Here is a 57,671-nt window from a genome sequence, read left to right as displayed (position 1 = left end):
CTCCCGTGTCTTCCTTCCCCTATGCCCTACTGCGGGCTAGCGGTAACAGTAAGCGACTAACGATGCGACCGTCTGGCAATTGATAGAAATGCAATTCTCCACCAAGTTGGAGCATGAGTTTTTGGCAGATAAATAAATGTAAACCGGGTAATTGCTCAAGCCGGGAGGGAGCAAGTATATCTTTTGGTGTATCTTGATGGAGTTCTGTCAGTAATTGTGATTCAATGTCGCCATTATCTGTAATCGATACTTCTAGGAATTGTTCATCTAAGCGACGACACCAAATGTCTATTCTGCCACCAGTTGTGGAACGCTGACAGGCACAAACCAATAACTCATGCAGAATCAATTCTATTTTTACTATGTCACCAGCGATCGCTAACGAAGAGTGAGGCAGAAGCGAATAATTTTTGGATGATTCTTCACCTTCCTGTTGTCCCAAACCATGCACACCCACCCACAGTCTTTGTTGTTTAAGTAAGTTATCGACCCGTTCGAGCGATCGCTTGAGCAAACTAGCGATGGGTACGGTTTCCCAACTCATCTGCAACTGCCATAGTTCCAGTTTTAATAAGGCTGTCATAGAAGCTGTGGTGTTATCTAATTGCCGTAGCAGCTGCTGGTAGCGCATGTGAGTTAGTTCGTTAGTAGGAATACCCAAATCATCCATTTGCACAAGTAACTGCGTCACGGTTCTTTGGATATCTTCTAAACGGCGATGTTTATACCAATTGAGTTGTCTAAGTTCTTCTGTCCGAGATTCTAACATTTGGGTAATTTGCAGCCATCGTCGTGACCAAGCTAGTTGACAAACTAGAGTTTCTGTGGTTAACAAACTATCTTCGGACCATCGACGTTGCCAATGATCAGCTATGACCACCACACCTGTAGGTTGATAATCAGCAGTTGTACGTAATGCCATCACTAAAATTTGACCAACGCCAGCACCAGTCAACCATTTTTTAGTTGCCGGAGGTAAGTCATTAGCTGTTATGGGTAATAATTCATCAGTGAGTAACGCCCATTGAATTAAAGCTTCACTTTGAAGTGGGATTAGCGTATCAGTGACAATCTCAAATTCAGAATTGGCAATAATTCCAGGTATGATTTTTGCCACATTTTCTCCCGGTTGCCAAGATAACAATATCGTCAGTGAACAATTGAGAATAGCAGCGATTTGTTCTAAGGCGGTGCGTTCTAGGTGCTGGATGGGTTGTTTTGGAGAATCTTGGGATTGCTCTAGAATACGAAGACATTGCTGAAAACTTTGCAAAATTTTCTGCTGTTGCTGAGTTTGGCGATGCAATTGCCATTGGCGGATAGTGATACCAATTTGTTGAGCCACAACCTGGACTAATTCTTTTTCTACTGATGTCCAACTACGATGGGTTTCTGTGGCTAAAGCTAACAGTACTTTCGGTTCTTGACCAAAAGCGCAGTTACAAACTATAAGCGATCGCACGCCATTTTCTAATAAATGAGGATGCCAATTAAAAAATCGTAAATCTATCTCCAAATTCTCAATTGCTACCGCTTCTGTAGAACGTAATAAAAGCTGCCAATCTACATCTTTGAGAGCTTCTAAAGAATACATCAAAGGACGAAGATGATGTAGTTGATTTTGATAAAAAATTTGATAATTATTTTGTTCAGGATCGTAATGCAGTAACAAAAACCGAGTTGCTAGCAAGCGCTGTAAAACTTTTGTGGCATAGAGGTCTAAAATTTGTTGAATATCATAATCACTGTAAATACCTCGAGCAATTTGACTAGTTAAGTAGGCATCATTTTGGATTTCTTTGATAGTGCTTTCCGTATCTTCTAGAGGCGCAACAAGAGAAATTAAACTAGCAGCAGTTTTAGTAAAGTTTTTTTCTGCCTCTGTCCAGATACGTGCTTCAGTGCTTTCTACTGTCAAAAAACCTAGTAAGTCCTTTTGCCAGATAATTGGAGCGGCTAACAAACTGCGTACTCCAAAACGTTGCAGCAACTTCACTGTGAAATTACTTTTTAAAGAACTGCGTCCTTCGCCAATCCAGACAATTTCATTGACTGACAAAGCAATATAAAAATCACTCAGTTCGTGTACGGTAATTTTTGCTGTTGTTTCCTGATGGTTTTTTTTGTTACTTAATCGTCGCCAAAAGTAATAGCCTTCCCTGTCAAACCAGTAAATATTTGTACGGGTAGGTAGAATAAATTCTTGGGTTGTTTCTAGGACTGCTTCTAATCTTTGTTCTAGATGATTGAGAGTTTGTAAATTATTTAGTAACCGTAGTAATGGCTCGTCGAGGCGCTTAGTTTGCTTGTGCTGCAAATCCATTTCTCTTTCATAAAGTGCAGCCCCTAATTCGCCTACAACCATCATTAACCTGGCTCTGGCTTCTCCACCCAATAAGTAACCCCAGCGTTCAGAACCGAGTAAAACTAAACCCAAACAGCGGTTTTTATAACAAATAGGAACAACTATTGTTCCCTGGATGTTGAATTGTTGTGCTAACTGTTGCCATGCCTCAATCCGAATTTCTGCCCGTAAATCAGCTACACCCAAGGGGCGCTGTTCAATTACTACTTGCTCTAACAAATCTCCAGGATTAAGAACTACTCTTTGTTGTAAATAACTGGTGTTACCGCTAGGGATAACGCCACCTTGCCCAAACAAAATATGATTGAGGCGATCATAAAGAGCAATCCAAATCAGGCTATATTCAAACTGCTCTTGCAGATAAGAAATTGTGGTTGCAATCAGAGCATCAACATGATCTTCTTCCCTGAGACTTTGCAGAACTCGTCCCAAGGAGATGATTTTTTGTTCGGCGGCTGTAAGTTTTTGTTGCTGCCTCATCTGATTACCGTTAAACGTTGCTTGCTAATATATAAGATGCCCAGATCCAACTTCTAAACAACAAACAAAAAACAACCATAGTTAAAATCAAGCAAATTTGGATATTTATCAAGCTTTAATTCGTCCGTTTTTCTTTGATCTGCTCGATGCAGATCCAGAGTGGTTGCACTATTCAACTATTCGTAGTCTCAGTTGGCTAGCAAACAATAACCATCGCCCTCCTGCTAGCTGGATTGCCAAACGGTTACAAAATTCTTTGTCTGTTACGGATAAACGTTTAGAACAAACGCTGTTTGGGCTACACTTCCCCAACCCCGTAGGCTTGGCGGCTGGATTTGATAAAGATGGGGTTGCTACTAGTATTTGGTCGAATTTCGGTTTTGGTTTTGCAGAAGTAGGAACTGTAACTTTTGTTGCCCAACCTGGTAATCCCCGTCCCCGCTTATTTCGCTTGCCTTTAGACAAAGCAGCTCTCAATCGTATGGGCTTTAATAATAGTGGTGCTGCTGCAATGGCGGCGCGGTTGGCAGCATGTAAACAACAGTTTCCTCCTGCCATACCTATTGGTATAAATTTAGGCAAATCTAAGGTAACACCATTAGAAGCTGCTGCTGAAGATTATCTTAATAGTTTTCGCTTACTTAAAGAATTGGGAGATTACTTTGTAGTAAATGTTTCCTCTCCCAATACACCTGGTTTGCGATCGCTCCAAGATGCAACCATGCTGAGTTCGATCTTGGCAGCATTAAAAACAGAAAATAAATCACAAAAACCTATTTTTGTCAAGATAGCGCCGGATTTAGAATGGGAAGCGATCGCTGACATTATTTCCCTGGCTCAAACCTATCAATTGGCGGGAATTATTGCCACCAATACCACCATTCGTCGTGATGGATTAAAAACACAGGTGATTGCCAAAACAGGCAAATCACCACAAGAAGAAGCGGGTGGAATTAGTGGTATGCCAGTGCGCGATCGCGCTACAGAGATAATTCGGTTTATTTGGCAGCAAACCCAAGGGAAAATACCAATAATCGGCGTTGGTGGTATTTTTACCCCGGAAGACGCCTGGGAGAAAATTACTGCTGGTGCTTGTCTTGTCCAAGTCTATACAGGCTGGATTTATTCTGGCCCATTGATGATACGCGGTATTCTCGAAGGGCTGCTTGCTAAGTTAGAACAAACAGGATTAAATTCCATCTCCCAAGCAGTGGGTTTGGAAGTCATTCGATTTTAGATTTTAGATTTTAGATTTTGGATTTTGGATTGACTCCACAAATTTTTCTGGGGGCTTGTACCATCAAAGAAGTATCGGTAAAAAGTACAAAGTGGGTCAATTATGTTATCAGTGGTAGTTGTTAACTGATTTCGTCCTTCATCCTACCCTGGGGGAAGCTGCTCAAAGGGCGTCTACATCCTTCAACTCTTTTCTTCTTCTATAGGAAAAAACTCCTTAGTTTTTGGTGAGTATCTCCAGGCTATGCCATCTGGATCTTTGCTACGACTCCACTCAGGAAATTCTGGATCGTCTCTTCTTTTGTATACAGTACTAGAATACACATTGAGACGTTTCGCTAGTTCTGACTGAATTAGTGAACCAAAAACTAGTTGTTGTTCTAGCGGCTTTTTGACTTCTTCCTGATGGGTATGTGACAGAGTTTCCGTTTTTGGTTCTTCTTGCTGTACTTGAGTTGGTGGCGCCAGCAAATTTTCCATCATTTTGTTAGATCTTTGATGAGGAAGTTCTTTCACTGGTTCGCTACTATCAAAAATACTGCCGAGAGTACTGGCAGTGATAAAGTAATACACCTTACCACCGTCTTCTGAGTTAACAATACTGCCGGCAAATTCTGCTAATTTTCCATCCAGGTAGCGTTTTGCCGCTTCTCCAGAAAAATTCCCCTTAATTGCCAAATCCATTGGCGTAATTTTGCCCTGATTTTCCCGAATCAACTGGTTGAACAGTGGGTTAACTTGCAAACACCATCTTTGCCATTGATAGCGCTGCCAAATATTGAAAGCCAAACCTACGAAAATTAACGCCAACCAAAGTCGCCAGGTTGCGACTAAGAAAATAATTAAAAACGATATCGGCAAAAGCAGAACTAGGTATCCTCTGCCATAGTCTTGTATTTTGTTTTCACTCATGCCCATTTTTGCCAAATGACTATTAGAGAAATAATATTATCTTGGCAAAAATCTGGACAAAAATTTGTAGTTTTTGTATTTTTGCCAAAAATTTTCCTGGCAAAACTGAATTTTCCACGAGGGAGGTGTGAGGGGTATGAGGAGTAGTAAACAACTACTAACCACTAACTACTAACCATCAACAACCAAACTTAAAATTCAATTCCTGGTTGAGCTTTTACACCTTGGTCACGGAAAGGATGTTTCACCAATGTCATTTCTGTGACTAAATCAGCACATTCAATCAAGGCTGGAGGTGCGCCTCTACCTGTGAGAATCACGTGATTATCAGCTGGTTTTTGCTCCAACCCCAGCACAATTTCCTCTACACGCAAATATCCGAGCTTAATGGCAATATTTATTTCATCTAATAACACTAGCTTAAAGTCTGGGTTGCGGATGTATTCCAATCCTTTTTGCCAAGCGGCTTGTGCTTTTTCCAGGTCGCGATCGCGGTCTTGGGTTTCCCAGGTAAAGCCTTCGCCCATGGCGTGAAATTCTAACTGATCTGCCCAAAGACTGAAAACTTTTTTTTCTGAAGGTTCCCAAGCACCTTTGATAAATTGGACGATCGCCACTTTATACCCATGACCGAGCGATCGTAATATCATTCCTAAAGCCGCAGTCGTTTTTCCTTTGCCATTGCCAGTATGAACTATGATTAATCCTTTTTCAGGTATTGCTTGCGCTATGCGTTGATCTTGTACTTGCTTGCGTCGCCGCATTTTTTGGCGATATTGTTCATCTGTCAGGGTTGAAGATGACGCTTCCTCCATTAAGCGATCGGCTTCTGTGTCTGGGTTAAGGTCAGCAGATTTGTCGGTATTCATCTATGATTTTTTGGGAAGTAATATATAGGTTAATGTTAAGTTCTGATGTAGATTAAGGTTTTGATTTATCTGTGTTCATCTGTGTTCATCTGTGTTCGATATTCATTGATTTTTTTGTGGTTGCAAGTTATCTGCTGAGTCTGATATTTTTTGGGAAGGCGAACACCGATGAACACCGATAAACACCGATGGTTATTGAGTGGTGTTGTCTGAGTTCTCAATGAGCTAGAATCTTGTTTCGTACTGAATTTCTGCTCGACTTTCATCAGTTAAATTAGTAGAACCTCTGATGACTAGTTGATCACTGAGTTCATAAAGCAAGTTGTAACGAAAAGATTCATTGCCATAAAAAACCCGTGATACTGAAAAAGAAATATCGTTAGAAATACCAATTGCTGCTTCTGCTGCTAAACTCAGTACTGAACTTTCCCCCTTACCTGTAGGTTCGATAGTCGGAAAGATTTGGAATTCTCTTAAACCAATTGCTTCAGCCAGTTGACTAATTCTGCCTTGAAAGTCAGAAAATATCTGAGAGTTAGTGAGAGTAGCAATGCCAATGCTGGTTGCATCAGGCTGACCAAAGACGTTGATAAAAGAACCTCCTAATAAAGCAACAATTTCTGCTTCTGTGCGACTAGGTTCACTAGTTAATTGCAAATTCTCAGATAATCTACTGGCAGGACCTTGCACACTAGCTTGAATCCGAATGGTGTTGAAAGTACCCAAGGCGTTGGCAGAAGAATCGTTAATCTCGGTCGATGTTGGTGTGGTCGGTAAACGACTCCTGTTAAATTGTGGAACTAATGTGACTAGTCGCACATCTAAAATCGGGTCTAATCCTAGCCTGGGGGTAAATGTGGCGATTTGTTCGTAACCACGTGCTAGGGTAAATCGAGTCACAAATAAGTTGACTTGACCTTGTTTCAGATTTATCACTCCTTGCGGACGAGGATTAGCTAAAGTACCGTTGAGGGTAATGTCTCCCTTTGTGACAAAGCTGAACAATGGTTCTTGGGTGACGCGCACATCATCTAGAATCACCCGGAAATCTGCAAATTCTATAGGTAAATGAATAGATGATGGGCTGGGAGAAGGTGAAGAATTGGCTGTGCTTTGTGTCTGCTTCGGAGGAGTGTTGGTAGTTGTAGTTGCAGGTGTTTGTAGAAATATCTGGCTATTTGTTACAGAATTATTTACAGGTGTTGCACCTGTATTTGGAGAAGCTTCACCATTTTGGTATAAAGATATCTCACCATCTTGGAGTTGTACATTTCCAACCAGTTGAGGAGATTGAGCTGTGCCTCTAATTACTACATTTCCACTTACTCCTCCTGCATATAATTGTGGTAGATTCAGCCTGAGGTTGTCTAACACGACAGTGAGAGGATTGGTCGCTGCTTGCTGTAGGGCCTTCTGAGTGGCAAAAATTGGTAGGATACCCGATGCTATTAATTGTCCCTGACTATATCTTCCTTGTAGACCTTCTACGTTGAAGCGATCGCCTGCAAAACGAATTGTTCCTGTGACATCTGTCAGTGGTTGGGAGAGGTTGGGAGATTTCAATGTGGCGTTTTTAACTGTGGCAATACCAGTAGTATTGGGCTGGCTGAATGTACCATCAATTTGCAGATTGACGTTTCCCTCACCTCCAACCCAACTGATTTGGTTAGTCAATGCGTTTAATACCGCCAAGCCTTCATTTTCTACGTAGGCATTGAGGCTAATTTGATCACTGTCTGGTTTGACTGTAGCAAAAGGTAACTCAAATGGAATGTTACCTGTAATTTCTACTGGTTCTGTACCTGTTCCCGTTACTGAAATGGTGCTACCAAAATTTAAGCGAGCATTGTTATAGTTCAAACTTACTTCTGCTGTTTGGATAGATTGGTTATTAATACTGCCATCTACCAACGCAATTTCCCCAATCGCAGTAGGATTATTTAAACTACCCGCCAGAGTCACAAGAGCATTTAAATTACCCGTAACTTCTACAGGTAGGTTTGGTAGAAAAGCCTCGACTAGTTCCACAGGTAATGCTTGGACTCGCGCCTGTCCAGATAGTTGTTCCTGACTCAACTGTCCATTAAAAGCTAGGAGTGATCCATCTAAATTCACCCGTAGGGGTACTAACCTCACAACACCATCTGCAAAACTTCCATTGGCAACAACTTCGTTAATTTTGTAATCACCCCACACCCAGTTAGCACCTGTGAGGTTAAAGCTGGTATTCAACCCTGTTTGTAAAGTGCCTGTAACTTCAATTTGTCCGCTAATTGACCCACTTAATTCTGCGAGGGTTGGTAATCGTGCTTGTTGCTGTTGCTGCTGCTGTTGCGTTACCAAGTTTGAAATTTCATTAAACAACTGCAATTGGGTTGCCAAAGATGCATTCGGTTGACCGACAGGTACGGTCGCAAGTGCTTCTGCACCAGCGAAGTCTGGAGGTTCAAAGCCAGTGGTAATGTCTGAAAAGTTATAGATATTGAGGGCAGATAATATATTCTCTACTCTGGCTTGATCGAAGCTAAGTTGAAAATTTAAGGGTTGATTACCTATTATTGGGAATTTACCACTGAGTTGATAACGACCTTGACCTTGTCGCAATTCGCCTTCTGAAAGACTGGCGATACCATCAGCAAAACCAATTCGTCCCCGAAATTCATCGCCGATAAATCTGCCAATCTGGGGTTGTGTAATAGCCACATCACCGACAACGGAGGAGTCACTTAAATTAACGACAAAGTTTCCAGATAAATCTCCCGCAATTGGGTCGATATTTCTTGCACCACCAGGAATTAAACTTTGCGCTACAGATAAGGGAAAGTTTCGTAGGTTGACTAGGAGATTGTCTCCTTGAGTTCTACCAGTGGCGACAGTGTTATCACGTCTAATTAAAAATGATATCGGGCGATTGTCGGGGGCAAGGTTCAAGGCTATTTGGTCTTGTTGACCGCGCAGTTGCAGTTGGCTTCCTTGTTCTGGTTGATAACTGACCTGACCAGTTAATACAGGATCAAATGCTAAATCATTAACCTTAAAGTTTTCTAATTGGATGTTACCAGAGGCGACGAGAGCCTGGGGCTTAAGCCCCAGGCTAGGAGTGCCCGTGACTGTGCCATTGAAATCAATTGTACCTGCGATCGCTAAATTACCAGGCAACTCGAAGGGCAGGTTTTGCAAGTTGTAATTCTGTGCCAATACATCTAAATTGAAGTTTTGCACTTGTGGCGTGGTTGTGTCTGCAAAGGAAATCGCCACCGTACCCGCAGCCCTTAAACCTGGTGTAGTTGCCTGTACAATTCGTAACTTCTCACCGTTCCATTGAAATTGGGCTGTTAGTGGTTGTTGCAGTTGGGCTAAACCTTGAGAAAGGCCTACTTGTCCAGCTGCTTGAATGGCGGATGGTTGAAACGATGCTACAGTTCCCGTTAGGTCAACGCGGCCATTGAGTTGACCACGTAAATTTTCGGAGAAAGTATTAAGTTGAATTTGGGAAGCATTCGCTACTGCTTGCCAGCGACCGTTATTGAGGCGAATATTATTTAGGTTTAATGTGCCTGATGCTACATTAACACTTGCCTGACCTGCGGCTTGAATATCTGCAAGTTGCAAGGAATTGGTTGTTCCCGATAAACGCAAGTTAGCATTAGTGACTTGTCCTTGTATATTTTCGGCAATTCGACTCAGTGGAATTCGGGAAGCATTCGCTACTGCCTGCCAACGACCGTTATTCAGCTGAATATCCCTGAGGTTTACGGTACTTTCTGCTACATTAACACTCGCCTGACCAGTAGCTTGAATATCTGCAATTTGGAAGGAATCAGTAGTGCCAGCTAAATTAAATTTACCGTTGACAGTTCCTTGTTGATACTGTGGTGGCACTTGGGGAAAACTACTCAATTCAATGCCATTTACATCAACCACACCTTGCCAGCGATTATCTACGAGTTTTCCTGTTGCTGTAATTGTACCCCCCGCGACTTTGGCAACAGCATCCTGTAATCGCACAGCTCCAGAGTTATCAATAGCTACTTCCAGTCGTGCAGGGTAGGTAGCAGTAGGTGCTTCCGCTTTTACTACTGTTTGCAAGTTATCAAAAGTACCTGAAATTTGGGTGTTTGCCGCTATATTGCCAATTTGAATTTGTGGTGATGCTTCGTAGGCTTTGGCGATCGCATCTCCTGGTAAATTCTGCCCCTGCAAGTTAAAAGCGACTCGGTTTTGAGTACCTAAAGCGACTCGACCACTACCAGTAATTTTGCCACCGACGTTAGGAGTAGCTTGGATGTTAGCAAAAACTAGTTCATTGGGAGTCAGCCGCAAACTACTGCTAATTTGATTAAAAATGAGGCGATCGATTTGAGCAGCTTGGACAGTACTAACAGTTCCTGTAGCGATGGGTTTTTGTAGCGCCCCCTGTAATTTAATATTGGCTTGCACTGTTCCGGCTACAGGTACAGGCGACTTCACATTCAAAGAGGCTAAAACATTCTGGAGTTGAACTGGCTTTACCTGTGCTGTGAGATTATAACCAGTTTGGGTATTGATCGTTCCTTGGGCTTGCACTGGGACGCTACCGTAGAGCGTAGTCACATTTTCCAGGGCAATTTGTTGATTTTGGAAGTTGAGTTGACCTGTGGTGTTAGAAAGTTTTGTGGGAATGTTAGCAACTTGTGCAGTAATTTGATTTAATCCCACGCTTCCAAAAAGAGCAATTTCTGGCTGATTCGGTTGTAATTGAACTGTTAAGTCACCACCCACACGACCAGCGAGTATGTCTACTGGCGTTTCCACTAACCGAGAAAGATCAGATGCTAACAATTGGGAGGCATTTATCTTGAGGTTAGTTTGTCCGATGCTGGGGCGTGTATTGCCAACAATTTGTAAATCACCACCGTTAGCAGGTTGACTATTGAATTTAAAGGTAATCAGTTGATTTCGTTCTAGAAAACGAGCCGAACCGTTGACCTGATTAAATCCCACAGCAGCTATGGTTTTTTTTGCTTGGGAAGTTGGTTGTAGAGTTAAATCTCCACTTTTAACCTCAATCCCCTCCAATTCAGTTTGAATAAAACCCGTCTGTTCTTCTGCACTAGGCTTAATTGCTGTTGTTACCCAGCGACCTTGTTGATCCTGTTCAATATAAATATTAGGCTGGACTAAGGTTACATTCAGCTTTAAAGTCCGGTTTGTAATTAGTTGCCAAGGGTCAAATTGTACTTGGACAGCCTTAGTCTTAAGATTATCTGGATCTGTGGGGGTTGCAGGCACGGATGATGGACCAAATCGCAGGCTGTTCCAAGAAAAATCCTCAACTTTGCCTACTTGCACAGGTCGTCCGAGTAATTGCTGAAGATTTGTTTGTACTAATGGTGCTAACTTATTGTTGATAAAAGTCCAAGCCCACCACGCACCTCCTGCAATTCCAACTAGCAAAATCACACCTATAGTTATACCAGTACGACTTAACAGCAGGAACCAGAAGCGTCTATTGTCATGAGACTGAGGTTGGTTATCTGGGTTAGGAGAGCCTGTCATTTTGGTTTAAAAAATACTGCTGGAGATGACGCTAATAAAACATAGCTAGTACAAAAAGGCAGAAAGCACAAGGAACAAAGGGCAAATGTATATATGTAGATTCTCAACTCCCTTTTTTATGGGTTTTGATTTGCTAGTTATGTTTGCTTTTTTGCAATAGGGATAGCTTTTTATCCTTATATAAAACATCTACCAAAAGCAAGGGAAGTCAAAAATAGGGTCAGGGAAAACCAGTACATGAAGGAGATACCCTCAGTTTCCGTGAGTGAATATCCTTTCACCTTCACCCTTTTCGCAGTTTAGTATTGATTATTTTTTAATTTTTGTTATATTTATTTACATAAATTTACAAAATAAAATGCAATTATGCATAAGTGTTGGAATCATGGATGCTAATGACATTCTCAAACGCTATGCTGCGGGCAACAGACATTTTTTGCAGATGAGCTTGCAACGGATTAACTTGAATGATACCTGTTTAGTTGGAATTAACTTTGGTCAGAGTAATCTGAGTCGGGCTAATCTCTCAGGAGCTTGTTTGCGCAGAGGGAATTTCAATGAAGCAAAATTGGTAGAAACAACCCTATGGAGGACTGATTTAAGGGAAGGCTTATTAATTTGGGCTGATTTGAGCAAAGCTTGTCTTATTCGAGCAATCCTCGCAAAAGCCGATTTGCACAACGCTATGTTAACTAGAGCAGACCTACGGCTAGCTGATTTACGCTATGCTGATTTGGGTAATGCCAATCTAGAGGGTGCGGATCTACGCTATGCTGACCTTACTGGTGCTAATTTGGCAGGTGCAAATTTGAGCAAGACAAATCTAACTGGTGCAAATTTGAGTAAAGTCGACTTGTATAACGCGAATATGTCTAAAGCTATTTTATCAAGAACAGATTTGCGTTATGCGGATCTAAGTTGCACCAACATAGATGATATTGATCTGTATGATGTGAATTTGAGTGGCGCTTGTTTGCCTGAATCATTATTTTCCTATGCTTTAAATTAAGGACTTAAAAATAGGAAAATTTCAAACTTTGGATAGAAGCAATGCTGGTCAGAAGCTGATGCTTGTATAAAAGAGTGGGGATTTGCAACGCCAAAGGATACAGAGTTTTGGTGTCAACTTTGCGGGTGGGAACTTATACAACTTTTGATTCAGTCTTGTGAGTATTACTGAAAATTAAGTTGAATCAAAACCCAGGTTAAGTAAGTGCCTATGGGACCCCAAATGGCATAAGGTAAAAAGAGCCAGGAAGCAGTCTGGGAAATTGGCTTGACTAAAAAAGCCAGAATATAAACGAGAACTGTTGCTAAGCCGCCTACAATCATTCCACCAATCAAGCTACGAAATTCTACTACAACGGGACTGTAAGCTGAAGTTAAAATGGCGATCGCTGCATACATCCCCATCAACAGCCAAGGACGAAACCTTTTTGAGCTTTTCTCCCATACCAAAATAGCAGAGATTGTGGTGCAAATCCAAATAAATATCCAAATAAACGGAATTAAAAACTCAAAAGTCAACCAATCAGGACGGCGCAAGCTCTGAAACCAGGGATCGCGCAAAGATGTAAACAAGCTACCGCCAAAAAATAATGCTGCTGAGACCGCAGTAATAATCCATCTTGCTTTCATAATATCAGCACCCATAGAAAATACGATTTTACTTGCAGTGTAGATTTTTGAAGAAAATTATTGCACCTACCTTTGGGTAAACAATTTGTAACTCTTTCACTCGCAACACTCGACCAAATATCACCTGAGTTGGTGAACCAATTGCATGAGGTTACTTGCTTCTATCTTTTCTTAGGATCAGGCTATAGAACTATATTGTCAGTTTTAGTGCTGCTCCTACGCAAATAAAAGCAAGATTAAAGATGATGAACCAAATTTTATATTCATTAGCGATCGCACTTATTTGTGGTACATCCATTGCTTGTACAGAACAAGTATCTAGTAATCAAGTAAATAACAACCAACCCACTACTGCGATTACTTCCCCATCTAGACCGAGTACCATCACAGACACTATCAGCGTGGAAGGTGAAAAACAGAAAATCACGCTCAATCTCTACAACAAACCAGGTTTAAATTTTACAACCTATATCCTAGCTAATCGTTTTGTTGACCAAGTCAAACTATAATTTATGAGTTTGATGATTAACCATCAAATGCTTCATTTCACTGATATATTGACTATTGACTAACATGCACGTTCTTTCAATTCCCACCTGGATCATTCACGTTTCTAGCGTTATCGAGTGGATTGCTGCTATTTGGCTAATTTGGCAATACGGTGAAGTGACTGGCAATCGTGCTTGGTGGACATTATCTTTGGCTATGTTACCAGCTTTAGTGAGTGCAATGTGTGCCTGCACCTGGCATTATTTTGAGAATGCAGAATCACTAGAATGGTTGGTCACACTACAAGCTACTATGACTTTAGTTGGTAATATTACGCTTTGGGCGGCTGCGGTGTGGATTTGGCGCAATGCTAAATCTACAGATATAGTCACTCAAGTAACTTCTACAGAAGGTATTAAATCGAAGCAATGATTTCAAAAGAAACCCTATTTATCCTGTCACTGTTTCCCTACTTGGGTTTCTTGTGGTTTATTAGCAGAGTCAAGCAAATGCCACGGTTGGCGTTATACGGATTTTACTGTACCCTGGTGTTTGTCGGTGTTACTATCCCAGCTGGGATTTATGCTCAACTGCACTACAACCAATCTTTGGCAAATGTTGATTGGTTGCATGGAAGTGCAGAATTTTTTTTGACCCTTGCTAATATCTTGATTGTGCTGGGTTTTCGGCAAGCAGTGATCAAAGAGACTAGGGAGTAGGAGGTGGGGAACTCGGGGCGTAGGGAGATGGGGAGGTGGGGGAGTGTGAGGAGTAAACAACTAACCACTAAACACTAACAACCACTAACTACTAACCATTAACTACTAACAACCAACAACCAACCACTAACCACTTTCAGGATAATTATGGAAGTTATTCCAGCGATAGATTTACTAGAAGGTCGTTGTGTGCGACTTTATCAGGGAGACTACGATCGCTCACAAGTTTTCAGCGAAAATCCGGTGGATGTTGCCAAACAATGGGTAGAGGAGGGTGCAACTAGACTGCATTTGGTTGATTTGGATGGGGCAAAAGCAGGTAAATTAGTAAACTTAAAGGCAATAGAAGCGATCGCTCAAGCAGTGTCCGTACCGATTGAAGTAGGTGGAGGTTTACGGACACGAGACAGCGTACAGCAGTTATTTAATTTAGGCGTACAATGGGCTATCTTGGGAACTGTGGCTGTAGAACAACCACAGCTAGTACAACAACTGTGTCAAGAATTTCCTCAACAAATTATTATCGGCATAGATGCTCGTAATGGCAAAGTAGCGACTCGTGGTTGGTTGGAAACATCAGAAGTACTTGCAACACAACTTGCTGTACAAATGCAAGAATTAGGAGCAGCAGCAGTAATTTACACAGATATCCATCGTGACGGTACTCTTGCAGGGCCAAACTTAGATGCTTTACGCGAATTAGCTGCTGCAATCAATATTCCTGTAATTGCTTCTGGTGGAGTTAGTTCGCTCACGGATCTTCTTAGTCTGCTAGCATTAGAACCTCAAGGCGTCACCGGTGTTATTATTGGGCGTGCCTTGTACACTGGTGATATCTCTGTCTCAGAAGCAGTTCGGGCTGTTGGTTCGGGGCGTATTCAAGATATACCCCCGGATTTAGGTTTTTCAGCTTTTGCGTAGGATATTATGTCGCAGAAAGAGTAAATACTTTTCTTGAGTTTAATATTTTTTAACTGACTCGATAGTCAGTTATTTTTTTATTTTCCGGATTCCGAATTTACTACGGTGTAGTTCAATCTGTACAGAGTTAAAAATTACTTAGTTACTATGTCTCGCCCAAAACCTCCGGTCACAAATAAACCTAAAACTGAATCTGGTAGCAATAAGCTTCAAGCCCAAAACGACAATTCCAAACCAAAGACAGCTTGAGTATATGTAATACATTAAATGCTCAAGTAAGTAAACTTAATGACTGATAGCTAGTTAGCTTTTTCATAACCAACTTTAATTTTTAATTTTAAGTTTTTAAATTTTCATAATGGGTTTCCTCTCTTTTAGAGGCGCTTTTTCTGCGTCTCTATTTTCTTATTTAGATAACTTGGTAATAATAAATTATTAAATTTGGATTTTATTTTAAATATTTCTGGAAGTGATAACAACTGTTGTGTAATTAGTATAAGAATCAAATTCAAGGTTAAAAATTATGTCTCGTAAGAAACCAAATCCACCTCAACCACCAGTTAAGGATAAACCCCTGAGAAGAGAGCGTGGTTTAACTCCTAAAACTAATAATAACAACAAATAGAGAAAAGAATGAAGGACTATTGATCAAGTAAATATTCACTTGGTAAGATGCGTTATACTGAAGATAAACGCACCATTCATCACGGTGCGTTATACTATTAGAGACGTGCCATGGCACGTCTGGTACAACACAAATATGTTTAACTTTTACAGGGAATTAGTATTACGGCAAAAATGTTTATGCTTACTATCTTTATTTAACTAGTGCCGTAACAAACCCTACTGACTAACTCCCAAAACTATTTATTCTTCACTTGGCTTTTAGCTTGTTCTAAAGCTATTTCTTTGATTGCTTGATAGGAATTTATATTTGCAGATCCTTCAATAGCTTTTACTGCCAAATCTTGAACTTGTTTCAAGGCAGATTCTAGTTGTTTAGAGAGATTTTGAATACGTGTTTCTTGATTATTAATAGTCTGTTCTAAAGATTGCAACCTTTGCTCATAAAAACGCTTTTGCCCTTCCACTTCTTTAGCAAATAAATCTGCTTTGACTTTAGCTTGGTAATGAGCGATACCTCTACCTTCTTCTATTGCTTTTTTGATTGCTGCTTCTTTTTCTTTAGGGAAAGCTTCGACTTTAGCTTTATACTCTTCAAATTGTTTTTCTTTTTCTGCGATCGCTTTCTCTCTTTCTGACCATTGCTTTTCTATTTCTTGGCGAAATTCTTCTAATTCTTTATATAAAGTTTTTTGCTGTTGCTCGTATTCATCCATCTCTAGTTTACGTTGTAGTTCTAGATTATATTTATATTCTTCTGCATCTCTTTGTCGAGTTTTCTTGAGGTTTTCATCCCGCTCTTTAATTGATATTTTGTAGTCTTCTTTTTCTTTTTCCCAAGCTTGTCTTAGTTCTTGATGTGCTTGCATTAAAGTTTCCGAACGCTGGCTGAATTCTTCTTGGTAAGCTTTAGCATTTTCTTCATAAGTTTGAATGAGATTATCTAGGATATCTTCAGAAATTTCTAAATTATGTAGTTCTTTTAATTGCTGCACTTCATTTTCAACTAATTGTCTAATTTCTGCTAATTTGGATGCTTGCGTTGTGAGTTGTTCTGACAATTCATTCGCAGCACTACCAAAGCCTAGCTGAATTTTCGCGAGACTTTCAATAGTAAAGTTCATTTTTTGTTGAATAGTTACTGGTTGATTCATCATTGCTTTATTTTCTATAGTTGAGTTTATCTGATTTTTTTGTACAGAATCACGTTCTTTTGCTAATTGTTCTAGTTGAGATTTTAGGGCTGCTTTCTCTTTGAAAATTTCATTATAAGCTTCCAATATCTCTGACTTAGTATTTCTTTCATTAGGTTTTTTGCTTGGCATAATAAACCTCGGTTTTTGTTGTTTTCAAGTTGATTTTGACTGTGAAACTATTTATCAGAATTACTAAAAGCTCTCAAAGCTAAATCTTGAGCTTGTTTTAATGTGGTCTGAAGTTGAGATGATATTCCTTCTATTTGCTCAATTTGTTTCTGAATAATTTCTTCTAATGATTGAATTTTGAGTTCATAACTTTGTTTAGTGGCTTCCCATTCTTTTTCAAATAAATCTGCTTCAACTTTTGCTTTTTGACTAGTTTCTTTGATAGCTTCTTCTCTAGCTTTTTTCACTGCTTCTTCCAGTTCGACAGGAAATGCTGCTATTTTTTGTTGGTATTCTGTGAATAATGATTGATTTGCAGAAAGTATTTTTTCTCTTTCTGACCAATTTTTTTCTTTTTCTTGATTACTTTCTTCTATTTGTCTTTCTTGTTGACGCTTTTTCGCCTGGAAAGCATCTGTGTCTATTTTTTTCTTATTTTCTAATTTATATTGATATTCCTCTGCTTCTAAAGCTCTTTCTTTTGCTAATAATTCATTGAATGCTTTGACTGATTCTGCATATATTTCCTGCTCTCGCTGCCAATCTTTTCGTGTTTTTTCTATTTCTTTTTCTAGGGCGTCTCGCTGACTATTTGTATCTTGTTCTAGAGTTTTCAGCTTTTCTTGATGTTCTTGAGTGAGTATGTCTAATGTATCTGCTACCACTCTAATTTGCTGAAGTTCTTTTAAGTTTTGAGTTTCAATTTCGATAGCGCGGTTTAGTTCATCTAACTTAGAATTTTCTTTGGCTAATTTGTCAGAAAGTGTAGTGACTATACCACCAAATTCTAATTGCAAGTCTGCTAAACCTTTGATAATACTATCAACTGTGTATGTCGAAGCTACTTCTAAAATTTGTTTATTTTTTGCCTTTTCTGCTTCTTCCTGTTTGGTAGCTATTTTTGATTCCAGCTTTTTCTTATCTGCCAAAATTTGTTGAAATGTTTGTAAGAGTTGTTGTTTACTATCCTTAGCAGCAACTATGCTCATACTTAAACTCCAGTTAATGTGCATTATTTTTTGGTAGCAAGCAAGACTGCGGCTAACCCTGTACTGTGTTGAGGGTAGCCTTGAAAACAGTATTTTCAGAGCTGTGGAAATACTGAAATGAAAATGACTTTGTTGTTGAGGTTGCTATTCCTAATGTTGACTGACTTCTAGTCAAAGACTGAAGTTAAGGAACGCAGGTTGGATTTTGCTTTAGTACTTATGTACTAAGTATATTCAAGCTCATCTGTTGTTGTCAAGGGAGAAGCGATCGCCACTACTGCATTAATTTATACGTATGCACCGACTTATTAATTTGCCGCTGTCATTTTTAAGTCACATTTATTTTTAACCCTAGAGATAGGGAAATTTAGTCACTACTCCCTCTTACCATAAGGTTCACCACATTAACTATCACAAACTGGGGTGAGGTTAGAGGGTAAGCAGAAAAAGTTCTGATGCTCACCCTTTTACCTTTTCCCTTTCTCTAGCAAAATATGAAACGTGAAAATTATGCCTTATCAAAGCAGACAGGAACAAATGAAGTCGCAGCACCGAAGCCCTCATTGGCATTTGGCGATGCTGTAGCCTTAATAGTTGGTATTGTAATCGGAGCGGGCATTTTTGAAAGCCCCGCTTTGGTTGCAGCTAATGCAGGTAGTAATGTTGCTGTACTGCTGTTGTGGTTAACAGGAGGTGCGGTATCTTTCATTGGGGCTTTATGTTACGCCGAGTTAGCAACAACTTATCCCCATGTGGGGGGTAATTACCACTATCTCAAGCGCGCCTTTGGGCAGAAAGTCGCCTTTTTATTTGCCTGGGCGCGGATGATAGTCATTCAGACAGGTTCAATTGCTTTGTTGGCATTTGTTTTCGGTGATTATATCTCCCAAATTTTGCCACTTGGAGCCTTTTCCTCTGCCCTTTATGCAGCAATAGCGATCGCTGTATTAACAGCATTAAACATTTTCGGTTTGCAGCAGGGTAAATGGACACAGAATTTACTGACGATAGCAAAAGTCCTTGGCTTGCTACTAGTGGTAATTATTGGACTTTCCTTTGCAACTCCCTCTAACCCCTCTACTCCTCCTACTACCCCTACTTCTGAAGGCACCTGGGGATTAGCAATGGTGTTTGTCTTACTATCCTATGGTGGATGGAACGAGGCAGCCTATATCTCAGCAGAAATCAAAAATAGACAGCGAAATATAGCCCGTTCTTTACTTTGGAGTATTAGCATTATCACCAGCATTTACCTGTTGATCAATCTAGCTTATTTGCGGGGATTGGGATTGGTGGAAATGGCCCAGTCGCAAGCAGTCGCAGCTGCTTTGATGCGTCAGGCTTTAGGTGAAGTGGGAGCATTCTTTATCAGTCTGCTGGTTGCAGTTTCTGCTTTAGGGGCAATCAACGCCACTATTTTAACAGGGGCACGTACCAACTACGCCTTAGCACAGGACTTTTCACTGTTTCAATTTATGGGAAATTGGCAGTATCAAAAAAGTACTCCCGGTATGGCTTTTCTGTTGCAGGGAGCGATTTCCCTAGCTTTGGTGGGGTTAGGCAGTATCACCCGCAACGGTTTTGAAACAATGGTAGACTACACAGCCCCTGTATTTTGGTTTTTCTTCCTACTTTCTGGCATATCGCTGTTTATATTGCGAATGCAGGAACCCCATATTAGTCGCCCGTTTCAAGTGCCACTTTATCCTTGGTTGCCTTTGCTATTTTGTCTTGTCTGTGGCTATTTACTCTACTCCAGTTTGGCTTATACGGGAGTGGGGGCAATAGTTGGTGTGGTAGCCGTTATTTGTGCAATCCCGTTGCTGTACTGGGATCGGTACCTGTTGAGGAATAAGTGAAAGAGGTAGGGAGTGTAGTTCAGTTGTCAGTTATCAGTTATCAAATTCTACTACTCACTCCGCTTAGTACTGTTAACTGTTCACTGATTCCTAACCACAAACCACTAACAACCAACAACCAACTCTATCAGTCAAAGGAGAAAAATCATGCAGTTACGACGAATGCTAATTTTACTTGTGGCTGGAATTAGTGCTGCGAGTTTGAGTGTGGTTGGATGTACGAATCACCAGGGTAATGTGCAAGCAGATGCACAAACACCAGCTACAACAACTCAGTTCCAAGAAACTCCAAAAGCTGATGTGCCTTATGTACCGACTTCACAAGAAGTTGTAAATGCCATGTTGCAACTGGCACAAGTCAGTAAAAATGATGTGGTTTACGACCTTGGCAGTGGTGACGGACGTATTCCCATCACCGCAGCCCAAAAATATGGTGTTCGTCGTGCCGTAGGTGTAGAAATCAATCCCGAACTTGTACAGGAAAGCAAAGCTAATGCTCAAAAAGCAGGAGTAAGCGATCGCGTTACATTCCGACAACAAGATTTATTTCAAACCCAGTTTGATGATGCAACGGTAGTAACACTATACTTGCTGCCTGATGTCAATTTGAGACTCCGACCCAAACTTTTACAAGAGCTCAAACCAGGCACTCGTATTGTTTCCCATGCCTTTGATATGGGTGAGTGGAAACCACAGAAGACGGTGCAGGTACAAGGCTCTACTCTTTACCTCTGGGTTGTTCCTGAGCAGGTTCCTAATAATTTGCTTCAATAAAAATAGGGAACTGGGATCGGGGAAAAAGCAAGAGGTATTTTCATGCTTTTGGAATTTTACCTTACATGGCTGATTTGATATTTTCCCAAAATCTAAAATCCAAAATCGGATGACTGTATGATGCTCCTCCCCAACTTGAAGTTGGGGAGGTGTTTAATGTTGAGATTGAAGATATGAGATGAAAAAAAAGGAATGGCAAATTCCATGAATTAAAGCCGAAATTTCCAAAAATCAGCAATTATTCGGGATATTTCGTTTAGGTCTTTCTACAAGAAAATTACTATCAACCATTAATTACCAGCAATCTTCTATGAAATTATCCTATATTTTTGTTGCTTAGATGGTTTATAATAAATGGCATATTGTCATATTAATTACCAAAAATCATAGTTTTATGTCAAACAAGCGTAAAAGTGCGGTTGTCTGATAAATATATTGATACAGCATAATTACAGAGTTGCGTGAGCATCAATGCATACTAGTGAATCAACTAAGTATTCTCCAACGACAGACATCGGTCAAAGAAGTCGTATTTTAGTTGTCGAAGATGAAGAACTAATCCGAGAAATGATTGTTCTGGCTTTGGAGGAGCAGGGTTATGGAGTGGTAACAGCGGCAGATGGACGCTCAGCCGTAGAACAGTTAAAAAGTTTTGACGCCAACTTAGGGGAACCTACTTTTGATTTAGTCATCCTAGATTTGATGCTACCTCACATTAATGGTTTAGATGTCTGCCGCTTAATGCGCTATCAAGGTAACCCAGTACCTATTCTCATGCTCAGTGCTAAAGGTAGCGAAACTGACCGTGTTTTAGGTTTAGAAGTGGGAGCTGATGACTATTTAACCAAACCTTTTAGTATGAGGGAATTAGTAGCCCGGTGTCGTGCTTTGCTGCGTCGCCAGCGCTTGAGCAGTTTACCACAACTACCAGCACTACAGTATAAAGAAATCACCTTATATCCACAAGAGTGTCGCGTCCTAGTTCGTGGTCAAGAGGTCAGTCTCTCACCAAAGGAATTCCGTTTGTTAGAACTGTTTATGAGTTACGCCCGCAGGGTATGGTCACGAGAACAGTTACTAGATCAAGTTTGGGGACCAGATTTTGTCGGAGACAGTAAAACAGTTGATGTTCACATCCGTTGGTTACGGGAAAAATTAGAGCAAGATCCTAGCCGTCCTGAATATATTGTGACTGTACGCGGTTTTGGTTATAGATTTGGCTAAGTTGTTAGTATGATCTGTGCGAAAGCAACTAACAACTTGTGATGTTAGTATTTAGTTTTCTTTTTGGTTTGACAATCGGCTTAGGGGTTTGGATTTGCCAAATGGTGCAACTGCGCCGCCTTATCGGAAAAATACCGCCCTCATTAAAATCACAACCTAGTGATATTGCACTACCGCTGATTCCACGCTTGCGGCACGAAATTTCTGAGTTGAAACAGCAACAATTATACTTGCAAGAAATTATTAATAATTATCAAGTACTGTTAGAGTCGGCGCCAGTAGGATACTTGCAGGTAGATGAAGAAAATCAGATGCTGTGGTGTAATCAGCAGGCGCGAGAGATGTTGTATGTGCAAAGATGGCAACCAGGACAAATACGGTTGTTATTAGAATTAGTGCGCTCTTATGAACTAGACCAGTTGATTGAACAAACTCGCGATCGCCAGCAATCTCAAATCAAAGAATGGGTATTTCACCCCTCTTGTGAAAATGCAGATGCAATGTTAGAACAGAAACCTGTGGTATTGCGAGCTACTAGCTTGCCTTTATCCCAGGGAAAAGTTGGCGTATTCTTGGAAAATCGCCAAATACTGCTAGAAATTAACCAAGCACGTGACCGCGCTTTCTCCGACCTAGCACACGAACTGAGAACGCCATTAACCTCTATTCGGTTGGTAGTAGAAACTTTGCAAGACCGCATTGAAGCACCTTTAGATCGCTGGGTTGATCGCCTCATGCAGGAAGTTGACCGACTGATTTCTTTGGTGCAAAGCTGGCTAGAACTCACCCAACTAGAAACCGATCCCACCCTCAAACTCAACCGCCAATCTACAGAAGTGCGATCGCTAATTAGCAAAGTCTGGGAAAGTCTTGAACCCCTAGCAGCACGCTATCAAGTCCAGCTGATCTATAAAGGACCGGAAAATATCTTGATTAATGCAGATGCTTCGCGTCTTTACCAAGTTTTCCTGAATTTGTTGGACAATAGTATCAAGTACAGCCCTTTTGGCGGTACTATTACTGTTGAAACAAAAATCTTAAATGTAGAAAATAATAGTAGTGCTAAACCAACTACATCAGCCAATCTTGAAGTGAATATTGTTGACTCTGGAGTGGGTTTTACCGAGGCAGATTTACCCCATGTTTTTGAACGATTTTATCGGGGAGATCAAGCACGCGCTCGCGACAAAACAGTAGAAACCTGTTCTACAACAACATTAGTGGGTAGTGGTTTAGGTTTGGCGATCGTCCGTCAAATAATTCTGGCTCATAACGGTTCCATCAAAGCCATGAATCACCCCGTCACAGGTGGAGCATGGATACAATTTGTATTACCCGAGGTCATGGCAAATTCTTAAAGCCAAGACTATATTTAAAAATATCTTCATGTTTGAGAATACAAGCGTGAAAGCCATTATATATGATCCTAACTCTGGAACAACCCAGTTAACACGCGAAATCAGGCGCATAGAGCGAGATATCTTGCGCATGGGAGCTTTGGTAGAACAATCCTTTCGCCTCAGCCACCAGGCGCTATTTGCCCGTGATTTAAAAGCAGCCGAGGAACTTCCCCATATAGATAAACAAATAGATCACTTCTACAAGCAAATAGAGTCAGATTGTGCGTCGATTATGACAATGCAAGCCCCTGTCGCTCAAGATTTGCGCTGTTTGAGTGCTTTTATGCAATTGGTGCGTGACCTAGAGCGAATAGGGGACTACGCTAAGGATTTAGCTGAAATTGCAGTTAAAATTTTTCCTTATCCGCCCCACCCTTCTTTACCAGAAATTGCCATGATGTCGCATCACGCTCAGGCAATGCTAGCAACTAGTTTGGTAGCTTTAGCAGATTTAGATGCAGCCGGTGGACGCAGTATCAAACAGTTAGATGATGCTGTAGATAGTGCTTACGAACATCTTTATCAAACTTTAGCTTATCAAAGAGATGTGCCTGGCGTAATTGAACCTATTTTGTTGCTGGTACTAGTAATACGCCATCTAGAACGCATGGCAGACCATGCTACTAATATTGGTCAACGAGTGGCATATATTGTCACAGGTCAGCGTCACTAGGAAATGCAAAAAGTAGAAAACAGGCAAGAGGCTTTGCCTCTGTTGCTTGTTTATTCATATCTCGCTTAATAGCTAAGATTTTTAACATAGACAATTAATAATTTACCATCAGTTAGTAAGCAAAAGTCAATTGTCGAGATAAGAAATTATTATATTTAACTAATTTCTTAATAAAAATTAACCAAAATTTATATATCAACTGACTTTCAATGGTAGTTAGTGACAAGCCTGTAGAGTTTTTAAACGCAAAGGGACGCAGAGTTTTTCTCAAACTGCCCATGAATAGTCTATCTGCGTTCATCCGCCTTCTGCCTCCTGCCTTCTTTACCAGAACAGTAACCGAAATCAATTGTAATCTAACTAACATTTCACAAAAAGCTTACCTATTCTTAAACTTTGACTACTAAATTAACAATGACCACTTAAAATGTTTGCCATCTAAACAGTGGCTTATGTGTAATTAACCAAACTGATGAGTATCACGCGTAGACATTTTTTGCTGTTAATGGGAGGTAGTGCAGGTGCAGTAGCACTAAATTCGTTGGGGGGATGTAATGTAAAGTTACCATCACAAAAGCCTGAATTTACATTTCAACCCATCAAAGGGCCGATACCCTTACTGACCGATGGCTTCAAACCAGAACAACAAAAAGAACAATACAGCACCTACGAAGTAGTAGATGATTTAGTCCTGCCAGAAGGCTATCAGTACCAGATTATTGCTGCTTGGGGTGATAAAGTTGGTGATTCTCGCTTTGGTTACAATAACGACTATCTTTCTTTTATCTCTATAGGCGAAAACGAAGGACTTCTGTCGGTTAACTTTGAATATATTAGTGCCATCCCTTGGATGCAAACTTACGAACAAGTCATCGGAAAACCGTTACCGTTTGCACAAGTGAAAGCAGCACTACAAAATAACTCATCCGGGAAGAATGAAATCAATGCTTTTGCTTTAGCGGATAATGACCCAATCAAAGCTCAAATTACGGAGATTTGTCAGGAAGCACTTCTAGATCAAGGACTTGGTGTGATTTCTGTACGGAAAACAACGGATGGTAAATGGGAACGTACTAATTCTCCAGCAGATAGAAGAATTTCTGGTATCTCCGGTTTAAATGATGGCAAATACTTAAAAGCAACTGGTCCTGCGGTAGCTGTATTTCGCAAGCAACAGGGACAGGGATATATTGATCAGTTAGGCGATCGCATTATTGGTACTTTTGGCAACTGTGCTGGTGGAACAACTCCTTGGGGTACAGTCCTCAGTGCAGAAGAAAATTTTCAAACCCAAGTCCCGGAAGCTGTATACTCTGATGGTACTTCTTTAGATCCCAGCAAACGTCCTTTTGCTTTAGGTGATGAGGAACTGTACGGACAGGGTAATGTTTTTGGGTTAGCTGGGAATAAATACGGTTGGATTGTAGAAATAGATCCCGCCAATCCTAATGACTATGGCACAAAACATACGTGGTTGGGACGCTATCGTCATGAAGCTGTAGGTGTGCGCGTCGAAGCAGGTAAACCATTGGCATTCTATTCAGGATGCGATCGCAGAGGAGGACACATTTACAAATTTGTCAGCCGCGACAAGGTTCAAGACCCCAAAAATAAAGCTAATTCTCAGCTATTGACTCAAGGCATACTCTATGCTGCCAAGTTTAACTCCGATGGTACTGGTCGTTGGATACCGTTAACAGCAGATACACCAATAGATCCAGACCTTCCTAGCAACATCGCAGGCAACCTAATTTTATTACCAAAAAGCCCCCAAGCAAAAACTGCTGAGAAAGCAGAAGGTGATTACTTAGCGATCGCCAAAGATCAAGAAATCGCTAAATATAAACAAAAGTTTCAGAATTTAGGTGATCTCTACAGTGGTAACACAGAAGAAAAACAAGGCGCTATCTTAATTGATGCTCACTACGCAGCCAATGCTGTCGGTGCAACTTGTACTGCTCGTCCAGAGGATACAGAGGTTGCAGCAAATGGAGATTTGTATATTAGCTTTACCTCTGGTTCTCCTGATCAAGAGGGTGGTCCAGATGTCAGAGTTTTCAAGGGTCCCAAAGGTGAAACTCCCTATGAGTATGGCTGGGTGATGCGTCTTACAGAAGATAGCAATGATCCCGCAGCAGTTACCTTTCGATGGCAGATGTTAGCCACTGGTGGAGAACCAGCTGCTGGTGCTATGGGTTTTGCCAATCCTGATAATTTGTTACTGGATAAAAATGGCAATATCTGGATGGTGACAGACATGTCCACAGGGAAAATGAATCAGTCTGTTAAAAATCGTACTGACAGTAATGGTAAAGCTACGGCTATTTCTGGTTTGTTTGGTAATAATGCCATCTGGTTAATCCCTACTCAGGGAGATGATGCAGGCAAGGCTTTTTTATTTGCTACTGGCCCTGTAGAGTGTGAAATCACAGGACCTTGTTTTACTGTTGACGAAAAATCAATGTTTATTTCTATACAGCATCCTGGAGAAGCAAATGGTATTCGTAAGAACCAAGTCCAAGAAAGCAGAGAATTCCTATTAATGACCACAACAGGTGAAGAATTTTTGCAAACTCGTCAAGTCCCTATTGGCTCCAATTGGCCCACAAAAAGCGCTGATGCACCTCCCAAACCAGCAGTTGTTGTCGTCACCAAAACCTCTAATAGTTGACAATAATTATCAATTATTTTAGACTGCAATAATAATTCACCAAGAATTAAGCAAATAGCTGCACATTTGGATTAGTATTACTGCATACTTGCAAGTTAAGCTTTTTAGTAATCTCTTTCTTTGGAAGTATCAAAACTACCTAAAAGTAGACACTATGGTACACCACCCACTCAGTAACCACTATTTATTAATATTCGATATGCTTTAAAATCCGCCAAAAATCTCTTACACCAAAGTCATATTCGCCCCTTGTGAATCAGCGATATTAGCATAAGCATGAGTCCAAAAAGCAACTCTTAGACTCATGTGACGATTTTGCCTTTTTCCAAGTCAAACAAGTGTTCCCTAGATTACAAAATTTTTCTACACCAGACATCTATCTTTTGGTTGAACTAATGGTCATCAACACTAACTTAGTTTTTCTCTAGATGACTTTAGCCACAAGTTCATAGCTTTGGCAAGTAATGTATGATACCGCAATTAAATTTGTTATCTATATTCACTCCTTTGAACTGATTAAAATCCTAACCCAACAACACCAATGATCTATTCCAGCAGTCACATACAAAATTCAATTGCATCACATAAGAGTAGCTTATCACCCAATTTCCCTCAACGCATCTTTACTCGCAGAGAAGTTATTCCACCACGTAACGACGTATTGTGGCGAATCGAGCGTGGAGCAGTACGTACCTTAACTTGGAGCGAAGATGGAACATTCATTACTCTGGGATATTGGGGAGCAGGAGATTTAATTGGTTATCCTCTTTCTAGAGTTAAGCCTTACCAAATAGAATGCTTAACCAGTGTGGAAGTGAGTGTAGTACCACCACATCATTGGAATCAAGATGTCAATGCTCTCATGATTCATATTCAACAAGCAGAGGAACTGTTAAGTATTGTCCATAGAAAACCGATCTCTCTGCGTTTGTGGCAATTTTTGGTTTGGCTAAGTGAAAAATTCGGTCGGGATGTAGAACAAGGCAAGTTGATTGAACTCAATGTTACTCATCAAGAGATGGCAGAAGTTTTAAATACAACAAGAGTAACAGTAACGCGCCTTCTCCAGCAATTCGAGGACGAGGGTAACTTGTTACGTCACAAACGCAGAATCATTTTACGTTTATCTAAAAATAGTAATTAAATAACAATTAAAAAAGGCGGTGAGTACTTGCGTTAATCACTGCCTCTTTTGGTAGAATTATTACTGAAAATCATGGTGATAATTCAAGTGAAAAAACGCTTTGAAGAAATATACCACGATTAACCCAGTAGGTGTGAGTGAGACTGAAACAAAATGACAAAACCATTGTGGAACGCCCTAAAGTTGAGCCCGCTTTTATTTGCTGCCACCTTGTTTGCAGCAAATAACGCCTTTGCAGCAGAAGTAAAGCAGGAAATCAATCAAGACGTGACTTCTGTAGCTCAGTTGTCCCAAGGATCTGCTGACAGCATCGGCCAGGTTACATCTGTTTCCCAGTTTTCCGACGTACAGCCTACAGACTGGGCATTCCAAGCCTTACAGTCTCTAGTTGAGCGGTATGGTTGTATTGCAGGTTACCCCAATGGTACTTATCGCGGTAACCGCCCCATGACCCGCTATGAATTTGCCGCAGGTTTGAATGCTTGTTTAGACCGGGTTAATGAACTAATTGCCACAGCAACAGCTGAATTGGTTACTAAGGAAGACTTGGCTACCCTACAACGTTTGCAAGAAGAGTTTTCTGCGGAACTAGCAACTTTGCGTGGTCGTGTAGATGCTTTGGAAGCTCGCACTGCTGAGTTGGAAGCAAACCAGTTTTCCACTACTACAAAGTTAGTCGGTGAAGCAATTTTTAATCTCGGCGCACCCTTTGGAGATGAAAGAGCCAACGGTACTGGGACCGATATAGATGACAATATTACTTTCTCAGACCGGGTTCGTTTAAGTTTGAACAGCAGTTTCACTGGTTCAGACCAATTGCAAATCCGTTTGCAGGCTGGCAATGTACCTAACTTTGGTTCTGCAACTGGTACTAACATGGCCCGCCTCTCCTTTGACAACAATACTGGCAACGACGTTGAAATCGATAAAATCAACTACGCTTTCAACCTCAGTGATGCGATTCGTGTCAAGGTAGATGCTAACAATGGTGAATTCTGGGAAAACATTCCTAACTTCTCTGAATTTGCTAGCTCCGCAAGAGGTGCTATTTCCCGTTATGGTCGCTTCAGCCCCATTTATCGCCAAGGTTCTGGTGGTGCAGGTATAACTGTTAGCTTCCGGCCTAAAGGATCAGCTTTCAATGCAGCTATAGGTTATCTAGCTGGCGGTAGTAATAACGTTGCTAGTGATCCCGCAAGCGGAGCTGGTTTATTTGATGGCAACTTTGCTGCCCTTGCTCAGGTTGGTTTCCAGCCAACTGGAGCGTTTAACGTTGGTCTGACTTACGCCCGTAGCTATCAAAATAATGTTGGTGGTGTTAACCTGTTTTCTTCTACAGGTAGCTCCAACGCTAGCCAACCATTTGGTAATGTTAGAACTTCTGCTAACCATTATGGCGCCCAAGTTAACTTCAAGCCCAGTTCTAAGCTGACTGTTGGCGGTTGGGTAGGCTTCAGTAACGCAGAAGCAAGGAGTGGTGCCAATAGAGGCGATAATGCCGATATTTTCTATTGGATGGCTAACGTAGCTTTTAAAGACTTTGGTAAAGAGGGTAACTTGCTCGGTCTTCAGTTTGGTCAACCACCCAAAGTCACTGATAATGATATAGGTGCTCGTGAAGATGATGACACTTCCTATCACCTAGAAGCACTCTACAGATACCAACTCACCGACAACATCTCTATTACTCCTGGTTTCCTAGCCATCTTCAACCCTGAGCATAACGACAACAACGATACTGTGTACGTTGGTACCCTTCGTACCACCTTCACTTTTTAATTAGTTGTTAGCTGGTTGTTTGTTGTTGGTTATTTCCTAACTTGCACCTCGCCCTGAGTACGCTTAAGCTAAAGCTTACTTTAGGTTTGAACCTTTGAAATTTATTTCTTGGCAGACGAAAAAGTAGGTGCAAGGTCTAAATCTATGTCAAATAACTAACAGCAATCAGCTGCTATATAATACTAAAAAATTGGCGTTGCATAATTTTGGGATGATAGCGGATAAAATCGCACCCCATCGATCCAAAAAATTTATCCCCGCGAAAGTGCGGGGTTTTTCATGACAATTAACCAAAGACTATTGACTAGTAAAATTGGATGGTGGGCGATCGCTACTCCAAGCCCACCAGACACAACCACATTGACAGTGGTAAAATTCTTGCCACTTGCGACGGTATTCTTCTGTAATTACGGGCGAACGGCGATTAATCCACACTTGTGTAGCTTCGAGACTGCTAGAGTGGCATGTCGGACAGCAAAACTCACGAGCGTGAATTGCTTTATTAGTCCATTCAGGTGGGATAGGAGCAAAAGCATCTATGGTCATTAGTCATTAGTCATTGGTCAAAAGTCAAGGCAATAAGAACTTTTATTAGACTAGGTATGTAAATATCCTAAGCATATACCAAAAAAATCATACAAGCCGATGGTAGCTCACGGCTGAGGAAATCCCAATCCCCGATTCCTATTCCCGGTCCTTGATCCCTAGTCTTATGGAGCCAACCCCCGAAATTCGTCGTTTGTTTGATATTATGCCTGCCTCTGGTCGTATCATGACCAAAATTCTGAGTAAACCCCAACAGGCAAAAGTAATTGATGTTTCCTTTCCTTTGCCTTGGAACCGCGAGCGACCAATATATATTAACTTCGATTTGTGGTGTCGGTTGCCGAAACAGCAACGGGATTTGATCATATTGCGCACAGTTTGCTGGCTAACAGGGGTAAGGTGGTTTAAACCAGATATTTATCAAGGTGTAGCCGTAGCTGGAATATTAGGCGCATTGGTAGAATTCTCACAAACAGATCCAGTGGGTGTTGTTGTTGCTGGTGGATTGACTACTCTGGCTATATATCGGATTACAGCTATCAACCGTTCTCAACAGTCCGAGTTAAACGCTGATGAAGCTGCTATCAACATAGCCCAACGTCGTGGTTACTCAGAAGTTGAAGCGGCGCAACATTTATTATCTGCGATTGAGACTGTCGCCAAAATAGAAGGACGTAGTGCATTAACTTTTTATGAATTAATTCGTTGCCAAAACTTACGAGCGATCGCTGGTTTGTCTTCGGTGGGTGTACCGAAGAAATTATGAATTATGAATTACGTCTGATGTGAATAGAAGAAGTAACATCAGCTTTTTTGGCAATTTCCTAGTTGATTTTGATTAACGAACACTCATGGAACACAGATAGATTATCGGTGTGCATCTGTGTTCGACTTCAAAAACAGGATTTTTACTATAGTTTTAATTCACATTAGGCGTGAATTATGAGTTATGAATTACAGTGATAAATTTTGTATTTGTAACCATTTACTGGTGGTAAAGTTTGGGTATCACAAACACAATTTTTGATTGCTTCTGGTTCAGCAGCATGAAAGTTTACTAACCATAAGTCAAGGGGACGGGGTAGGGTTTTTAAAACATTTTGGAGAGTATTAGAAGCATTAGTTTTTTTGTCTTTATGGGCTAAGAGGAATTTTGCAGACAGGGAATGAGAATTATGAAACTTGAATTCTCTGGCGACTCCCATCATTTCACCAATTTGTACATGAGTTTTTTGGGTAGTAGCGATTAGGACTGGTACTTTAGATGTATTTTGAATCAGTTCTACAAACAAGTCTGGGCGGTAATATTTTTGATAACCTAAATTACAAACAACTGTAATAGCACTGAGAAAACCCATTACCCAAATAATGATCACAGACATTTTTCCTGTTACTCCCCACCTGACTATTTTTTCTTGGAGAGTATTCCAACTAATTGCCAGACTTGCCCCGATTAATACCACTACCGCAGGAAAATATACAAAGTTATAACGAGCGCCTCTGGTCAGATCAATACCCAGAAAATAAGTGAAGCAAAAGAACAAAGCAATCGCCGCTACAACTACACCAGCAAACACTTGGGTGATCATCCGGCTTTGTGGTTTTTCTAGCTGAGTTCTAAAGCCATTAAACAAAATTGGTATTGCCCAAATAAAGAAGATAATCATTACTAACCCAGAAGCAATTACTACTGGAATTTCTGGTGATTCCACTGGTAGCAAAGAAATCATCGTAATCCATGCTGCCATAGCTTGAAAAATCGGACTAATCCAAGCAATGCCAATGCGATCGCCCTGAATCCAATTTGTTAATTTGTCACCATAAGCATTGTGTAAAAATGCTGGTATCCAAACTATACCTGCCATCAAAGTGCCAATAGCAACAGCATAAATGCGTTTCCAGGGGGGGGAGAGAAAGGAGGTGGGGTGATGGGGTGATGGGGAGTTTATGTCATCTTCATTGGTGATCTGTGTTCGTGGCGATCTGTTTTTTGGTCTCCACTGTTGACAAGCTAGAAAAGTTAGCACAACGGCTTCAGTAACTAGGGTGAGCACAAAAAAATAATGAGTTGCAACACCCAAAGCATTAATTCCAATCCAAGCCAAAACTAGCCAAATGGGTAACTGAGTGCGTTTTTGAATGTGATGTGTAGCAACTACTAGGCAAGCCAGAGAAGCAATTACCCACAAAATAGCTAAAGTATAGTGACGAGCTTCTTGAGCTAAAAAGATACCATAGGGTGAAATTGCCATGAACGCAGCAGCTAAATGACTCACCAGACGAGAACGAAAAGCCAGCCAACTTAAACCATAAATCGCAGGAATAGATATTGCTCCAAAAATAGCAGCAAGCGATCGCGCTCCCCATAATGAAACTAGATCTGCTTGTGTGGGAAACAACTTCAGCCACAGGTGAGTTAGCACAAAGTACAAAGGTGGATGATTGCTTTCACTGAATAAATGCGTCAATACATCTTGAATTGTTGCACCGCTTTGGGGTTGCAGTGGTTGTAATAAAGCATCGATTGCGATCGGTTGATTTAACGGTACTGGCAAAAAACTATTTCCCAGACTAAATACTAAAGTAGAAAATTCATCTGTCCAAGGAGATTTTGCCGTCAAATTGGTTAAGCGTAAACCCATACCGATCAACAGCCAAACCAAGAGCAAACAGGGGTGAAACCAACGGGGATATGCTGGAGCCGCCATCACATTAATATTGAATTTAAGTATCAGACGTAAAATTTTAAATTAAAGTTCAACTGAACATCCTACTAAATTCAACATCACCTAGACTGAATTTATGCTTTCGTTGCGATAAATCCGACTTGGGCTTGACTGAATTTGAATTCTCCATATCCATGAATAACTCTGACTTGAAAGCCAACTCTTTGCAATTGTTGTAAAATTTCAGAACCCCTAAAACGTCATAACCAGCTTGGGTGAGTGCTTTTGCCCAGATACCACTACCACATCCTAAATCAACTACTAGACCCTTATTTATACCTTTTTGATGCAAAATTTCCAATAAGCCTGGTGCAGATTCACTTGAGAAAGCACCAAAACCGACATCGTGAATGTAACCAAGATCCTCTTGATCACCTGCAAGTATACATAACATGACCAAGTACATACACTGGTCATACACACTTAGTTGCTTCAATTCCCAAAACAACTATTTAACTTGGGTAACACGCCAACTGAGTTTGAGGTTCACCCAAAAATTCCAAACAGTAGCAATAGCGATCGCAATCAAGTTAGCAACATAGCGGTTGCGAATCAGGAAATTAAACACCAAATTCAACACCAACACGTTTAACACCAGCCCCGCCAAACAAATAATGTTGAATTTCAAAAACCGCTTGCAGCGCTGACGCCATGAGTTCTGTTGCATCGCCACATCTGCAAAAGTCCAAGCATCATTCCACAAGAAATTATTAAAAATCGCAATTTCACCAGCAATAATTTTACTGCGAGTTAGGGGTAATCCTAAGGTAGTTGGATCACTGAGTAAGTAAAGCACCGCCATATCTACAAACACTCCACTCAGTCCCACTAAACCAAAACGCACGAATCGACCGACTGGGAAGTTTTGACTAAATTTCCCAATGTGTCCGGTGGAAAACTGTAAGCGCAACAAATGATGAATGTATTCTAGATATTGCTTCCAAGTAACTTTACTCTCACCTTGTTTACGTTCGCAAAAGACGTAACCAACTTCAGCGATTTGCTTGATTTGACCACGCCCGATCACCTCCAGCAATATTTTGTATCCTACGGGATTGAGAGTAACGTTCGCTATGCTCTGGCGACGCACCAGAAAATAACCACTCATGGGGTCTGAAACTCGACCAACTACGCTGGGCAGAATAATTAATCCTAACACTTGAGCCCCACGAGACAAAAAACGCCTGATTAAACTCCAACTGGAGACTCCCCCACCATCTATATGACGACTAGCGACTGCTAAATCTGCCCCCTTGATAATTGCATCTAATAGTTGTAAAAGCACATGGGGTGGATGTTGTAGGTCGCCATCTATCACCCCTAAAATAGTTCCTTTTGCTACTTGCCAACCCCGAATCACTGCTGAGGAAAGACCCCTCTCATCCTGACGCCGCATCACTTGTAATTGCGGGTATTTTTGTATCAAAGATTGTGCTATCTGCCATGTACCATCAGGACTATTATCATCTACTACTATCAATTCGTAGTTTCCAGGAATCCGCTCATCCAACAAGTTAGTTAATCTTTGGATAAGTTTTTCGATATTAGCAGCTTCGTTGTAAGTCGGAATAATCAACGAAAACCATACTAATTCTTGAGAAGGTGATTCTGGTATCTGTAATGTCCCTGATGGAACTGGTAACAATGAACTCGGTTGATTTATATTCATTCAGCAAAGGAGAGATTATTAAAAAGCAGCAACATTAGCATTTAGTGAGGGAGCTTATGTCGTTTATATTACTCTTTCTTGTATGAGTAAGATTGTTTATACTTGTTTAAATTTTCATTCAAGTCAATTTATACTATTTTAATTAGCAGCTATTATATAATAGCTAATTGGATTTGAAAAAATTTAAGCTTTGAGTTATTGACAAAAAGCTTAATTGATTGAACCGCCAAGACGCCAAGAACGCCAAGGTTTTTAGACTGTGCGTTCAGTTATAGTAGTTTACTAAAATGCGGATTTTATGAGAATATAGATAACACAAAATATTATCAATAGCCTTGTAAAAAAACAATTGAATTTTTGCATTCAAAACAATGCTTGCCAAGTTTTTAGCAATGAAATTTGTATTGCAGAGGAGATAAAATAAGTATTTTGAAGTCAATTAAGGTAATTTTTTTATCGACAAAATATAAAATTTGTATTACGGCGATTTAATTAAAGATAAAATTTTCATTTGCTATCATAAGTCTTCTACTGGCATAGCTTGTGTTTTATCAGAAAGTAAAATTTTATTATGATAGTCAATTTTCAATCAATCTAGTCTTTGAGAAAAGCGATACATAAGGTGATAGATAGCACAGTAGAAATGATTCTTGACCGTGCCTTGATGGGATACGACTTATCTCCTGAAGAGGGATTGGTATTATTACAACAGTCTGATGCAAGTTCAATTGCTGCTATTTGCACAACAGCAGACAAACTGCGTCACCGCCAAGCAGGCGACACAGTTACCTATGTGATCAATCGTAATATCAACTTTACTAATATCTGCGAACAGCACTGTAGTTTCTGCGCCTTCCGGCGAGATGCAGGTGACGAAGGTGCTTATTGGTTAGATTGGACAGCAATTTTGGAAAAAACAAAAGATGCTGTCAAGCGGGGTGCAACGGAAATTTGTATGCAAGGTGGATTGAATCCAGCAGCACAAATTAATGGTAAATCTTTGTTTTATTACCTCAAATTGGTAAAAACTATCAAACAGGAATTTCCTCATCTGCATCTACACGCTTTTTCTCCCCAAGAAGTACAGTTCATCGCTAGAACCGATGGACTTAGTTATGCTGAGGTAATTGCTGCTTTACGAGATGCTGGTGTGGGTTCAATGCCAGGAACAGCAGCTGAAGTATTAGATGATGAAGTACGACGTATCCTGTGTCCTGAAAAGATTAACACAGCAACTTGGTTAGAAATTGTGAGTACAGCTCATAAATTGGGTTTACATACCACTAGCACCATGCTGTCGGGACATATAGAGAATCCAACACAACAAATTCAGCATTTAGAAAAATTGCGATCGCTCCAAAAAACTGCTGTCAATAAAGAATATCCAGCCCGAATAACCGAGTTTATTTTACTACCATTTGTTGGACAAGAAGCACCCAAACCCCTACGCCGACGTGTCGGTCGCGATCAGCCTGTGTTAAAAGACGCACTTTTACTTACCGCCGTCGCGAGGATTTTTTTAGGAAATTGGATTCCTAACCATCAACCAAGTTGGGTCAAATTGGGTCTTCCAGGAGCAATTGCAGCTCTAAATTGGGGCTGTAACGATATTGGTGGTACATTAATGGAAGAACACATAACCACAATGGCAGGAGCCATTGGGGGTACATGCATGGAAGTTGAAACCTTGCAAAGTGCGATCGCTTCTCTGGGAAGACCTTATCAACAACGGGATACTCTTTATCACAGAGTTAGTTGTTAGTGGTTAGTTGTTAGGAATCAGTGAACAGTGAGTACTAGCAGCCGCAGTGAGTAATAGAATTTGCTCACTGATAACTGAAACTGATAACTGAACAACACTCTCCCCAGATCCAGAATGATCCCCATGATACCAATCCAGGATAGTATGGACGTTGATTTACGTATAGTTTCACATCAATGATTATGAAGCGCTATTGGTCACGTCTGCTTGCTCTGGTCTTAGTTGTAGCTATTGGCCTAATGGGTTGTTCCGGTAGTCCAGATGGTTTGTCTGGCGATTATCGCCAGGACACATTGACTGTACTCAATACTTTAAGACATACCCTAGAGTTACCAGACGATTCACCAGAAAAAGCAGCAGCGCAAGCACAAGCGCGTCAACAAATAAATACTTTTGCAGCTCGTTATCAACGGGATAATTCTGTGGCAGGTTTGGGTTCTTTTACAACCATGCGAACTGCCCTTAATTCCCTTGCTGGACACTACAGTTCCTATCCCAATCGTCCTGTACCGAAAAAGCTCAAAGATCGTCTAGAAATGGAATTTAAGCAGGTCGAAATGTCACTACAGCGTGGGGCGTAATTGTCTGTTACAGAGAAACCGTTGAGAGTCTCTAGGTTTTTGCCAGGAGATGAAAACGAGTTTTGATACAGAGATTTGTCAAGGTAGCGACTGCTGTTCAAGAGTCAAGAGTTTTTATTGGCGTACATTGACAATTGACTCTTGAAACTTAACTATTGTTAAACTTGATGCATAGTGATCTCTGTGATGCCACTTAGTACTTCTCAGTTAAAGGAGAAAGGGAAAAGGGCAAGGGATGGAAATAACACTCCTACTCCTTCACCTTTTCCCAGACACAGATGAAAATTAAGTGTGCTTATCCAAGAAATATTGAAATGTCACTGTATTGATATTAATGATCAAGCTACTAGCAACATCATTGGGACTTAATGTGATAATTTTTGATCACTCAACTAAATCAAAAATGCGGCAACAGAAATGAGGTTTTGAGAGTCAGTCAAAACTAGGCTGCAAAGCCTCAGAACTAAGCTTGGAATTTTATACACTTTTCCCAAATCATCTGAAATTTGGGACAAATGATTATTTTGTCATGTTATTGCTAAGTTATGTTTAACCGTCCCCTGAATGTTGCAAAACCAATATTCTTTTGGCGGCGTCTTTTCGCTGCGATTTTCAGCAGTAGTATGCTGATGTCATATTTTGGCAATCAGTCTGCACAAGCACAGGAAGTCAACCAATATTGCCAAATATCAGCAGCACAAGCGCAAGCAAAAGAAAAATTACGTTTGTCAGCCCTGCAAGGCGATCAACAAGCGCAAAACCAGTACCAAGAACTCGTACGCCAACACAAACAAGCTGTACAAGAATGCCGAAATCGCAACTGGCCACAAGTGCAAGCAATCTGGTTGCGTTTGTATCCCTGCGATATTCAGCCGGGCGAAATCGACAGAATCATGGATCGAATAGTCAATCGGGGCTATAACCAAGTTTATTTGGAAGCATTTTACGATGGACAGGTATTATTACCAGCAGCCAATAATCCTACAGTATGGCCTTCTGTAATTCGCACACCAGGGGCAGAAAATACTGATTTACTATTGAGGGCAATTCAAAAAGGACAAGAACGGGGTTTAAAAGTCTACGCCTGGATGTTTACGACTAATTTTGGCTACACATATGCCCAGCGTCGTGACAGAGAAGGAGCGATCGCTCGCAATGGCAAAGGTCAAACGAGCTTATATGTTGTAGATGACGCTTCTCAAGTATTTATTGACCCCTACAACCTACAAGCAAAGCGTGACTATTACCAGATGGTACAAGAAATTTTACGCCGTCGTCCCGATGGAATACTGTTTGATTATGTACGCTATCCACGACAAGCAGGGGCTGATTCTATAGCCACTAAAGTTACAGATTTGTGGTTATACAGTGAAGCTACTCAACAAGCGTTATTTCAACGGGCGCAAAATAATAAAGGCTTAGAATTAATTCGCCGCTTTTTGAGTAAAGGATACGTGACAGCAGGAGATATCAGTGAAGTTGATAAACTCTACCCCCAAGAAGGAGAACCAATGTGGCAAGGGCGTACACCACCGCCACCGCCACCAATAGAACCACCATCACCAATAGGACAAAAAGCTGTCGCTGCCGTAATTCCTCCCGTACAAAGACAACCAATCCTCCAATCAGAATTATGGCAGCTCTCTGTTGCCCACGCCATGCAGGGTATTCTGGATTTTGTCAATCTAGCTGCTTACCCAGCCCAAAAGCTTGGTATTCCCGCAGGGGTAGTATTTTTTCCTGATGGTAACCAAACTGTCGGAAAAGGTTATGATTCTCGCTTACAGCCTTGGGATAGGTTTCCCAGTTCCTTAGAATGGCATCCGATGTCTTATGCAAACTGCGGCAATGCCACTTGTATCGCAGCACAAGTACAACGAGTTTTAAGCATGGCTAAACCAGGTACTAAGGTAATTCCTGCGATCGCTGGTCAATGGGGTAAGAATGTTAACGGTCGCCCATCACTAGACACACAAATGCAAGCAATAAGACCATTTGCTTCCCAACTAACAGGGGTAAGCCATTTTGCCTATTCTTGGCAAGATCCAGAACACGACCAACAACGGAAATTCTGTCGGGTGAAGTGATTGGGGATTGGGGAGGTCGGGAGATGGGGAGACAAGGGAGACAAGGAAGCAAATTAACAACCAACAACTAACCACTAACCACTAACAACCAACAACTAACTTTGTTTCTGTACAAATAGCATGTAAAGGTTTGTCCCACGGGTCTATTGGTAATTCGGGTAAATAAGCAAAATCAAAGACAATGCCAATAGCGGATTTATTTGCCCACTCAGGTGCAGCAAGCAAGCGATCGTAATATCCCCCACCGTAGCCCAAGCGATAGCCTTGTTGGTTACAGGCAACACAAGGTATAAGGATTAAATCTACTTGCTCATAGCTTATAATTGGAGCGTTGGCATAAGGTTCCGGAATGCCATAACACCCAATTTCTACTGCCTCATTGGGTGTCCATTGATGCCAGAATAAGGAATCACCGACACAGCGAGGCATTCCCCATATTTTGGTAGGGGTATTTTCCAATAAGGGACTTAAATCAGGTTCTTGACGAAAGCTGAAATAAGCAAGTACTGTTTTTGCCTGGGTAAACTGTGGTGAACTTAAAAGGTTAGTGCAAATGCGATCGCTTTTTTGTTTCCATTGTGCGACTGACATTGATTGACGTTGTTTAAGAAGCGATCGGCGTAGCTGTGTTTTATCCATTAAATAATTTATAAAAAATAACCACAAAAACACCAAGGCAAAATTCTTTGTGTCTTAGTGTCTTGGTGGTTCTATTATGCTTAATTCAACTCAGACTGAACTTACGCAGCGTTTTGACGCCACCATTCAATGGTATTTTTCAACCCTTGCTTGAAATCCACCTGAGCAGCAAAACCAAAGGCTTGTTTTGCCCTTTCGGTATCCAAACAACGGCGGGGTTGACCGTTAGGTTTGTCGGTTTCCCAAACAATTTCACCTTCGTACCCCATCAATTCACAAATTAAGCTAATCAAATCACGAATGGAGATTTCGTAACCAGTTCCCAGGTTCACGGGTTCTGGGTCGTTATAGTATTGCGTACCCATGACAATACCCCGCGCTGCATCTTCTGAATAGAGAAACTCGCGGGTAGGACTACCGTCACCCCAAACAGGGATTTGCTTTTCTCCCTTAATTTGGGCTTCGTAAACTTTGCGAATTAAAGCTGGGATAACATGGGAGCTTCTGGGATCAAAGTTATCTTCTGGACCGTACAAATTCACTGGCAAAAGATAAATGCCGTTAAAGCCATACTGTTGGCGATAAGCTTGCAGTTGGACTAAAAGGGCTTTTTTGGCTATGCCGTAGGGAGCATTAGTTTCCTCTGGGTAGCCATTCCATAGGTCATCCTCTTTGAATGGCACTGGGGTAAATTTGGGATAGGCGCAAATAGTACCCACGCAAACGAATTTTTCTACGCCAGCTTGATAGGCAGCATGAATTAGCTGGGTTCCCATCATCAAGTTGTCGTAAAATAACTCGGCGGGTTTTTCTCGATTGAGACCAATACCGCCGACATGGGCTGCTAAGTGAATGACAATATCTTGTTGATCAACTGCACGCTGGCAGTTTTCCATCAGGCGTAAATCACAATCACGCGATCGCGGTAATGTAATTTTTTCTGGGTTGGCTCCAGCTTTGTATAACTGGTTGACTACCTGACGTCCCAGAAAACCAGTACCTCCAGTTACAAGAATGCGTTTATCTTTGAGTTCCAAGGCATTCATCTTTTGTCCTCGTGGATCTTGTTCACAGATGCAGCACCCCTACTTCTTGCCGAATCATGGCATTATCCATAATTGTGTTTGCTAATTTCCCGTTGGGAGAAGTCAAACCTAAAGCTTGTAAGTCTGCTTCTACCATCAAGGAAACTAGTTCCTCAAATGTTACTGAAGGCTTCCAGCCCAATTTTTGTTGCGCTTTTGTCGGATCACCTATCAACAAGTCTACTTCTGCTGGACGGAGATAGCGTGGGTCAAATTCCACATGATCTTGCCAATTGAGATTTACATAACCAAACGCCAGTTCTAGGAACTCTCGGACTGTATGGGTTTCCCCAGTGGCAATTACATAGTCGTCAGGTTCGTCTTGCTGCAACATCATCCACATTGCTTTGACGTAATCTTTGGCATAACCCCAATCCCGCTTGGCATCCAGATTACCCATATATAGTTTTTTCTGTCTACCAGCAAAAATGCGGGCCACTGCCATCGTTATTTTACGTGTGACAAAGGTTTCACCCCGTCTTGGTGATTCATGGTTAAAAAGAATACCGTTACAAGCGAATAAGCCGTAAGATTCCCGGTAGTTTACCGTTTGCCAGTGGGCATAAACCTTAGCACAGGCATAGGGACTGCGGGGATAAAAAGGTGTAGTTTCCTTTTGGGGTACTTCTTGTACCAAACCAAACATTTCTGAAGAGCCAGCCTGGTAGAAGCGCACCTGAATACCTGTACGGCCTTGATAGTCGCGGATTGCTTCTAAAAGACGCAGTGTTCCCATTCCCACTGCATCAACTGTATACTCTGGTGCATCAAAGCTGACCCTTACATGGGATTGAGCGCCCAAATTGTAAATTTCTGTTGGCTGGACTTCTTCTAAGATGCGGCGCAGTGTAGTACCGTCTGTTAGATCCCCATAGTGAAGAAATAACCGCACTCCCTCTTTATGAGGGTCTTCATAAATATGATCAATGCGGTCTGTGTTGAAGGTGGAAGTCCGGCGAATAATGCCATGAACTTCGTAACCTTGTTCGAGTAAAAATTCACTTAGGTAGGAACCATCTTGACCGGTAATACCAGTAATCAACGCTCGCTTTTGTTGCGTCATGCTCAATTATCCCTTGTCGTTTCTGATGATTATTGATACAGGCGACCTGGTACAACTTAGCAATAATTTGCTTAATTGACCAATGGGAAACCTACGAGTTTCCTTGCTTCTATGTTAGTTAACCTCAGTAAATATGCTGATTTTAAATCATTTTCAGGTACTTTTGTAATCAAAACAGATAAATTTGTTGATACTGTCTATTTTTTCTAAAACCTTTTACTAAAAGTTTATATATTTTTTGAATTGCAAAGAATTTATAAAGCTTAAATAATAGAGATAATTTTAAGTGACAACTACATTGATTTTTTGACTAAATATTTTTTGCTAATTGATTATAAATATAAACTATCCTACTTTTAAATACAATTTTTCTATCATACCAAATTGTAACAGTTAGCATTGTTTTAAATTCCACGAATAGTCCTTTAGCAAAGAATCCCAATCTAAAATCCATCTTCAAAAGCTTTAGCAGAGGTTTCATCTGCTCAAACTTTTTGCAAAATCCAAAATTGGTATGAGTCATCTTTATTTTGCATTTGGGGCATTAACTGCCCCACAAAATCAGGGTGTGCTAATTTTTCAGTAAGCTCCGTTATCTTTAGGCATGATTACCACACGAATCGTTTTCAAAACTATCCATAGATCGAGCCAAAAGTTCCTAAATTTTACATAATGCAGGTCTATTTGGACTCGTCGAGGGTAAGGAATGTCATTGCGACCAGAGACTTGCCATAATCCAGTTATTCCAGGTCGGATAGTTAAAATCTGATCAATGTAATAACCGTATTTTGGTAATTCTTCCGCAACTAATGGTCGTGGACCGACAACACTCATATCCCCTTTGAGAACGTTCCAAAATTGAGGAAATTCGTCCAGACTGGTAATTCGTAAAAATTTACCGATCGTTGTAATCCGGGGGTCGTGTTTGAGCTTGAAATTGTTTTCAAACTCTTGCCGCAACTCTGGTGATGTATCCATCATTTGCATGAGTATTTCGTCAGCATTCGTCACCATTGTGCGGAATTTTATACAATTGAAAGGCTTGTAGTTTTTACCAACCCGTTCTTGAACATAAAAAATTGGGCCTTCCGAGCTTAAAGCAATCAACAAGGCCAAAATTAAATAAACGGGAGAAAACAAAATTAATACAGAAAGCGAAAAGACAATATCAAATAGTCGTTTAGCAAACTCTCCGTTGAGAACCTGAAAAGACAGACCTCTAGGCTTTATTCTAGGCGTCTTTGCTGGTTGACCGCGTTTTAAGAACGTACGCGATCGCCCAATCAACGTTAATCTGGCTTCACCAGATGGTGAACGTCTTTCAGGCAAAGAGGGGCTGTCTGTGAAAGAACGCCCCGTCCCGGATGCGCTACGTGAGCGCTTGCCGGAGAGGAGTGAGCTCTGGGCAGTCATCATACTCCTTAATAATCCACACCACACATAGTCCCAATCTTAAAGCTAAACGCAGGTGCTTCTGGGAGCAATTTTCCAAAAGCTTCTGCAAAAATCAGACCTCACATACACTTGGAGAATTTTTTTTCGATGCACGTCTGTAAAAATTCTAAGTAACGTTGGGCAAATATTTGACTTTTAAATTGCTCGGCGTGTGATCGAACATATTCGGGAATAAATTTGCTGTAAGAGACTTCTAAAGTTTCTATAGCTCCGATTAAGGATGCTTCTTTTTGTTCCTCAAACAATATACCCGTTCCTGTTTCTCCCCAGGTGCGGATATCCCTTACCGTTTCTTTAGCGCCACCAGCGTCATAGGCAATTACTGGTGTGCCACAAGCTTGTGCTTCTACTAAGGCAATGCCAAAATCTTCACAAGCTGCATATACAAAACCTTTAGCATGAGCCATATATTGTTTGACAACCTCATCAGGTTGCCACCCAAGAATTTGTATATTTGGATTTGCTATTTTACGAATTTTTTTCATTTCTGGACCTGTGCCTATTACTACTAATTTTTTTTGCATTTGGTTAAAAGCGCTGACAATTAGAGATACTTGTTTGTAACTAACTAATCGGGAAACAGTTAAATAGAAGTCTTGTTTGTCAGGAGAAAAAGAAAAATTTTCAATATTCACAGGTGGATAAATAACAGTTGCTTCCCGTCGGTAGCAACGCCAAATGCGACGAGCTGTATGGTAAGAATTAGCAATAAAATAATCAACACGATTTGCACTTAGCACGTCCCACATGCGTAATTGATGTAATAAATATCGCGTCACCCAACCGGGTAAACCGTTACCAAGTTTGCTTTGACGCAGATAATCAAACGTTAAGTCCCAAGCGTAGCGCATGGGACTGTGGCAGTAGCAAATATGTAACTGTTCAGGAGAAGTTAGAACTCCTTTAGCAACAGCATGGGATGAAGAAAGAACAACATCATACTCACGTAAATCGAGTTGTTCAATTGCTAAAGGCAAAAAAGGTAGGTATTTTTGTATACCTTTTTCGGCAAAGGGGAAGTGTTGGAGAAACGTCGTGCCAATTTGACGTTTATATAAATAACTTTCTGGGTTACGAGATTCAAAATCGATGAGGGCATATAAGTCCGCATCAATGTAGTTCAGAATTTCCCGCACAACTAGTTCTGAACCGCCAGTGGCTTTAGGTGTTAGCCACTCATGCACCAAAGCATATTTCAAGGGCACAGCTAACTTTAATTAGTAGGTAGAAAACGACACACGCAAATTATGAGGTTAACTGAAAAGTTTCCCGTTGTCATTGAAAATGGGAAATGCCCCATATCCAATCAAGGACGTTATCTTCTCAAAATAGGTTCCACAAGCTGATAATCTCAGATCAGGGATTAGGGATTGGGGAGAAGACAAAGGGAAAGTGTCCGACCTGTCCCTAGCCCCCAAAATGACAACTGACAGAAAAATTGGGGATTTATGCGAATTCTAATTGTGGGTGGTACTCGATTCATTGGCGTCTACCTAACTCAACTGCTGGTACAGCAGGGACACGAGGTAGTACTTTTCAATCGTGGGAATCGTCCGCTACCAGTTGAGGGTATAGGACAAATTACAGGCGATCGCACTGACGCCACCCAATTAAAAGAAAAACTTTCTAAAGAGAATTTTGATGCCATTTTTGACAATAACGGACGGGAACTTACTGATACTCAACCACTTGCAGAAATTTTTCAAGACCGCGTGCAAAATTTTATCTACATGAGTTCTGCTGGAGTGTACCTCAAATCAGACCAAATGCCTCATATTGAAGGTGATGCAGTTGATCCGAAAAGTCGCCACAAGGGTAAGCATGAAACAGAAGCTTACCTAATACAACAAGGAATTCCCTTTACCTCTATTCGTCCCACTTACATTTATGGGCCAAAGAACTATAACGATTTGGAAGCTTGGTTTTTTGACAGAATTGTGCGCGATCGCCCGATTCCCATCCCTGGAAATGGCTTACACATCACCCAGCTAGGCCATGTCAAAGACTTAGCAACGGCAATGACCAAAGTTTTGGGTAATTCTCAAGCACTCAGACAAATTTATAATGTTTCAGGCGATCGCTTTGTCACTTTTGATGGTTTAGCGCGTGCTTGTGCTGTAGCGGCTGGTAAATCACCAGATGAAATCAAAATCGTCCATTACGACCCGAAAAAGTTTGATTTCGGCAAGCGTAAAGCTTTTCCTTTAAGAATACAGCACTTTTTTGCTTCAGTAAATAAAGCCATGACAGAATTAGATTGGCAACCTGAGTATGATCTAATTTCTGGGCTGCAAGACTCCTTCGGGAATGATTATTTGGTGTCAGGACGGGACAAGGCAGAAATCGATTTTTCTGTGGATGAGGAAATTTTGCAAACTATATAGTTCATAGCTTTCGTTCGAGGGGTGCGATCGCGTTGTTCTTCTAAAATCTTCTTCATTTCCTCACCTTCCTTTTGTCCCCTGGCTGTCAGCTTTTTCTGAGCGCGTTTGTGCAAATGTGGTGTTAATTTTCCCACATCACCTATTATTTTGGGCGATCGCATCTGGGATCAATTAGCGATATAGCCACAACTATCTCTGTTGCGGGTACGGCTTTTGGGCGAGTGTTATTTGCTACAATATTTGATAATTTTGGTAGTTATGCGCCAATTCTGGGCTTTTTTTTGATACTGCCAAGTGCGATCGCTTTAACTGCATTTTGGGTTGAGATCGCACAGAAAACAAGCTCGTCCACCTAAAAAAAAGATGAGTAGATGACAATTTTTTGATCGATAAACTCTCCTATTCTCTAGTTTCTGCCAATGTCGGCTCTGGCAAATAAAGTCGTTCTTCCCTAGCATCATACTCAAATAATTCTGCGTAGCGTCCCCAATCAACGGCGGTAGCAAATTGTCGTTCTGCTTCTTCAGGAGGAAAATGTTCATCCAGCAAATCCATAAAAAAATCTGCCCGCATTGAACCAATGCGTTTTTCCCGTAGTGTCTGTACCATACTGGCTAACATAGGTACATTTTGCAACACTTGCTGCCGGAATAGATCCTTACTTCGCAAAATAGTAGTGGTGGCAAAGTCACGCCCAATATCAGTGAGTTGGACATCACCTTGGGTTACTTTTGCAAAGCCCAACAACACCGCAGCATCGAGAATTGGTAAAAGGTCATCTACTGCCAGTTGTATCCGTTCTGCTAACTTAAAAATATCTTCCCTGCTATCTGGTTGTTCGACAATTAATTCTAAAAGACCACTAATGCCACCAACTCGCACATGAGGTAATAATTGGGCATAGGGTGATTGAGGTTTTTGAGTTGGGGCTTCAGTTTTGGCTACTGTAACTTCTCCAGTGACTTCGGCTTCTGGGTTAGTCATCACCGTATATATATAGTCTACTAAAGCTTGGAATCGAGGGTGTGTGCGATCGTGGGGGCGGGGTAAATCAATCACGACTTCACCACGAACACGTCCGGGATTTGCTCCCAGAATAATCACCCGATCTGCTAAAAATACTGCCTCCTCAATATTATGGGTGACAATTAATATACTTTTAGAAGGGAAACTACCTGCATTCCACAGGTCGTCAATCTCACCCCGCAAGTTCTCAGCTGTCAGCACATCCAAGGCACTAAATGGTTCATCCATAAATAATACTTGCGGTTCAATCACAAATGCCCGCGCAAAACCAACTCGCTGTTTCATTCCTCCAGATAATTCCTTGGGATAGGCACTTTCAAAACCATCTAAACCTACCAAGTCAATGGCTTTCAAGGCGCGTTGTCGTCGGGCTTCTCGACTCACTCCTTGGGCTTCTAGTCCCAGTTCAACGTTTTCCTGTACTGTTAGCCAAGGTAGTAGGGCAAAGCTTTGAAAAACCATTGCCACATCTTTGTTAGCACCGCGTAAAGGTTTACCATTACTAATGACTTGCCCTTCACTGGGTGGAATTAAACCTGCCATAATCCGCAGGAGGGTACTTTTACCACTACCACTACGTCCTAGTAAAGCGACGACTTCACCTGCATTGACTCTGACGTTAATCTGACGCAGAACTGTAAACTCGCCCTTACCATCAGGAAGGGGAAAACTTTTGTTTACCTGTTCAACAGCGATGAGTGTCGGCCCTGTAGTTGGTGTTGTTTTTATCATAATTACACTGCTTGTTGCTCAAGTTTGCTATTGAAGGCATAAATCTGGTTTTCTTGACAAAAAGTATTATTTTATACAAAAATATATTTAACGCATGATTGATTTTTTCCTATAAATGGTATTTGGTTTCTGCCAAGTGATACAACCAGAATTAAATAAAATGTACTACTGAACGTCAAAATATCAACCTACATTTTTCCTCAAAGTGATAGATGGGAGCAAGTTAACCGTACTCTTCTTCAATAATTCGCCAACTGACTGCACTCACCCCAGGTTCTAAACTCAGTCGGCTAACAATTTGTTCTAAAAAAGTATCATTACGCTCTTGTGTGACTAAATCTGCTTCTACTTCCACACGGTCTGGTGTTTCTAAATCCTCACTGTGTAATGAACGCAGCCGCAATCCACCACTATTGACTGTTTGCAGAAGTAATGCGCGCACATGAGCTTCATGTTGACCACTGCAAACAACTGAGCAGCGATAACATAATTCTACATCAGTACCCTTGAGTGGTTGTTGATTGATTTTATACCCTAATGGTCGCAGCAGGATATTAGCAATTAAAACGGCTGCTGCACCGAGAAATGCTTGGATAATTAATCCCGATCCAGAAAAAGTACCAATAGCCGCAGCACACCATAAGGTAGCAGCTGTATTTAACCCTCTGATAGTTGCCCCTTCTTTGAGAATCACGCCACCGCCCAGAAAGCCTATTCCTGACACGACTTGAGCCGCAATCCGGGTAGGGCTAGAATCACCAGGAGTTTGTGCCGATAGCATGACAAACAAAGCCGCACCGACACAGACAAGGGTATTTGTCCGTAATCCAGCCATGCGTTGTCGCCACTGTCTTTCTAGACCAATCACAGAGCCTAATAAAAACGCTACTGCCAAGCGAATTGTAAAATCTAGCCAGGTCATATCAATTTTAGATTTTGGATTTTAGATTGATTCGACAGATAAATTTACCTGTTTTATGTGCTTCATGAATTTTGATTAAAGTCAAAGTTTATTGCTTTTTGATTAAGAAAAGGTTATCCCTATTTTGATGCAGAAATCTTGCTGACTTTTGGTGGTATGTTTGCCAAATTTTGATGTGATGATGTAGAAAATATCCAGAAAAATACCCCCTTATCATACTGCTAAATACTTCAGTAATATGACTAATACCCCACCTATTAAACTAGATGTCAAGGGGCGACAATCAGCGCAAAACTAAACCAGATAAAGGTTTTGGAGGCACATAATTCTTGAAAAAATTAGGTGCTTATTGAGAAGGAACTGTGCAGTTATTAAGGGTTTATCTAGGGGGTACAGTTTGATGGTAAAAAAGAGCGGTCTCATCAATTAAACAAGACCGTCACATAATGTTGCCCTCATTCTACCAAGAGTTCATAGCAAAGTATCTAAATCAATCGCAGTTAATTACCCTGAAAATTTTATTGTGGTTGCTACAGAATCAAAAACAGGTCAGGATAGAAAGACTGGCATCAACCCTACCTTTACCCACACAACAAAACAGTCGTAGACGGCATTTAAAAAGGTTTTTAACTTTGAATGCATTGGGTGTGGTACTGTTATGGTTTCCGCTTATTGAAGAGATGATTAGCAGGCAAATTTAAAGCTGGCTCACAAGTAATTGTCGCGCTGGACAGAACACAATTGAAAGAGAATAACGTGTTAATGGTTAGTGTAATTTACCATTGACTAACTAATCTAGCTGATTGTGAAACCGCTATTAAAATCTACAAACAGCGTTTTGGTATTGAAGCTATGTTCCGTGATTGCAAAACAGGGGGTTATAATCTTGAAGGCTCTAAAGCCAACCCTGATAGATTGATGCGTTTAATTTTCTTAATTGCTTTGGCAATGACTAGTGCTTGGTTACACAGACAAAGAACTAAATTTCAAAAACAAGAATCCTATATTTGTCGCATTCAAGAAAAAAGTAAAACCACTAAACGACACAGTAATTTTTGGATAGGTTTATATGGTCAAAATTGGATAATAGCTTGGAATCGGATTTTTCTTGAAAGTCCATAAACAAATTTTACCGTTTCAAACCAATTACTCCATCTAGATCAGCGCCTTGAAAGTTTGCTCCCGTAACATCTGCATTAGTGAGATTGGCATCTTCCAAATCGGCTCTTTGAAAATTTGCCCCCTTCAGATTTGCCCCAGTCAGATTTGCTTCTTCTAAATCAGCATTTGTTAGATTAGCTCCGCTCAGATTGGCATTGCTTAAGTTGGCTTTTTCTAAGTCAGCACCCGTTAAATTCGCGTTACTCAAGTTAACACCGCTCAAATCAGCCCTTTCCAATTTTGCACCCTGAAGATCGCAACCTGGACATTCGCGGGTTGACAGCAACCGAGTTACTGCATCATTGCTACTTGTATTTTGAACGTTGGAGGAAGAGTACTTGCTTGGGGTATCTCTGGTCTAGCACATCCAAGAATTATGCTTGAAGATATTAGGGCGATCGCACTTGTAACTGTGTTTCCTTGTCGTTGCAACATCATGGGATTTGAGAAAAATTTGTTACTTTTTGTCCTACGTATATACTGATCGTAATCAAACATGATGCTGTGAATCTTCTTTCTCAAGGATGATTAGATGGAAGATGTTTGATACGAGTATTTATTGCAACCGAAATCTTTTGCTCACCCACAACAGTACTGGAACTGCTGCTAGTTGTGTCACAAAGGAGAATATAACTAGTCCCATTACCGAATGATCGTATAACACACCCATGAGAGTACTGCCCACAAACCAAGCTAAACCATAGCAAAGGTAAAAAATTCCAAAGGCAGAACCTCGTCTATCCATAGGCACCATTGCGGCTACCGCAGCTTTTAAGATGGATTCTTGTGCTCCCATACCCACCCCCCATAGTCCCATACCCAGTAAGGCTAGTTGAGAATTTCCCAGAAATGATAGTGGAGCAAAAAAGGCTGCAATGATTACTGCACCTGCGATCGCTACTACTTGATTACGGTCAAACCATCGCCCAAGTAAAAGGGCAGCGATCGCATCAGTTGCCATCGCCACCGCATAAAATAGGGGGATGGTACTATTCTGCATTAGCCCAATTTGCTGAAAGTGAAATGCAATTAGGGGAAAGTCGGCATATCCACAAGCAATTAACGCGACGGCGACAAGATAAATCCAGAACAGACGGGGTAATCCTTCGCTTGTGAATTCCATCGTTCTAGATTCAAATTCGCGGGGGTTAGGATAGATTTTCTGGGTAATCAGCAGAATTACTAACCCTACTAATGCGGGAATTACAAGAGTTGCAAAAGCCACCTGATACCCTTTTTGCCATGAGAGTATCGCCCACACCAGTAAAGGCCCGCCTACCGCTCCCACCTGATCTAGTGCTTCGTGTAAACCAAAACCCAATCCTCTACCAACTTGACTTGCAGCGTGAGACAGTAAAACATCTCTTGGTGGGCTGCGTACAGCTCTACCAGTTCGTTCGACAATTAGCAGTGCCGCAGCTGTTTCCCAACGTCCAGTTAAAGCCAATAATGGGATTGCACCAGTGTTGAGAATATATCCTAGAGTTGTAATCCCCCAAAACTTTTGGGTTTTGTCGCTGATATAACCAATAAATAAGCGCAAAGCCAAACCAATAGACTCACCTGCGCCTGCTACAAATCCCACAACTGCGCCACTTGCACCTAAGACTCCTAAATAAACTCCAGCAATACTGCGTCCTCCTTCATAGGTAGCATCAGCACAAAGACTAACAATACCCAGCAAGATGACGAATTTCAGGGCGTTGGTTCGATTTTTCATTGGTTGGTAGTGATAATTGCACGGGAATAACCCCCATCTCCCATTGCACTGGTCTTAGTGAATGCAGGTAAAAAGGGGTTAAATCAGGATTGGGGAAGTATTTTATTGCTAAATACTAAACCTGAAAATATTTAAGCTTTTTTGAAAACTATTGTCAATTACCCCAGATAATTCCCTGCTAATCTCCGTGCAAAGATAATTGTGGACTGAGTACCAAGAAACAGAAATCTACTTAAAACCCTAACAATTAAAAGGATTTGTGATTGAATGCAGTCGCCATAGTCGAAGATAAAGTTTTGCGTCTTGGTGTTGTTGCCATTCCATCCAAGCCATTACCCATTGAAGTTTAGTATGTAATAAGAGCCAATACCAAAGGCGATCGCTCCAATTATCTAAATCCTGGGGTAGTTTGACATCTAAGCGCAATAACCGGATGGCGTGGGTAGCAGCAGATTTTTCAGCATTTCTGGACAGAATGAGCAATAATTCTTGTTTATCTGCCGAAATTTCTCGTTCAGCCAAAGCTTGATAAAGGTGGAATGCAAATCGTTGATGACGATAACTGCGTTGCAATCCAACGCATAAAAGCGATCGCTTGATATTTTTGTTCATAAAATTTACCTTTTTAATGGAGAGTAAATTGCTGAACCACAAGCCTGTTAATAATTTCAAATTGAATCTGACAAACTACCATCAATTGAGAGCGATCGCTTGCCCCTATCTTATCCAATCAGCACTCACTTTATTTGTATATCCCACGTCGTCCTTGTCCCATAAAGACCACAACAACTAAATAAATCAAAGCATAGTAAGCTACAAAAGTGACAACGACAGCTGCTATTGCTTGAAAAAGTGACATCACAAATTCCTCCTTGATTTTCCATTCATATATGCGTTCGTAGTGAGGACTTTAGTCCTGAAAATACTCAAGCACTAAAGTGCTGACTACGAACTGAAGACTTACAGCCATTTGCCAAAGATGCGGATGTACCACAATTTAATAGCTTGAGTTAATAAACAATAAGCTCCGAGAATTGCCCATAACCAACCAAAGTAGCGCATGGGTAAAGGAACCATCCCTAAAGCAGCACCCAAGGGTGTGAAGGGAATCACCATGCCAATGGCAATAATGATGCCAGTCAAAAGCAATACAGGTAGGGAAGCGGTACTTTGCAGGAACGGCCAGCGCGATGTGCGAATCATGTGGACAATTAAGGTTTGGGAGAGCAACCCTTCCACAAACCAACCAGAGTTGAAAAGTTGGACTTCTTCAGGTGTATTTGCATCAAATACAAACCACATGACAATGAAAGTAACGTAATCAAAAATCGAACTCACAGGGCCGATGAACAACATGAATCGTCCAATGTTGGGAACATTCCACTTTTGGGGTTTCTTGAGGAAGTCTTTATCAACGTTGTCAAAGGGGATGGTGATTTGGGAAATATCGTAAAGTAGATTTTGCGTCAATAATTGGATGGGTTGCATGGGTAAAAAAGGCAGGAAAGCACTTGACCCCATGACACTGAAAACGTTGCCAAAGTTGGAACTAGCAGTCATATTCAGGTATTTGAGGATGTTAGCAAAGGTGCGGCGACCTTCAATCACACCTCTCTCCAACACCATGAGATTCTTCTCTAGCAGAATAATATCAGCCGATTCTTTAGCGATATCCACCGCCGTATCAACGGAAATTCCCACATCGGCATCACGCAAGGCTGCGGCATCATTGATCCCATCACCCATATAGCCCACAGTATGACCTTTACTTCTCAAGACTCGGATAATCTGAGCTTTTTGGATGGGCGACATTTTGGCAAATACAGTAGTAGTGTCTACCATATCTGCCAGTTGCTCATCGCTCATCTTTTCCATTTGGCTGCCCAAGAGGATACCATCAATCTGTAAGTCTACTTCTTGGCAGATTTTGCGAGTCACAATGTCGTTGTCACCAGTAATGATTTTGACAGCCACACCATGCTCTTGCAGTGCCATAATGGCTTGGGATGCACTATCTTTGGGTGGGTCGAGAAAGGCAAGATAGCCAACTAAAATTAAGTCGCACTCGTCTTTAGCTCCGTAGGTGGGGATGGTATCTTGGGGGATGGGTATTTCTTTGTAGGCAACGGCAATTACTCGGAAACCGTCTTCGTTTAATTGTTGTGTGACTCGCATTCCATCTGCTCGGACAAATTCATTCATGCGGGTGATTGCACCTTGATATTTGGCATGAGAGCAGATATTAAAGATTTCCTCAACTGCACCTTTGCAAATCAAAATGTGCTTGTTATGTGATGGATTCAGTTCTTCCACCACAACAGACATCCGCCGCCGCACAAAGTCGAAGGGAATTTCATCAACTTTGGTATAACCTTCAGAAGGTCTTAACTTGGTATTGAGTTCTACGTGTTCCAGTACAGCGACATCGAGGAGATTTTTCAACCCAGTTTGGTAGTAGCTGTTGAGGTAGCCGTATTGCAGAGGTTCATGGCTTTCGTAACCGTGTAAATCTATATGCCGTTCCAAGATGATTTTATCTTGGGTCAGTGTCCCAGTTTTATCAGTACACAGCACATCCATTGCCCCAAAGTTTTGGATAGCGTTGAGGCGTTTGACGACTACTTTCTGATTTGCCATCGCTACAGATCCTTTGGCGAGGTTAGCGGTGACAATCATCGGTAGCATTTCGGGAGTTAAACCGACGGCGACGGAAACGCCGAATAAGAAAGCATCGAACCAATTTCCTTTAGTGATGCCATTGATGAGGAAGACAATGGGAACCATCACTGCCATGAATCCAATCAGTAGCCAGCTAACTCGATTCACGCCTTGTTCAAAGCTGGTGAGGACGCGCTTACCGACGATATTTTTCGCTAGAGAACCGAAGTAAGTGCGATCGCCTGTAGCCACAACTACGGCAATGGCTGTACCACTAATCACATTTGTACCCATGAAGCAGATGGTGGGAGAGTCGAGAAAGCTTACCTGGTCTTGGACTACAACATCTGCCCGTTTCTCCACCACAGCACCCAAGGTATCATATTTTTCTACGGGTAAGGATTCGCCAGTCAGTACGGCTTGACTGACAAACAAATCTTTAGAAGAAAGTAGCCGCACGTCGGCGGGAATCATATCTCCTGCTGCTAGGTGAATAATGTCTCCAGGGACTAATTCGTTAATGGGGATTTCTCGTTGTTCTCCTGGGTTGTCTAAACGATTGCGACGTTTCACTGTGGCTGTGGTGCTAACCAATGCTTTGAGTTTCTCGGCTGCTTGGGTAGAACGATACTCCTGCACAAACCGCAACACCCCACTAACCACAACCATGATGGTGAGGATTATCGTCGCTTCCACGTCTTCCGTCAGATAGGAAACAACCGCTAACCCAATCAGGATATAGACAAAGGGATTATTAAAGGATTGCAGTAGTTGTCCATACAAAGTAGGGGGTTTCTCATGGCTAACTTCGTTTTTACCAAACTTTTTCAGGCGAGATAAAGCATCATTTTCCACCAAGCCTTGTTTGTTACTATTCAGGGTTCGCAGCACTTGGTCAATACTTGTAGCCGATTCTTCTACTACCCGCATTGATAGCCGCATTTGTTCGGTGTGAGAACGCTGGTTTCTGGTAGCTTTGGTCATGATTCACCTCCAGGTTTTTAGTTAATTTTTGATGATACGAGTTTTAGGATATTTATTTGCCTGCTTAATTGATGCTTTAACTAACTCAGTCACAAAATATTCCAGCAAAATTGGTAAGGCTTTCTCTACCAAAATTTCTAACAGCTTTTCACTGCTACATAGGAGAAATTTGTACATTTTCCTCATCTCCTTTACTGATATCAAAACATCACAAAATAGCGCAGTTATTTCGACTAATTTTCCAATTTCAATAAGAGAAAATTAGCCTTTACTTACACTGCAAGGGAGATTAATTCCAATCAAAATTTTGGCAATGCAAAACAACCAAAATCGAGTTTTGGTTTTGCTGCAATTGCAATTCAATAACTTAATTGCAAATTGCGAATTGGTACGACTCTATGGGAAAACTACACCAACAGTAGAGACGTAGCAATACTACATCTCTAGAAAATTATTTAGATAACCTAATTAGTCGCAGCCTATATTTGGCTAGTCTTATTCAATAAGACAGCTAAAAACCTATGCTATGAGACTATTCTGTTGAAAATAAGCTTTTCATAGTTCATCTCCTTTCTGTGCAGTTGCCTCACCCAGTGGCAACCAGAGATGAACCGGAGACTCAATAATAAGTCTATAAGGGCGGATTCATCGCAGCGATCGCCAACTTGAACTGAGCAGGTTCTGGGTAAGGGTCTTCGTCTGACACCATAGTTTCTTTAGTAGTCACCTGATGGCTACTACTACCAGAAGCTTCCATTTAACTTTTCTCCTAACTAAATTGTGAGATAATTATGAGTTGACAGCCAATACAATCTGTGTATGCTTGTGCAACCTAAGAAACAAGCATAGTTCTAAAAAAAAATTAAGTCAATACTTGTGAGTAGAAAAATCTTCCTCCTTGATAGGACTCATATTTGATGTTTTCTATTGCCTATTGCCTGCTCTCTACCCCTACGAGTTGTTCCTGAATCAAATCGGATTCCTGTAGACAATATTGATTTGCTTTTACAAATGGTATTTTGTTTCTGCTAAGTGATACAATCGCCGCCAGAATAAGCGATTAAAACCAACCACATATAAACTCATCATCCCAATGCCCAAGGTGATGCGAGGCCAGTCACCTGCTTCAGTTGCTTGGGCAATGTATGCTCCTAACCCTGTTGCTGTTAAGGTGGTTTGTCCCCAACTAACAATCTCAGAGACAATGCTGGCGTTCCAAGCTCCGCCACTAGCAGTTATACCACCTGTCACCCAAGAAGAGAAAATGCCGGGGATAATTAATTTCTGCCATAATTTCCAGCCATGTAAGCCTACATTTTTTGCCATTTCCCGCAAATCCGTAGGTATGCTCATAGCTCCAGCGATGGAATTAAAGAGAATGTACCATTGTGCGCCTAGAGACATCAACAAAATACTACCGAAATCAATGCTGATGTTGGCACGAATGAAGAACAGGGTGGCAAAGGGAAAGATAAAGTTGGCGGGAAATGATGCCAAAAACTGCACTACAGGCTGTAATAGACGTGCTAATTTGGGGTTAAAGCCGATCGCTACACCAATGGGTGTCCAGATAACTGTGGTAATTACCAGTAATACCGACACTCGCACCAAGGTAAGTAATCCTAGCAAAAAGGCTTTAATGACTTCAGCTAAACCCACTGTGGTAAGAATAAAGTGCAATCCGGTAATTAAAAGTGCACCAATCAATACTAATAAAACAAAGTTGTAGAGGCGATCGCTCAATACTTGCTCATTTTCATCTACATTCTGGATGGGACGCGGTGGAGTCAAAGATGACAGTAGGCGGTTAATCGCTTCACCCACTGGTGTCAACCCCTGAGCCATTAAACTGGGAAGTCGAGCAGTTTTGATTAAATCCAAAAGCCAAGACTCTGGCGCTTGGGCGGCTGCACTCGTCTCTAAGCGAAACTTATCTGACCAAGCAATCAACGGTCGCCAGAACAGTTGATCTACCAATAAAATTACTACAGCAATGGTCAGTAATGCCCAACCTAAAGCGGGTAAGTCTTCCTTGGCAATAGCAGCTGCCACATAAGAACCCAGTCCCGGCAAGGTATAATCTCGGTTCAAGACGCTGATAGCTTCACTCGCGGCGACAAAAAACCAGCCGCCGCCAAAACTCATCATGGCGTTCCACAACAATCCAATCATTGCTAAAGGTACTTCTAATTTGGTGAATCTTTGCCATCCTGATAAGCGATAAAGTCTTGCTGCTTCATCAAGTTCTGGCGGTACGGTTCTTAGGGATTGGTAAAATGAAAAGGTCATATTCCAGACTTGGCTGGTAAAAATCGCAAAAATCGAAGCGGCTTCTAATCCTAATAAACTACCAGGAAACAAAGCAATAAATCCCGTTACCGTAATTGATAAAAAGCCCAAGACGGGAACTGATTGTAAAATATCTAATAAAGGAATTAATACTTGCTCTGCTCGCCGATTTTTGGACGCAATGTAGCCATAGATTAAGGTAAACAAAGTCGAGAAAAATAGGGCTATAAACATTCTTAAGGTTGAACGCCCTGCATAGTATGGCAAATTAACTGGATCTAAGCTGACACTGGGTACAACATCTGGTGGTACAAAACTGATCAGTGTGTCTGCACCAACGCGGGCAATGAGTCCTAATAATACTAATGTACCGAGAATTAAAGCAACGTCAGCTAAACCAAATGGTAAGCGTCGCAGAGCTTCTGGTGAGGGAAAAGTCCGCCTCAGCATGATATTAGCTCCTTTTTTAAGTAAGCATTCTTGTTCGTTATATCAATATCACATTACTTTGAGC

Annotated in this window: 46 protein-coding genes; 20 read left to right on the top strand and 26 right to left on the bottom strand. The window is 41.1% G+C overall.

What is annotated here, in order from left to right:
* Positions 1–19 precede the first annotated feature (19 nt).
* Positions 20–2,845, bottom strand: a complete 2,826-nt coding sequence (locus UYK_RS0119005) for a sensor histidine kinase (RefSeq protein ID WP_009454047.1) — start codon at positions 2,843–2,845, stop codon at positions 20–22.
* Positions 2,846–2,942: 97 nt separating this feature from the next.
* On the opposite strand from UYK_RS0119005, the gene UYK_RS0119000 reads away from it, so the two are divergent.
* Positions 2,943–4,082 carry a quinone-dependent dihydroorotate dehydrogenase gene (locus UYK_RS0119000; RefSeq protein WP_009454045.1) on the top strand — a complete coding sequence of 380 codons (1,140 nt, stop codon included), beginning with the start codon at positions 2,943–2,945 and terminating at the stop codon, positions 4,080–4,082.
* A gap of 182 nt (positions 4,083–4,264) precedes the next feature.
* Here the strand turns inward: UYK_RS0119000 and UYK_RS0118995 are convergent, their stop codons facing one another.
* The 3 genes from UYK_RS0118995 to UYK_RS0118985 form a co-directional block, all read right to left on the bottom strand.
* On the bottom strand, positions 4,265–4,993 hold the full coding sequence (locus tag UYK_RS0118995; RefSeq protein ID WP_016871964.1) for a hypothetical protein: 729 nt from the start codon (positions 4,991–4,993) through the stop codon (positions 4,265–4,267).
* Between the two features lie 191 nt (positions 4,994–5,184).
* Positions 5,185–5,862, bottom strand: a complete 678-nt coding sequence (gene cobO, locus UYK_RS0118990) for a cob(I)yrinic acid a,c-diamide adenosyltransferase (protein WP_009454041.1) — start codon at positions 5,860–5,862, stop codon at positions 5,185–5,187.
* 225 nt (positions 5,863–6,087) lie between these two features.
* Positions 6,088–11,400, bottom strand: coding sequence for a translocation/assembly module TamB domain-containing protein (locus UYK_RS0118985; RefSeq protein WP_009454039.1), 5,313 nt, complete (start codon positions 11,398–11,400; stop codon positions 6,088–6,090).
* Positions 11,401–11,785: 385 nt separating this feature from the next.
* Between UYK_RS0118985 and UYK_RS0118980 the strand changes: the two genes are divergently transcribed.
* Positions 11,786–12,409, top strand: coding sequence for a pentapeptide repeat-containing protein (locus tag UYK_RS0118980; RefSeq protein WP_009454037.1), 624 nt, complete (start codon positions 11,786–11,788; stop codon positions 12,407–12,409).
* 164 nt (positions 12,410–12,573) lie between these two features.
* On the opposite strand, the gene UYK_RS0118975 is transcribed toward UYK_RS0118980, so the two are convergent.
* On the bottom strand, positions 12,574–13,038 hold the full coding sequence (locus UYK_RS0118975) for a TspO/MBR family protein (protein ID WP_026086517.1): 465 nt from the start codon (positions 13,036–13,038) through the stop codon (positions 12,574–12,576).
* A 242-nt stretch (positions 13,039–13,280) separates the two neighbouring features.
* Between UYK_RS0118975 and UYK_RS0118970 the strand changes: the two genes are divergently transcribed.
* From UYK_RS0118970 to hisA, 4 genes are all read left to right on the top strand, one after another.
* Entirely contained in the window at positions 13,281–13,547 is a 267-nt protein-coding gene (locus UYK_RS0118970; protein ID WP_235182355.1) for a hypothetical protein, read from the top strand.
* 64 nt (positions 13,548–13,611) lie between these two features.
* Positions 13,612–13,959, top strand: coding sequence for a DUF2499 domain-containing protein (locus UYK_RS0118965; RefSeq protein ID WP_009454032.1), 348 nt, complete (start codon positions 13,612–13,614; stop codon positions 13,957–13,959).
* On the top strand, positions 13,956–14,246 hold the full coding sequence (locus tag UYK_RS0118960) for a DUF3593 domain-containing protein (protein ID WP_009454030.1): 291 nt from the start codon (positions 13,956–13,958) through the stop codon (positions 14,244–14,246). The genes UYK_RS0118965 and UYK_RS0118960 overlap by 4 nt, the downstream gene beginning before the upstream one ends.
* Positions 14,247–14,393: 147 nt before the next feature.
* A complete protein-coding gene (gene hisA / locus UYK_RS0118955; RefSeq protein ID WP_009454028.1) occupies positions 14,394–15,167 on the top strand; it encodes a 1-(5-phosphoribosyl)-5-[(5-phosphoribosylamino)methylideneamino]imidazole-4-carboxamide isomerase in 774 nt (257 codons plus the stop codon).
* 863 nt (positions 15,168–16,030) lie between these two features.
* On the opposite strand, the gene UYK_RS0118945 is transcribed toward hisA, so the two are convergent.
* Positions 16,031–17,116, bottom strand: a complete 1,086-nt coding sequence (locus UYK_RS0118945; protein ID WP_009454024.1) for a coiled-coil domain-containing protein — start codon at positions 17,114–17,116, stop codon at positions 16,031–16,033.
* 47 nt (positions 17,117–17,163) lie between these two features.
* A complete protein-coding gene (locus UYK_RS0118940) occupies positions 17,164–18,144 on the bottom strand; it encodes a coiled-coil domain-containing protein (RefSeq protein ID WP_009454023.1) in 981 nt (326 codons plus the stop codon).
* Between the two features lie 494 nt (positions 18,145–18,638).
* Between UYK_RS0118940 and UYK_RS0118935 the strand changes: the two genes are divergently transcribed.
* The 8 genes from UYK_RS0118935 (at position 18,639) to UYK_RS0118895 (ending at position 29,668) form a co-directional block, all read left to right on the top strand.
* Entirely contained in the window at positions 18,639–20,003 is a 1,365-nt protein-coding gene (locus UYK_RS0118935) for an APC family permease (protein WP_016871962.1), read from the top strand.
* Between the two features lie 147 nt (positions 20,004–20,150).
* Complete coding sequence (locus tag UYK_RS0118930; protein WP_009454019.1) at positions 20,151–20,777, top strand: SAM-dependent methyltransferase; 627 nt, start codon at positions 20,151–20,153, stop codon at positions 20,775–20,777.
* A 471-nt stretch (positions 20,778–21,248) separates the two neighbouring features.
* Positions 21,249–22,001 (top strand): response regulator transcription factor, encoded by a 753-nt coding sequence (locus UYK_RS0118925; RefSeq protein ID WP_009454017.1) that lies wholly within the window; start codon positions 21,249–21,251, stop codon positions 21,999–22,001.
* Positions 22,002–22,042: 41 nt separating this feature from the next.
* A complete protein-coding gene (locus UYK_RS0118920; protein WP_016871961.1) occupies positions 22,043–23,359 on the top strand; it encodes a sensor histidine kinase in 1,317 nt (438 codons plus the stop codon).
* Between the two features lie 28 nt (positions 23,360–23,387).
* Positions 23,388–24,074, top strand: coding sequence for a phosphate signaling complex protein PhoU (gene phoU, locus UYK_RS0118915; RefSeq protein WP_016871960.1), 687 nt, complete (start codon positions 23,388–23,390; stop codon positions 24,072–24,074).
* Positions 24,075–24,546: 472 nt separating this feature from the next.
* Positions 24,547–26,745, top strand: coding sequence for a PhoX family protein (locus UYK_RS0118905; RefSeq protein ID WP_009454007.1), 2,199 nt, complete (start codon positions 24,547–24,549; stop codon positions 26,743–26,745).
* 541 nt (positions 26,746–27,286) lie between these two features.
* Complete coding sequence (locus UYK_RS0118900; protein ID WP_009454006.1) at positions 27,287–27,889, top strand: Crp/Fnr family transcriptional regulator; 603 nt, start codon at positions 27,287–27,289, stop codon at positions 27,887–27,889.
* 153 nt (positions 27,890–28,042) lie between these two features.
* Positions 28,043–29,668: an iron uptake porin gene (locus UYK_RS0118895; RefSeq protein WP_016871958.1), complete on the top strand. Its 1,626-nt coding sequence runs from the start codon at positions 28,043–28,045 to the stop codon at positions 29,666–29,668.
* A gap of 297 nt (positions 29,669–29,965) precedes the next feature.
* Here the strand turns inward: UYK_RS0118895 and UYK_RS0118890 are convergent, their stop codons facing one another.
* Entirely contained in the window at positions 29,966–30,214 is a 249-nt protein-coding gene (locus UYK_RS0118890; RefSeq protein ID WP_009454004.1) for a hypothetical protein, read from the bottom strand.
* Between the two features lie 166 nt (positions 30,215–30,380).
* Here UYK_RS0118890 and UYK_RS0118885 point away from each other — a divergent pair, with 166 nt between their 5' ends.
* Positions 30,381–30,980: a DUF3318 domain-containing protein gene (locus tag UYK_RS0118885; protein WP_009453998.1), complete on the top strand. Its 600-nt coding sequence runs from the start codon at positions 30,381–30,383 to the stop codon at positions 30,978–30,980.
* 181 nt (positions 30,981–31,161) lie between these two features.
* Here the strand turns inward: UYK_RS0118885 and UYK_RS0118880 are convergent, their stop codons facing one another.
* The 3 genes from UYK_RS0118880 to UYK_RS0118870 are packed head-to-tail and all read right to left on the bottom strand — an operon-like array spanning position 31,162 to position 34,609.
* Positions 31,162–32,922 carry a glycosyltransferase family 39 protein gene (locus UYK_RS0118880; RefSeq protein ID WP_016871957.1) on the bottom strand — a complete coding sequence of 587 codons (1,761 nt, stop codon included), beginning with the start codon at positions 32,920–32,922 and terminating at the stop codon, positions 31,162–31,164.
* A gap of 49 nt (positions 32,923–32,971) precedes the next feature.
* The gene (locus UYK_RS0118875; protein ID WP_009453994.1) at positions 32,972–33,334 is read right to left on the bottom strand and encodes a class I SAM-dependent methyltransferase; all 363 of its coding nucleotides are present in this window, start codon (positions 33,332–33,334) and stop codon (positions 32,972–32,974) included.
* A 54-nt stretch (positions 33,335–33,388) separates the two neighbouring features.
* Entirely contained in the window at positions 33,389–34,609 is a 1,221-nt protein-coding gene (locus tag UYK_RS0118870; RefSeq protein ID WP_009453984.1) for a glycosyltransferase, read from the bottom strand.
* A 622-nt stretch (positions 34,610–35,231) separates the two neighbouring features.
* On the opposite strand from UYK_RS0118870, the gene cofH reads away from it, so the two are divergent.
* The 3 genes from cofH (at position 35,232) to UYK_RS0118855 (ending at position 39,039) form a co-directional block, all read left to right on the top strand.
* Positions 35,232–36,371 (top strand): 7,8-didemethyl-8-hydroxy-5-deazariboflavin synthase subunit CofH, encoded by a 1,140-nt coding sequence (gene cofH, locus UYK_RS0118865; protein ID WP_016871955.1) that lies wholly within the window; start codon positions 35,232–35,234, stop codon positions 36,369–36,371.
* A 182-nt stretch (positions 36,372–36,553) separates the two neighbouring features.
* Positions 36,554–36,952 carry a photosystem II protein Psb27 gene (gene psb27, locus UYK_RS0118860; protein ID WP_016871954.1) on the top strand — a complete coding sequence of 133 codons (399 nt, stop codon included), beginning with the start codon at positions 36,554–36,556 and terminating at the stop codon, positions 36,950–36,952.
* A gap of 545 nt (positions 36,953–37,497) precedes the next feature.
* Positions 37,498–39,039, top strand: a complete 1,542-nt coding sequence (locus UYK_RS0118855; protein ID WP_009453978.1) for a family 10 glycosylhydrolase — start codon at positions 37,498–37,500, stop codon at positions 39,037–39,039.
* A gap of 81 nt (positions 39,040–39,120) precedes the next feature.
* On the opposite strand, the gene UYK_RS0118850 is transcribed toward UYK_RS0118855, so the two are convergent.
* The 5 genes from UYK_RS0118850 to UYK_RS0118825 form a co-directional block, all read right to left on the bottom strand.
* Positions 39,121–39,678 carry a 5-formyltetrahydrofolate cyclo-ligase gene (locus tag UYK_RS0118850; RefSeq protein ID WP_009453977.1) on the bottom strand — a complete coding sequence of 186 codons (558 nt, stop codon included), beginning with the start codon at positions 39,676–39,678 and terminating at the stop codon, positions 39,121–39,123.
* Positions 39,679–39,779: 101 nt separating this feature from the next.
* Positions 39,780–40,724: a GDP-L-fucose synthase family protein gene (locus UYK_RS0118845; RefSeq protein WP_009453976.1), complete on the bottom strand. Its 945-nt coding sequence runs from the start codon at positions 40,722–40,724 to the stop codon at positions 39,780–39,782.
* A gap of 22 nt (positions 40,725–40,746) precedes the next feature.
* Positions 40,747–41,826: a GDP-mannose 4,6-dehydratase gene (gmd, locus tag UYK_RS0118840; protein WP_009453974.1), complete on the bottom strand. Its 1,080-nt coding sequence runs from the start codon at positions 41,824–41,826 to the stop codon at positions 40,747–40,749.
* A 579-nt stretch (positions 41,827–42,405) separates the two neighbouring features.
* Entirely contained in the window at positions 42,406–43,239 is an 834-nt protein-coding gene (locus UYK_RS0118830; protein ID WP_009453972.1) for an undecaprenyl-phosphate galactose phosphotransferase family protein, read from the bottom strand.
* 101 nt (positions 43,240–43,340) lie between these two features.
* Positions 43,341–44,486: a glycosyltransferase gene (locus UYK_RS0118825; RefSeq protein WP_009453970.1), complete on the bottom strand. Its 1,146-nt coding sequence runs from the start codon at positions 44,484–44,486 to the stop codon at positions 43,341–43,343.
* A 243-nt stretch (positions 44,487–44,729) separates the two neighbouring features.
* Here UYK_RS0118825 and UYK_RS0118820 point away from each other — a divergent pair, with 243 nt between their 5' ends.
* On the top strand, positions 44,730–45,665 hold the full coding sequence (locus tag UYK_RS0118820; protein WP_009453963.1) for an NAD-dependent epimerase/dehydratase family protein: 936 nt from the start codon (positions 44,730–44,732) through the stop codon (positions 45,663–45,665).
* A 399-nt stretch (positions 45,666–46,064) separates the two neighbouring features.
* Here the strand turns inward: UYK_RS0118820 and UYK_RS0118815 are convergent, their stop codons facing one another.
* The gene (locus tag UYK_RS0118815; RefSeq protein WP_009453961.1) at positions 46,065–47,423 is read right to left on the bottom strand and encodes an ABC transporter ATP-binding protein; all 1,359 of its coding nucleotides are present in this window, start codon (positions 47,421–47,423) and stop codon (positions 46,065–46,067) included.
* A gap of 223 nt (positions 47,424–47,646) precedes the next feature.
* Positions 47,647–48,345, bottom strand: coding sequence for an MgtC/SapB family protein (locus tag UYK_RS0118810; protein WP_009453960.1), 699 nt, complete (start codon positions 48,343–48,345; stop codon positions 47,647–47,649).
* Between the two features lie 852 nt (positions 48,346–49,197).
* Here UYK_RS0118810 and UYK_RS26325 point away from each other — a divergent pair.
* Positions 49,198–49,467, top strand: a complete 270-nt coding sequence (locus UYK_RS26325; protein ID WP_009453956.1) for a hypothetical protein — start codon at positions 49,198–49,200, stop codon at positions 49,465–49,467.
* 7 nt (positions 49,468–49,474) lie between these two features.
* Here UYK_RS26325 and UYK_RS0118795 read toward each other — a convergent pair whose 3' ends face one another.
* The 8 genes from UYK_RS0118795 to UYK_RS0118755 all read right to left on the bottom strand — a co-directional run bounded on the left by UYK_RS0118795 (position 49,475) and on the right by UYK_RS0118755 (position 57,607).
* Positions 49,475–49,792: a pentapeptide repeat-containing protein gene (locus UYK_RS0118795; RefSeq protein ID WP_009453954.1), complete on the bottom strand. Its 318-nt coding sequence runs from the start codon at positions 49,790–49,792 to the stop codon at positions 49,475–49,477.
* A 5-nt stretch (positions 49,793–49,797) separates the two neighbouring features.
* Entirely contained in the window at positions 49,798–49,944 is a 147-nt protein-coding gene (locus tag UYK_RS26320) for a hypothetical protein (RefSeq protein WP_157221840.1), read from the bottom strand.
* Between the two features lie 118 nt (positions 49,945–50,062).
* Positions 50,063–51,226, bottom strand: a complete 1,164-nt coding sequence (locus UYK_RS0118790) for an MFS transporter (protein WP_016871950.1) — start codon at positions 51,224–51,226, stop codon at positions 50,063–50,065.
* A 240-nt stretch (positions 51,227–51,466) separates the two neighbouring features.
* Positions 51,467–51,838: a hypothetical protein gene (locus UYK_RS0118785; RefSeq protein ID WP_016871949.1), complete on the bottom strand. Its 372-nt coding sequence runs from the start codon at positions 51,836–51,838 to the stop codon at positions 51,467–51,469.
* 348 nt (positions 51,839–52,186) lie between these two features.
* Entirely contained in the window at positions 52,187–54,868 is a 2,682-nt protein-coding gene (mgtA, locus tag UYK_RS0118775) for a magnesium-translocating P-type ATPase (protein WP_016871947.1), read from the bottom strand.
* A 21-nt stretch (positions 54,869–54,889) separates the two neighbouring features.
* Positions 54,890–55,045, bottom strand: coding sequence for a hypothetical protein (locus tag UYK_RS26880; RefSeq protein ID WP_009453944.1), 156 nt, complete (start codon positions 55,043–55,045; stop codon positions 54,890–54,892).
* Between the two features lie 454 nt (positions 55,046–55,499).
* The gene (locus UYK_RS27600; protein ID WP_016871945.1) at positions 55,500–55,625 is read right to left on the bottom strand and encodes a hypothetical protein; all 126 of its coding nucleotides are present in this window, start codon (positions 55,623–55,625) and stop codon (positions 55,500–55,502) included.
* 248 nt (positions 55,626–55,873) lie between these two features.
* Positions 55,874–57,607, bottom strand: coding sequence for an ABC transporter permease (locus UYK_RS0118755; protein ID WP_016871944.1), 1,734 nt, complete (start codon positions 57,605–57,607; stop codon positions 55,874–55,876).
* Positions 57,608–57,671 lie beyond the last annotated feature (64 nt).

The sequence above is a fragment of the Fischerella thermalis PCC 7521 genome, from assembly GCF_000317225.1.
In the GTDB taxonomy this organism is placed as follows: Bacteria; Cyanobacteriota; Cyanobacteriia; order Cyanobacteriales; family Nostocaceae; genus Fischerella; species Fischerella thermalis.
This window is presented reverse-complemented; position numbering and strand designations above follow the sequence as displayed.

Coding starts and splice junctions, on each gene's coding strand:
- UYK_RS0119005 (WP_009454047.1), bottom strand. CDS start 2,845: ATGAGGCAGCAACAAAAACTTACAGCCGCCGAACAAAAAATCATCTCC.
- UYK_RS0118995 (WP_016871964.1), bottom strand. CDS start 4,993: ATGAGTGAAAACAAAATACAAGACTATGGCAGAGGATACCTAGTTCTG.
- cobO (WP_009454041.1), bottom strand. CDS start 5,862: ATGAATACCGACAAATCTGCTGACCTTAACCCAGACACAGAAGCCGAT.
- UYK_RS0118985 (WP_009454039.1), bottom strand. CDS start 11,400: ATGACAGGCTCTCCTAACCCAGATAACCAACCTCAGTCTCATGACAAT.
- UYK_RS0118980 (WP_009454037.1), top strand. CDS start 11,786: ATGGATGCTAATGACATTCTCAAACGCTATGCTGCGGGCAACAGACAT.
- UYK_RS0118975 (WP_026086517.1), bottom strand. CDS start 13,038: ATGAAAGCAAGATGGATTATTACTGCGGTCTCAGCAGCATTATTTTTT.
- UYK_RS0118970 (WP_235182355.1), top strand. CDS start 13,281: ATGATGAACCAAATTTTATATTCATTAGCGATCGCACTTATTTGTGGT.
- UYK_RS0118965 (WP_009454032.1), top strand. CDS start 13,612: ATGCACGTTCTTTCAATTCCCACCTGGATCATTCACGTTTCTAGCGTT.
- UYK_RS0118960 (WP_009454030.1), top strand. CDS start 13,956: ATGATTTCAAAAGAAACCCTATTTATCCTGTCACTGTTTCCCTACTTG.
- hisA (WP_009454028.1), top strand. CDS start 14,394: ATGGAAGTTATTCCAGCGATAGATTTACTAGAAGGTCGTTGTGTGCGA.
- UYK_RS0118945 (WP_009454024.1), bottom strand. CDS start 17,116: ATGCCAAGCAAAAAACCTAATGAAAGAAATACTAAGTCAGAGATATTG.
- UYK_RS0118940 (WP_009454023.1), bottom strand. CDS start 18,144: ATGAGCATAGTTGCTGCTAAGGATAGTAAACAACAACTCTTACAAACA.
- UYK_RS0118935 (WP_016871962.1), top strand. CDS start 18,639: ATGAAACGTGAAAATTATGCCTTATCAAAGCAGACAGGAACAAATGAA.
- UYK_RS0118930 (WP_009454019.1), top strand. CDS start 20,151: ATGCAGTTACGACGAATGCTAATTTTACTTGTGGCTGGAATTAGTGCT.
- UYK_RS0118925 (WP_009454017.1), top strand. CDS start 21,249: ATGCATACTAGTGAATCAACTAAGTATTCTCCAACGACAGACATCGGT.
- UYK_RS0118920 (WP_016871961.1), top strand. CDS start 22,043: ATGTTAGTATTTAGTTTTCTTTTTGGTTTGACAATCGGCTTAGGGGTT.
- phoU (WP_016871960.1), top strand. CDS start 23,388: ATGTTTGAGAATACAAGCGTGAAAGCCATTATATATGATCCTAACTCT.
- UYK_RS0118905 (WP_009454007.1), top strand. CDS start 24,547: ATGAGTATCACGCGTAGACATTTTTTGCTGTTAATGGGAGGTAGTGCA.
- UYK_RS0118900 (WP_009454006.1), top strand. CDS start 27,287: ATGATCTATTCCAGCAGTCACATACAAAATTCAATTGCATCACATAAG.
- UYK_RS0118895 (WP_016871958.1), top strand. CDS start 28,043: ATGACAAAACCATTGTGGAACGCCCTAAAGTTGAGCCCGCTTTTATTT.
- UYK_RS0118890 (WP_009454004.1), bottom strand. CDS start 30,214: ATGACCATAGATGCTTTTGCTCCTATCCCACCTGAATGGACTAATAAA.
- UYK_RS0118885 (WP_009453998.1), top strand. CDS start 30,381: ATGGAGCCAACCCCCGAAATTCGTCGTTTGTTTGATATTATGCCTGCC.
- UYK_RS0118880 (WP_016871957.1), bottom strand. CDS start 32,922: ATGGCGGCTCCAGCATATCCCCGTTGGTTTCACCCCTGTTTGCTCTTG.
- UYK_RS0118875 (WP_009453994.1), bottom strand. CDS start 33,334: ATGTTATGTATACTTGCAGGTGATCAAGAGGATCTTGGTTACATTCAC.
- UYK_RS0118870 (WP_009453984.1), bottom strand. CDS start 34,609: ATGAATATAAATCAACCGAGTTCATTGTTACCAGTTCCATCAGGGACA.
- psb27 (WP_016871954.1), top strand. CDS start 36,554: ATGAAGCGCTATTGGTCACGTCTGCTTGCTCTGGTCTTAGTTGTAGCT.
- UYK_RS0118855 (WP_009453978.1), top strand. CDS start 37,498: ATGTTTAACCGTCCCCTGAATGTTGCAAAACCAATATTCTTTTGGCGG.
- UYK_RS0118850 (WP_009453977.1), bottom strand. CDS start 39,678: ATGGATAAAACACAGCTACGCCGATCGCTTCTTAAACAACGTCAATCA.
- UYK_RS0118845 (WP_009453976.1), bottom strand. CDS start 40,724: ATGAATGCCTTGGAACTCAAAGATAAACGCATTCTTGTAACTGGAGGT.
- gmd (WP_009453974.1), bottom strand. CDS start 41,826: ATGACGCAACAAAAGCGAGCGTTGATTACTGGTATTACCGGTCAAGAT.
- UYK_RS0118830 (WP_009453972.1), bottom strand. CDS start 43,239: ATGACTGCCCAGAGCTCACTCCTCTCCGGCAAGCGCTCACGTAGCGCA.
- UYK_RS0118820 (WP_009453963.1), top strand. CDS start 44,730: ATGCGAATTCTAATTGTGGGTGGTACTCGATTCATTGGCGTCTACCTA.
- UYK_RS0118815 (WP_009453961.1), bottom strand. CDS start 47,423: ATGATAAAAACAACACCAACTACAGGGCCGACACTCATCGCTGTTGAA.
- UYK_RS0118810 (WP_009453960.1), bottom strand. CDS start 48,345: ATGACCTGGCTAGATTTTACAATTCGCTTGGCAGTAGCGTTTTTATTA.
- UYK_RS26325 (WP_009453956.1), top strand. CDS start 49,198: ATGTTCCGTGATTGCAAAACAGGGGGTTATAATCTTGAAGGCTCTAAA.
- UYK_RS26320 (WP_157221840.1), bottom strand. CDS start 49,944: ATGATGTTGCAACGACAAGGAAACACAGTTACAAGTGCGATCGCCCTA.
- UYK_RS0118790 (WP_016871950.1), bottom strand. CDS start 51,226: ATGAAAAATCGAACCAACGCCCTGAAATTCGTCATCTTGCTGGGTATT.
- UYK_RS0118785 (WP_016871949.1), bottom strand. CDS start 51,838: ATGAACAAAAATATCAAGCGATCGCTTTTATGCGTTGGATTGCAACGC.
- mgtA (WP_016871947.1), bottom strand. CDS start 54,868: ATGACCAAAGCTACCAGAAACCAGCGTTCTCACACCGAACAAATGCGG.
- UYK_RS26880 (WP_009453944.1), bottom strand. CDS start 55,045: ATGTACAAATTTCTCCTATGTAGCAGTGAAAAGCTGTTAGAAATTTTG.
- UYK_RS27600 (WP_016871945.1), bottom strand. CDS start 55,625: ATGGAAGCTTCTGGTAGTAGTAGCCATCAGGTGACTACTAAAGAAACT.
- UYK_RS0118755 (WP_016871944.1), bottom strand. CDS start 57,607: ATGCTGAGGCGGACTTTTCCCTCACCAGAAGCTCTGCGACGCTTACCA.